This is a genomic window from Methylobacterium sp. UNC378MF, assembly GCF_900103195.1.
Classification (GTDB): domain Bacteria; phylum Pseudomonadota; class Alphaproteobacteria; order Rhizobiales; family Beijerinckiaceae; genus Methylobacterium.
Window position 1 is genome coordinate 110,984 of sequence record NZ_FMWU01000016.1, and the last position, 55,831, is coordinate 166,814.

The following is a 55,831-nucleotide window of genomic DNA, read 5'->3' on the forward strand; positions in this document are numbered from 1 at the left end:
CCCGCCGCCGCTCGCAGGCTCGGGCGGACACCGAACGATCTTCAATGTGGTTCGATCGCTGGCACAGTTCGGCCTGAATATTCAGTGCTTTGCCGACGGCACGGGAGACGGTTTGGCACTTATCGAGGAATGGCTGGATGGAACGACAGCGCATCTCCATTCCCAATGGCACGGTCACGTCCGTGCGGATTTCGCTTTGGCGACGGTCGCGCATTCTGCAAAATTTGTCGCCGAGTTGCCGCATGCCAGGCATAAGGGTTATCTTGTCCAGGACCTTGAGAGCTTGTTCAATCCCGTGAGCGACCGCTATCTGATAGCTGAAAATAGTTATCAGTACGGTCTTCGTCATTATACCGTCGGAAATTGGCTCTCCCACCGCTTATATCAGGAATATTCCAGCCAGACTGTCCCTGCGGGCCTCGGTGTCGATACCGATATCTATCGCATTGATGCCTCTGCGGTCCGGGAAAAGGCGGTCTGCTTCCTGTATCAACCTGACAAATGGCGTCGTCTGCCGCAGGTGACGTTGGACGCCTTGACGATTGTGAGCAAGGCGGTTCCCGACGCAAAAATTTATATGTTCGGTAGTGATGCCCGAATCAATCCGGGTTTTCGGGTCGAGAACCTCGGCCTGATTAATGATCTGAAAGAATTGAACCGCCTGTACAATACATGCGAAGTGGGCTTGTGTCTGAGCATGTCAAATCCCTCGCGCATTCCCTTCGAGATGATGGCTGCCGGCTGTCTCCCTGTTGATCTCTATCGAAACAACAACCTCTTCGATTATGTCGACGATTCTGCCCTCCTAGCCTATCAGTCGGCGGAATCCATTGCGGATGCGGTGGTGACGCTCCTGCGGGCTGATAGCTCCGAACTCGGGCGTCGACGGGAAAAGGCGAGAAACTTCGCGTCCGGAAGAAGCCTCGCCTGGGAAAGCGAGACCATTGCGAACCACATCGTTTCACAGATACTGGGTGAGGCCTTTATTCAACACAAGCCGAGCCCGGCCTATCGCAGCGCTCCGCACATTGCTCCCATCGACGATAACGCCGCCACGCGGTGGTTCTGCACACGCCAGATGCAGCTGTGATGTCGTCGTGCGTCCGCCTCCTGGCCGATTGCACGTAGAACGGCTGGACTTCTCTGCGTTACGGACAACGCGCGACGACGGACCAACGATCAGGCGGTCGATGGGTCCGGCGTAAGTCCGCTACCACGCGTCGTCGATCGGGAACCCGACTTGGCGGCCCATCTGGTCGCTATCCGCCAGCAGATCGTCCGACCCGTAAGGGCTGCGGCTCCGGGCGACGCGTGGACCGCGCCGGCCGCGATCGGCCATCGGGACGTCCGCGCCCTCGATCACCACGCGGGTTCGGCCCATCCCCTGGCTCTTCACGAGGTTGAACAGCGTGGCGGCGTTGCGGACCGAGAGGCGCACGCAGCCATGCGAGGCCGCCCGTCCGAGGCTGCGGACGTGGTTGGTCCCGTGGATGGCGTGGCCCTGGTTCGTGAAGAACATCGCGAAGGGCATCGGCGCATCGTCCCATTCCTTCGAGAAATGCGTGCGCTCCATCCGGAACGGTCGGTAGGAGCCGGACGGGGTGTCGTAGCTCGCGACACCGGTCGAGACGGGCCACGAATAGCGGGGCTGCCCGTCGACCGTGACCTCCATGCGCTGGGTGGTCTTGTCGACAGCGACGAGCACGTCCGCGTTGGCCGTGCCCGGAATTGCTGCCCACAGGAGAAGACCGGACAGGACGGAGATCAGACCGATACGCATGAACGACCCCGGCTCGAGACACCGCAACGGTTTGCCGTCACGCTAAATCGTCCGCAGCACCGAGGTTCCGGCCCGCCGCGATCCTGCGTAGTCACGCTTTGTCGAGCGCCGTCACGGCGCCGCCGCGACCGCGCCGGAAGTCCGGCGGATCGCGGTCTCCGCCTCCTCGGCGATGCGCAGAACCAGATCGCCTGCCCCCGGCAGATCGTCGATCAGACCGACGGCTTCGCCGACCGTGACATTGGCGACATCGTAGTCGCCCGCGGCATCGGCGCCCTCCACGTCCCGTCGGCGCTCGGCGGCGGCCGCGCGCAACGCGTCCTCGCGGCCGTGCCAGGTCTCGATGAAGGCGTTGCGCAGGAGCCGGCCGGTATAGGGCGCTGGCCAAGCCCGCTGGCGGGCGATGTCGTAGACCTGCGTGCGGACGGTGTCGTCGCCGGTGGCGGCGAGAACCCGCTGCTTCGCGGCCGGGTGGATCAGGGCCTCCTGGGTGGCCCAGAACCGCGTCCCCATCAGGACACCGTCGGCGCCCAGCGCCAGGGCGGCGGCGAGACCGCGCCCATCCGCGATGCCGCCGGCCGCGAGCAGCAGCGTCTCGGGGCGCTCCCGGGCGACCAGGTCGGCGACCGCCGGCACGAATGCCAGGGTGCCGCGGGCGGTGAGCCCGTGGCCGCCGGCCTCCGTGCCCTGCGCCACCACCACGGCCGCGCCGACCTCCAGGGCGCGCCGGGCCTGGGCCAGGGTGTGCACCTGACAGATCAGGGGCACGGCGGCGGCGTGGATCCGTTCCGCGAACGGGGCCGGATCCGCGAAGGACAACATCAGGGCGGCGGGCGACCGGGCGAGCGCCGCGTCGAGGAGCGACGGGTCCCGGGCCATGGACCACGTGATGAAGCCGCAGCCGACCCGCTGATTGCCCGCGCGGGCGAATTCCCGGTCGAGCGTCGCGTGGTCGCCGTAGCCGCCGCCGATCAAGCCGAGGCCGCCGGCGGCACTCACCGCCGCCGCGAGGGCGCCCCCTGAGGCCGGGTCCATGGGCGCCAGGACGATCGGATGGCGCAGCCCGAAGGCGTCGGTCAGTCTGGTCCTCAAGGCCATGGGTCCCCTCCCCGCGGAGCTTTTCGGTCGGACGGTTGCGCGCGCCGCCCATCCGGGCTTAACCGTCGGCTCTATGCGGAAAAAATGATTCCTTCAGAAGGAAGGCATCAGAAAAGCAGATGGCATGAACAGCACCGACCTGATGTTCTTCGCGGCCGTGGCGGAGACCGGCGGCATCGGGCGGGCGGCGGCGCGGCTCAACACCGTCCAGTCCAACGTCACCGGACGGATCCGCACGCTGGAGCAGGCTCTGCGCGTGCCGCTGTTCCACCGCGGCAGCCGCGGGGTGACCCTGACCCGGGCCGGGGAGCGGCTCCTGCCCTACGCCCTCCAGGTCGGGCAGCTGCTCGCGGAGGCGCAGCACGCCCTGCTGGCCGAGGGCGAGCCCCGCGGCCCCCTGCGGATCGGCGCTATGGAGACGACCGCGGCCCTGCGCCTGCCCGGCCCGCTCGCCGACTTCGCCGCGCGCCACCCGGAGGTGGACATCGAACTGGAAACCGGGCCGACCGAGCTGCTGATCGCCCGGGTCCTCGACAGGACCCTCGAGGGGGCCTTCGTGGCCGGCCCGGTCACGCAGGCCGAACTCGTCGGAATCCCGGCCTTCACCGAGGAACTGGTGCTGGTGGCCCATCCGGCCGTCGGTGATCTGGCGGCGCTGCTCGACCGGCTGGCTCGCGCGCGGGACGCGAAGGTGCTCGTGTTCCGAACCGGCTGCTCATACCGGAGGCGCCTGGAGGACTTTCTGGGGCGCCAGGGCCTCGTGCATGTGCGCCGCATGGAGTTCGGGACTCTCGACGGCATCCTCGGCTGCGTGGCGGCCGGGATGGGCGTGACCCTCGTCCCCCGTGCCGTCGCAGACCCGGCGCACCGCGCCGGCCGCGTCTCGGTCCACTCCCTGCCGGACGGCGACGGGCACGCCCGCACCCTGCTGGTCCATCGCGGTGACGGTCAGCCGAGCGCGGCCTTCGCGCGGTTCGTCGAGCAGATCCGGACGGCCTTCCCGGATTCACCGTAGGATCACCGGTTTCGGCACGGACCATGCCCTCGGCAACCGCCGGTTGACAGCGGCCCGAGCCCGGGCGCTTCCTCCCGGCCGCAGAAGGTTTGGAGTTCCCATGGCCCTCGACCCCACCCTCGCCGCCGAGATCGAAGCTTCCGTGGCGGAGGGCTTTGCCGATCAGGTCGTCCACACGCAGGCTCTGGTGCGGTTCGCCTCCCTGCGCGGGGAGGAGCATGCCTGCCAGGACTACGTCTTCGACCAGTTCCGCGCCCGCGGTTACGCCACCGAGCGCTTCGCCATGGACCGCGCCGCCATCGCGGCCCATCCCGGCGGCTCGAAGATCGACGACGCGCTCCATTCGGACGCCCCGATCGTGGTCTGCCACCACCGGCCGAGCACCGAGACCGGTCGCTCGCTGATCCTGCAGGCCCATCTCGACGTGGTGCCGCCGGGCCCGCTCGACCTCTGGACCCACCGGCCCTTCGATCCGGTGATCCAGGGCGACTGGATGTACGGCCGCGGCGCCGGCGACATGAAGGCCGGCCACGCCGCCAACCTGTTCGCCCTCGATGCCCTGGCCCGCCTGGGCCTCCAGCCGGCGGCCTCCGTGACGGTGCAGTCGGTCGTCGAGGAGGAATCCACCGGCAACGGCGCCCTGATGACCCACCTGCGCGGCTACCGGGCCGACGCCGTGCTGATCCCGGAACCCGAGGACGAGAAGCTCGTGCGCGCCAATACCGGCGTGCTGTGGTTCACCGTCGAGGTGCGGGGCGTGCCGGTCCATGTCCGCGAGATGGGCGCCGGCGCCAACGCCATCGACGCCACCTACCGGGTGATCGGCGCGCTGCGCGAGGTCGAGGCCCGCTGGAATGCCGAGAAGGCGTCGCATCCCCACTTCGAGGCCGAGGACCACCCGATCAACCTCAATATCGGCAAGATCGAGGGCGGTGACTGGGCCTCCTCGGTCCCGGCGTGGTGCCGGATCCACTGCCGGGTCGCGCTCTACCCGGGCGTGAGCGCCGCGCAGGCCGCCGCCGAGATCGAGGCCGCCGTCGCGAGTTTTTCCCGCACCGACCCGTTCCTCGCCAACAGCCCGCCGCGCGTGGTGTTCAACGGCTTCTTCGCCGAGGGCTACGTGCTGGAGGAGGGCTCGGAGGCCGAGGCGGTGCTCGGCCGTGCCCACGAGCGGGCGGTCGGCGCGCCGCTCCAGAGCTTCATGACCGCGGGTTACCTCGATACCCGGGTCCACGCTCTCTACGACCGGGTACCGGCCCTCTGCTACGGGCCGACCTCCCAGAACATCCACGGCTTCGACGAGCGCGTGAACCTCGCCTCGGTGAAGCGCTGCACCACCGCCATGGCGCTGTTCGTGGCCGAGTGGTGCGGGACCGAGCGCAAGGCCAGGTGAGCCACCACCGTCCTTGCGAGCGGAGCGGAGCAATCCAGCGTAGCGCCGCGCTTACAGATGTTGCGCCGCCCTGGGTCGCGTCGCTGCGCTCGCGATGACGGCGGTGATCTCCGTCAGGGGATCAGCCGGTCCGCGCGGAGCTGGGCGAACAGGTCGAAGAACGCGTCGTCCGTCGGCTGGTAGGCCGTGAAGCCCAATCGCCGGCTCTTGCTCATGTCGGTGACGACCTCGATCGGCCGACCGAGATCGGCGTCCGTGTGCCAGGCCGAGGCGAGTTTTTCGAGGTTCGGCTCGGCCAGTCCGTATCGCTGCGCGATCTCCGCCCAGGCCGGACAGTCCTGCGCCATCCGCGGCTCCAGCGGCCGGTGCGTGCCGTCGAACGGCACCGCCGCGATCCCGAACCAGTCGGCGATCCGGCCCCACATCCAGCTCCAGCGGAAGACGTCACCGTTGACGACGTTGAACGCCTCGTTGGCGGCCCTCGGCTCGGTCGAGGCCCAGAGCAGCTGGCGGGCGAGCAGCCGCGCGTCGGTCATGTCGGTGAGGCCGTTCCACTGCGCGGCCGAGCCCGGGAAGATGAAGGGCCGCTCCAGCTCCCGGCACAGCGTGGCGTAGCAGGCGAGCGTCGTGCCCATGTTCATGGCGTTGCCCACCGCCTTGCCGATGATCGTGTGCGGGCGGTGCACGCTCCAGGTGAAGCCGTTGCGGGCGGCGGCCGCGAAGACGGCATCCTCCTGCGCGTAGTAGAAATTCTCGATGTCGAGGCGGCCCTGGTCCTCGCGGAACGGCGTCTGCGGCAGGGTGCCTTTGCCGTAGGCCTCGAACGGGCCGAGATAGTGCTTCAGCCCGGTCACCAGGGCGACGTGGCGCACGCTCTTCTTCGGGCGGAGCGCGTCGAGCAGGTTCTCGACCATGGCCCGGTTGACCCGGATCATCTCCGCCTCGGTCGGGCGCCGCTGCCAGGTCGCGAGGAACACGTGGCTCGGGGCGAGGTCGGCCAGCGCCCGCTCCAGCGAGGCCGGATCCTGCAGGTCGCCGGCCACCGGCTCGACACCGTCCTGCTGCACCGGGTGACGCGCGAGACCGGCCACCCGCCAGCCTTCCCGGTGGAGCAGCGCCGCGGTGGCGCTGCCGACGATCCCGCTGGCGCCGACGATCAGGGCGGTGTTCGACATGGAAACCCTCGCTGCAAACCCTCGCCCCCGCGACCCGGCCTGAGGCCGGGCCCGGGGAGATGCGGCGGGGCGGCGCTCACCGCAAGGGCGCCCGGCGCCGGGCTTGCCTGCGCAGGGCTCAGGCGACCCGGTCGATCGCGGCGCCCAGGATGTCCACGATCTCGCCGATCTGGCCGCGCTCGATGATCAGCGGCGGCGACAGCGCGATGATGTCGCCGGTCACCCGGGTCAGCAGGCCGCGCTCGAAGCAGTCCACGAACACGTCGTAGGCACGCTTGCCCGGCGCGTCCGGACGCGGCGCCAGCTCGATGCCGGCGACCAGCCCGATCGTGCGGATGTCGATGACGCCCTTGCGCCTGCGCAGGTCGTGCATCGCCGCCGCCCAATCGTCGGCGATGTCGGCGACGCGGGTGAGAAGGCCCTCCTCCCGGTAGATGTCCAGCGTCGCGATCCCGGCCGCGCAGGCGATCGGGTGGCCGGAATAGGTGTAGCCGTGGAACAGCTCGATCCCGTCCGGACCCTGCATCAGCGCGTCGTGGACCGCGCGGCTCGCGAAGACCGCGCCCATCGGCACCGTGCCGTTGGTCAGGCCCTTGGCGCTGGTCACGAGGTCCGGGACCACGCCGAAGAAGTCGGTCGCGAACGGCGCGCCGAGGCGGCCGAAGCCGGAAATCACCTCGTCGAAGATCAGCAGGATTCCGTGCTTGGTGCAGATCTCGCGCAGGCGCTCGAGATAACCCTTCGGCGGGATCAGCACGCCCGTGGAGCCCGCCACCGGCTCGACGATGCAGGCCGCGATGGTCTCGGCCCCGTGGAGCGCCACCAGCCGCTCCAGATCCTCGGCGAGCTCCGCGCCGTGCTCGGGCTGGCCCTTCACGAAGGCGTTGCGGGCCGGATCGTGGGTGTGGCGCAGGTGGTCGGTGCCGTTGAGCTGCGGGAAGACACGGCGGTTCGACACGATGCCGCCGACCGACAGGCCGCCGAAGCCGACGCCATGATAGCCGCGCTCGCGGCCGATCAGCCGGGTCCGCGTCCCCTGCCCGATCGCCCGCTGGTAGGCGAGCGCGATCTTGAGGGCGGTGTCGACCGATTCCGAGCCGGAATTGGTGAAGAACACCCGGTCGAGGCGCTTGTCGGGGCCGCCCGGGGCGATCTCGGCCAGCCGCTCGGCGAACTCGAAGGCGATGGGGTGGCCCATCTGGAAGGTCGGGGCGAAGTCGAGGGTCGCGAGCTGCCGCTCCACCGCCGCCGCGATGCCCCGCCGCCCGTGGCCGGCATTGACGCACCAGAGGCCCGCGGAGCCGTCGAGGATCTTGCGGCCGTCATCGGCGGTGTAGTGCATGCCCTCGGCCGAGACGAGCAGGCGCGGCGCCGCCTTGAACTGGCGGTTGGCGGTGAACGGCATCCAGAAGGCGTCCATCGCGGGCGTGTTGCGGAGCGGATGGTCGGTCATGGGGCGGTACTCCGGGGCAGGCGGCGCGGATCGGGCGGTGGGACCAGGGGACACCTTCGCCGATCGGGCAACAAGTCCTTTTCTGGTCGCCGCCAACCCCTTGCAGGATCGGGGCCGCGGGTGGCACCGTTGCGGGATCCGCAACACCTGAAACGGGCCTTCAGCCGGATGAGCATCGATGTCGGCGCGCGCCTGCGCTTCGTTCGGGCCCGCCACGGCCTGTCGCAGCGGACGCTCGCCAAGCGCGCCGGGGTGACGAACTCCGCGATCTCGCTGATCGAGGCCAACCGGGTGAACCCGTCGGTGGGCGCCCTGAAGCGGATCCTCGACGGGGTGCCGATCGGCATGGCCGAGTTCTTCGCCCTGGAGCCGGAGCCGGAGCGCAAGGCGTTCTTCGCCGCCGAGGACCTCACCGAGATCGGCCGCCGGGCCGCCAAGGGGGCGATCTCGTACCGGCAGGTCGGCGACAGCCTGTTCGGGCGCAAGCTCCAGATCCTCAAGGAGCGCTACGAGCCCGGCGCCGATACCGGCCGGGTGCCGCTCTCCCACGAGGGCGAGGAGGGCGGGATCGTGCTCTCCGGCCGCCTGGAGGTGACGGTGGACGCCGAGCGCCGGATCCTCGGCCCCGGCGACGCCTACAGCTTCGACAGCCGCCGCCCGCACCGGTTCCGCTGCGTCGGGCCAAACCCGTGCGAGGTGGTGAGCGCCTGCACGCCGCCGAGCTTTTGAGCGCGCTTCGCCGAAGTGGATACCGGTTCGGCGCAAGACGACCAAAGTGGTGGCCATTTCACGGTCTACCAACCGTTGGCGGATCTCCTTCTGCTGAGCAGGAAGTAAGCTTGGGTTTTGGACCGCCAGCTCGGCCGCCGGCCGCTTTCACGCGAGCCCGCCCCTCGACGGTGCAGGTCAGGAACATTTCGCGCTCGACCTCGGCCATGTCGGCAAGGAACCGGAATGCCCCCGGAAGCGGCGCCGCCGTAGCGTGAGCCTGGAAGCAAGGGAGAGGGACCCTGAACATAGAAGGCGTAGGATACGTCTCTTGAAAATTCTTACGTTGAACGTTCCGGCCGCTCATCGCTCGTATCAAGACACATTCAGGAGCGCGCTTTACGAAAATGACGACGGCGAAGTCAATTTACCTGGAATCTCTGTTGGTCCTGGTGGCTCGACTGACGGGGACGGCTCAGCGCCCGTAGCACCTTCGGACGGAGGCGGCGGCGGAACGGCACCTCCTGAAAGTGGTACTATCACCCCAGTCCAAGGAAGCAGCCCAGGTAGGTCCACCACTGGTACCGTAACGATCGCGGAGGACGTTCGAGTCGAGCAGAGTGCCAAAACCGAAGCGGACTTCCTTCTTAATTGGGAAAATCGAAAAGATACTAGTGTTGGAACTTCGGATAACGGAGCTCTACCGTTAGCCGAAGATAAAACGGCCCAAAGGCTCAATCCGAATTTGCTGAGTACAGGACAGGGTGCTTATGTCCACTCCTGAGGAAAAATCCTATGGGTTTCGCCTGCTGCCGATCATTATCTTTCCATCTCATATCAAGACGGAAATTTAAACAGCAGTAGTGCGTCTGCTCGAGCACTTTAATCAACAAATCCCGAAAGGTCCGTCACGAGGCGGGCCTTCACCTCTCAATTCTGCAGGTATTACGGTGCTCAAAAGAATGCATGCAGTAACTATATTTGCAGCGTCGAATTATATATTGACGGCCACATCGCTATCTGCCCAATCACTACCCAACTACCATATCATTCCATATGATGAATATCAACGGGTGGAAGTCCCTGGTTGGAACGATGATCGACCGTCAGAGGCTATGGCATGGAATGCATACAGGCCGATGAATATGATATTGGGATTTGAGCCTGTACCGTATGCCTGTTATTCGAACTTCATATCTTTCCAGATCGCCGACGGAAATATTACATTATACCCGAACACGTCCGAAAACACCATTTTCTATGGACGCCAATATCCTACCGAATATGAAACAAAACAGACAAATACATTTACATTGACTGCTGGATCACAAATCTGTCATTTCAAGATAGCTGTTCAGACCTTTGAAATCATTGGTGGCCACTGGCAGGCAAAAAGTACTGGGCAGTCTCACCTCGTCGAGAGAGCTATAGTGCAGATTTTAGGGAAACTCCGAGACGAAAATATCTCCGATACTGAGAGGTCGAAGCTGATAGCCGAACGCAAACGGCTAGAAGCCGAAATAGAGAAGAAATTCGGCGATGATGAAGATCGCTTCAAAAAAGCACTCGCTTCAAAAGGCTTCAGTGGCGATCAGATCTCAAATAAAGCTAGTTTAAAAACACGGGGAATGTCCGATAATGTATCGTATTTCTCCTCGAATTCTCCAGCATCTAAGGAGTGTTTCTTCGGTAGCGGCCACATCGATTTTTCCGGGGTCAATCCGAGTTTGGCATATGTCGCGAACCCTCCAACCGAACGACCTGACGACAATTGGTTCGAGGTTCGTGCAGGATACTCCACCTCAGGCAACGGATATGATGTCTTTTTCAGCAATCGTAAGTGCGCTATCAGAATTGAACTTTCAAAGGAGGTGAAAAGGGCGGGAAAATGGATAAATATGCCCATTTCTGAGCACTAGAAATTCCGAGCGGGGACGAGCGTTCTTCTTGGCAAAGTCCCAGATAGGGATGCCCCGCCTCTGAGTGTGCTGGGCCTCGCCCTCAACGTGATCGGCACCGCGACCTTCTACGCGGTGATCGCCGGCTACCTTGCCGGGGCGTTTCCGACGCGGATCCGCTATACGGCGATCTCCATCGCCTATCAGTTCTGCGGCGCGCTCGCCGGCGGGCTGACCCCGATCATCGGCACGGTTCTGGCCGAGCGCTTTCAGGGCCATTGGTGGCCGATCGCGGTGTTCGGCACGGCGCTGGCCGGCGTGTCGTTCCTGTGCGTCACGGCGATCGGCGGCTACCGGGCGCGGCAGCGGGGCTTCCTGGACGGGTGACCGCGAACCGATCAAAGGCGCTGGATCCGGGTAACGCCCGATTCAGCCGGGGCTGCTAGGGTCGCGCCATGGAAACGCTGGCCGCCACCGCCGTTCAGATGCTGGGCTCATCCCAGAACCAGCAGATCGGCATCGCCGTCGCCAAGCAGCAGCTCGCGGCCGACAAGGCCGTCGCCGGGCTCGTTGCGGAAAGCGCCCAGAGCGCGGCGAGCGCCGGTCCGCCGGCCCCTGCCGGGCAGGGTCTGAGCGTCGATCTGCGGGTCTGACAGGATCGCCCGTCGTTTCACGCGCGCGGCAATCCAGGTCGCGCAAGGCCTATCCGGCCTGGAGCGGCATCGGTGGTCGCTGCGCGCGATGACGGCCTGTGCTCCGGCCTGCGCTGAATCCCCGCTCTATCCAAATCCGTAGAGCCGTCGCGGGTTGTCGACGAACACCATCCGGCGTCTGCCCGCGTCGGGCACCCAGTCGGCCATCAGGTCGAGGAGCTCCCGCGTCCGCGGCGGGCCGTCCCAGGCGGCTACGTGCGGCCAGTCCGAGCCCCAGAGGCAGCGTTCCGGCGCGGCGTCGTTGAGCGCCCGGGCGAAGGGGATCGTGTCGGCGTAGGGCGGCCCGGCGACGGAATCCCGGAAGGCGCCCGAGAGCTTCACCCAATGGCCGTCGGCGACGAGGCCGAGCAGCGCCTGGAATCCCGGATGGTCCAGGCCCGCCGAGGTCGGCATGTGGCCCATATGGTCGAAGACCAGCGGCACGGGCAGCCGCGACAGGCGGCCGGCGATCGGCGGCAAGTCCCGCGCGTCGAGCAGGAATTGCAGATGCCAGCCCATCTCGCGGGCGAGGGCCCCGTAGGACTCGACCTGCTCCAGCCCGACCCCGCCGCCGAACAGCACGTTGAGCCGCAGGCCGACCACCCCGGCCTCCTTCAGGGCGGCGAGGTCCCCCTCGGGCAGTCCGAGCGGGATCACCGCGATGCCGCGCAGGCGCTGCCGGTTGGCGCGCAGCGTCTCGATCATCAGACGGTTGTCGGTGCCGTGCACGCTGACCTGGACGAGAACGCCGTTGGCCATGCCGGTCCCGTCGAGCATCGCGAGATACCGCTCGGCCGGCGCCGCCGGGGGCGTGTAGCTGCGGTCTGCCACCAGCGGATAATCCGGCGGCAGGCCGATGACGTGGGCGTGGGTGTCGACCGCGCCGTCCGGTACGGCGTAGCGGGTCGGCCCGCCCGGATGTGGGTCCGGGGCGGGGCAGTCTCGGATCTCGGGCATGATCAGGAATCCGCGTGCAGGACCTTGCCGCGCGTCTCGGGCAGCGCGAAGGCCGCCAGGAAGAAGATCCCGTAGGCCACGGCCGCGAAGATCGCGATGGCGGAGGCGAGGCCGGCGCGCTCGGCGAGGTAGCCGACCAGCGCCGGGAACAGGGCGCCGATGCCCCGGCCGAAATTGTAGCAGAACCCCTGCCCCGAGCCTCGCAGGCGGGTCGGGTACAGCTCGGTCAGGAAGGCGCCCATGCCGGAGAAGTAGCCGGAGGCGAAGAAGCCTAGCGGGAAGCCCAGCACCCAGAGCACGCCGTTCGACAGCGGGATCTGCGTGTAGGCGACGACCACCGCGATGGCGCCCAGCGAGAAGATCAGGAACAGCGGCCGGCGCCCGAGCCGGTCGGCAAGCCAGGCGCCTACGAGGTAGCCGGCAAACGAGCCGATGATCAGGGCCGCGAGGTAGCCCGTGGAGGACACGATCGACAGGTGGCGTTCGGTGGTGAGAAAGCGCGGCACCCAGGTGGTGATCGCGTAGTAGCCGCCCTGGCAGCCCGCCGCAGCCATTGAGGCGAGCAGCGTCGTCTTGAGGATCGGCCCCGAAAAGATCTCCCAGATCTGCGGCCGATCGCCCGTGGCGGCGGCCCGGGCCCGGGTTTCGGCGGCGACCTTCGGTTCCTCGACGTAGCGGCGCAGATAGAAGATCAGCAGCGCCGGCAGGGCGCCCACCGCGAACATCCAGCGCCACGCGGTCTCGGGCGGCAGGATCGAGAACAAAACCGCCTGCGAGAGGACCGCGAGCCCCCAGCCGATCGCCCAGCCGGACTGGACTGAGCCGACCGCCCGGCCGCGATACTCGGCCCGGATCGTCTCGCCGATCAGAACGGCGCCCGCCGCCCACTCGCCGCCGAAGCCGAGGCCCAGGATCGCACGGGCGACGAGCAACTGCTCGAAATTCTGCACGAAGGCGCAGAGCAGGGAGAACAGCGAGAACCAGAGGATCGTGATCTGCAGGGTCAGCACCCGGCCGATCCGGTCGGCGATGAAGCCCGCGAGCCAGCCGCCGAGCGCCGAGGCCAGCAGCGTCACCGTCGCGGCGAGCCCGGCCGTGCCGGAATCGACGTGCCACAGGGCCATGATCGTCCCGATCACCAGCGGGTAGATCATGAAGTCCATGCCGTCGAGGCACCACCCGGCGGCGCAGGCCCAGAAGGTGTGCCGCTCCGGCGGCGTCATCGATCGGTAGAAGGCGGTCAGGCTGGCGTCGCGAATCTCGACCGAATCCACGCCGGTGCGCCCCTGCCCGGTTGCTGTACTCATCACCGCCTCCCGCCGCCCGATACCAGTATCAGCGTCCCAGGCTGAGCTGTCCAACGTCGGTGCGGTCCGCGCAAGGAAAAGGCCGCCCGCAGGCGGCCTCTCCCCGTCTTTTCGCTGTCCGATCGACGCTCAGTAGCAGCGCTCGACCAGAACCCGGCGGTAGCCATAGGGAGTCCAGCGCACACGCGGGACCGTGTAGCAGCCCCCGCCGTAGCCGTAATCGCCGTAGCCGTAGGCTGCGGGCGCGTAGTAGCCACCGTAGCCGTAGCCCGGATAGCCATACCCGTAGCCGCCGTAGAGGCTGCCGGCCGCGAGACCCAGGCCGACGCCCAGACCCAGGCCGCCGAGGCCGTAGCCGTAGCCACCGCGATAGCCATAGCCGCGACCGTAGAAGCCGCGGCCGTAGCCGAAGCCGCCCGGGCGGAAGCCGGCGCCGCGGAATCCGCCACCGAAGCCGCCGTTGCGAAATCCACCGAACCCGCCGCCGCGGAAGCCGCCGCCGAAACCACCTCCGTGGAATCCGCCGCCGAAGCCGCCGCCGTGGAAGCCGCCGCCGCCGAAGCCGCGCGCGTCCGCGCTGGCCGGCGCCAACACCAGGGCACCCGCCGCCAGCAGGGCCGAGCCGAGCACTGCACCCTTCATCACGTCATCTCCGTGGAAAAACGCCCTCTACGGCTAAGAACGTCCGAATCGGCAAAACGGTCCAGCCCCTGCCCGCGGCGCGCAGCCGCGAGACGCACCGGCTCGGCCCGGCCGCGCTTCGGACACGAAATTCGCCGCTTTCCAGAGCGAGAGGCCCGCTGACAGAGCTTCGCCGTCCCCGACGCGCCGGCTCCGAGCTGCATGGAACGAATGATGATGTTGCGCCCGGCTCACGCCCTGTTGATCGTGCTGCTCGCCTTGGCGGCCCCGGCCCAGGCCGCGGCCCCGGCCGCGACGGAGCCGTGCCGGGCGGTGGAGGCGCAGGGCGAGGCCTTCACGGTCTGTACCATCGACCTGCGGCGGCAGCGGCTGCGGCTGTTCTGGCTTCAGGACGACGGCAAGCCCTACGGTGCCCTCGGCACGCTCGCCGAGAAGCAGGGCGGCCTCGCCTTCGCGATGAATGCCGGCATGTACGACAAGGACCAGGCGCCGGTCGGCCTCTATATCGAGGACGGGCACGAGCGGAAGCGCGTCTCCACGGCGGACGGGCCGGGCAATTTCCACCTCAAGCCCAACGGGATCTTCTGGGTAAAGGGCGAGCGCGCCGGGGTGATCGACACGGCCCGCTATCTGCGCGCGAAGATCCGCCCGGACTTCGCCACGCAATCCGGGCCGATGCTGGTGATCGACGGCCAGATCCACCCGAAGATCGCCGCCGACGGGCCGAGCCAGAAGATCCGCAACGGCGTCGGCGTCCCCGGCGACGGGCCGGTCGCCATCTTCGCCATCTCGGAGCGCCCGGTGACCTTCGGGGCCTTCGCGCGGCTGTTCCGCGACGATCTCGGCTGCCGCAACGCGCTGTTCCTCGACGGCTCGGTCTCGAGCCTCTACGCGCCGAATCTCGGCCGCTCCGATATCAGCCGCCCGCTCGGGCCGCTGGTCGGGGCTCTGCCGCGCTGAGGGACGGTTCAGAGCTGCCGTCGTCATCCCGGGCCCGCGCAGCGGAACCCGGGATCCAGAGCCGCCGAGGCGCCACGTTTCGGCACCCGGGGTCATTCCGGATTCCGGGCGCGCCCGCGGCTCCCGGAAGGACGGTGCGGTCAGCCGAGGACGGGGCATCCACAGCGGCTTGTCCGCCGCCCGGACGTCTGACGCGGCGGTCGCCCTCAGCGCTGCCCGAAGGCCGTGTCCTTGAAGAGGTCCTTGTACGCCCGCGGCTGCGACCGCCAGTACTGCTTGGGCGCCCGCACCCGGGCTCCGAGTTCGGCGGCCGCGTGCCAGGGCCAGCGCGGATCGTACAACATGGCACGGGCCAGCGAGATCGCGTCGGCTCTGCCCTCCTGCAGGATCGTTTCCGCTTGGCTCGCCTCGGTGATCAGTCCGACCGCGATGGTGGTGAGCCCCGTCTCGGCCTTGATCCGCTCGGCGTAGGGCACCTGATACCCCGGCCCCAGCTTGATCGCCTGCTTGGGCGAGACGCCGCCCGTGGAGACGTGAATCGCCGGCGAGCCCGCCCGCTTCAAAGCCTGGGCGAGTTCCACGGTCTCGTCGAGATCCCAGCCATCCTCGACCCAGTCGGTGGCCGAGACCCGCAGCCAGACCGGGCTGCCCGCCGGCACGACATCGCGCACCGCATCGTAGATCTCCAGGGGGAAGCGCATGCGGTTCGCGAGGCTGCCGCCGTATGCGTCCGTCCGCTTGTTGGCGATCGGCGACAGGAACTGGTGCAGCAGGTAGCCGTGGGCACCATGCAGTTCCACGGCCTCGATCCCGAGGCGCGCGGCACGCTTGGCGGTGGCCACGAACTGCTCCCGGACGCGCTTCAGGTCGGCGGCGTCGAGGGCGTGGGGCGGGACCTCGCCCTCCGCGTGGGCCACCGCCGAGGGCGCTTCGGTGCGCCAGCCGTAAGCGTGCTCCGGCGGGATCTGGTGGCCGCCGGCCCAGGGGGCCTCGCTCGACGCCTTGCGGCCGGCATGGGCGATCTGGATGCAGACCGGGATCGGCGCGTATTCGCGCACCGCGTCGAGCACGCGGGCCAGGGCCCGCTCACAGGCGTCGTTGTAGAGGCCAAGATCCCAGGCGGTGATCCGCGCTTCCGGGGAGACAGCGGTGGCTTCCAGGGTCAGCAGGCCGGCTCCCGACATGGCGAGCTGCCCGAGATGCATCATGTGCCAGTCGGTCGCTTCGCCGTCCCGTGCCGAATACTGGCACATCGGCGCGATGAGGATGCGGTTCTCGAGCGTGAGCGCGTCGAGCGTCAGCGGTTCGAACAGGCGAGCGGTCATCGGCAACTCCTGGTGGAGAGACCACTCTGGCTGAGGATGGACGCTGCGACCAGTGCGATGCGTCAGTGCGGTGCGGCAGAGCACCCCTGCGGACGGGGGCTGTTGGAACTTGCCGATGTGACAGGCCGTTTCCTGGCCTGTCGCCGCATCGCGGCAATCGACGCGAACCGCCTGAGGGGGCGAGATCGCCCGAGGTCCAGATGATGCTCACGAAACTTGCCGCCCCATTCGTCCTGGCCGCTGGCTGCGCCGCCCTCGCGGCGTCGGCCCAGGCTCAGCCCGCCGCCTTCGGCGGACCCAAGATGCTCATCCACGGGAATTACTGTGGGCCGGGCAACAACGCGCCCCTTCCGCCGGTCGACGCGCTCGATGCCGCCTGCGCCCGGCATGATGCCTGTACGCCGGACGGCGGCCTCCCCTCGCAGGCCTGCAATCTCCGCCTTCAGCAGGAAGCGACGCTGATCTCGCGTGATCCGCGTCAGCCGCAGGATCTCCGGTCGCTCGCCGGCCTCGTGGCCGCCACCGCGATCCTGATCCCGTCCGAGCCGAACGCGCGGCGCGTGCCGGCATCGGTCACCACGGGCCCGGCTTCGGGCACCTATGCGCCAGCCGTGACGCAGGCGCCGCCGGCCATCGATATCGACACCGACGAGGACGGTGCCGACGCCGACTAGGGCGGATCGGGACAACCGATCAGCGTTCCGTCGGCGCGGTTCGGCGGCCTGCTAGGCCGCGCCGATACCCCGGTCCTTCAGGCTCTTGTCGATCTCGTCGAGGGCCGTCGCATCATCGATCGTCGCCGGCATCGTCCAGGGCTCATGATCGGCGATGCGCTTCATGGTGGCGCGCAGGATCTTGCCCGAGCGGGTCTTGGGCAGCCGCGGCACGGTGAGCGCCAGCTTGAAGGCCGCCACCGGGCCGATCTCGTCGCGCACCTTGGCGACGAGTTCCCGCTCGATCGCCTCGGTCGGCCGGGCGACGCCGGCCTTCAGCACCACGAACCCGCAGGGTACCTCACCCTTCAGGGAATCGTGGATGCCGATCACCGCGCATTCCGCCACGTCCGGGTGGCTCGCCAGCACCGCCTCCATACCGCCGGTGGACAGGCGGTGGCCCGCGACGTTGATGATGTCGTCGGTCCGTCCCAGGACGGTGATGTAGCCGTCCGCGTCGATCACTCCGGCATCCGAGGTATCGTAGTAGCCCGGAAAGGTGGCGAGGTAGCTCGACCGCATGCGCTCGTCCGAGCCCCAGAGGGTCGGCAGGCAGCCCGGCGGCAGGGGCAGGCGGATCGCGATGGTGCCCATGGTCCCCACCGGAACCGGCCTGCCGCCCTCGTCCAGCACCTCGACCCGGTAGCCCGGCATCGGCACGCAGGTGCTGCCGTGCTTCACCTGCAGGAGGCCGAGGCCGATCGGATTGCCGGCGATCGGCCAGCCGGTCTCGGTCTGCCACCAATGGTCGATCACCGGCCGGTTCAGCACGCGCTCGGCCCAGGCGACCGAATCGGGGTCGGCGCGCTCGCCCGCGAGAAACAGGCTGCGGAAGGCCGAGAGGTCGTAATCGGCGATCCGGACGCCAGCGGAATCCTCCTTCTTGATCGCCCGCAGAGCCGTCGGCGCGGTGAACAGGCAGACGACCCCGTACTCGGCGACGACCCGCCAGAACGCGCCGGCATCCGGCGTGCCCACCGGCTTGCCCTCGTACAGGACCGTGGTGCAGCCGTGCAGCAGGGGGGCGTAGACGATGTAGGAATGGCCGACGACCCAGCCGATGTCGGAGGCGCAGAAATAGGTCTCGCCGGGCTGGACGCCGTAGAGGTTCGGCATCGACCACGCGAGCGCGACGAGGTAGCCGCCGGTGTCGCGGACCACGCCCTTCGGCTTCCCGGTCGTGCCGGAGGTGTAGAGGATGTAGAGCGGATCGGTGGCCGCGACCGGCACGCACGCCGCCCTCTGCCCCGCCGCCCGGGCCGCCGCGACACTCTCGGCCCAGTCGCGATCCCGGCCTGCGACCAGCGTCGCGCGCCCTTGCGGGCGCTGGAGGATGAGGCAGGCTTCCGGCTTGTGGCGGGAGGCTCCGATCGCCGCGTCGAGGAGCGGCTTGTAGGCGACCACCCGGTTCGGCTCGATCCCGCAGGAGGCGGCGAGCACCACCTTCGGTGCCGCGTCCTCGATCCGCACCGCCAGCTCGTTGGCCGCAAAGCCGCCGAACACGACGGAATGAACCGCGCCGAGCCGCGCGCAGGCGAGCATGCCGAACAGCGCCTCGGGCACCATCGGCATGTACAGGATGACCCGGTCGCCCTTGCCGACGCCGAGGTCGGCGAGCACGCCGGCCAGCACCGCCACCTGGTCGCGCAACTCCGCGTAGGTGATGCTGCGCTTGGTCCCGGTGACAGGTGAGTCGTAACGGATCGCCACCTGGTCCGCCCGTCCCCCGTCGGCGTGGCGGTCCACCGCATTGTAGCAGGCGTTCAGGGTGCCGTCGGGGAACCAGCGGCCGTAGGGACCGGTATCCGGCGCGAAGGCCCGCTCCGGCATGCGCGCCCAGTCGAGCGCCTGCGCCGCGCCGAGCCAGAACGCCTCCGGGTCGCGGCGGGCTGATTCGTAGATCTCCGGGTAGCGGCCCGGCAGGCTGGCTCTCGTCATCGGTTCGGCGTTTCCTCGCGGGCCACTCTCCGGCGGCCGGCGCAGGATAGCCCATTCTCGCGCGCACGGGAGAGGCGCGGCCTCGCACGATGACGTACACCGCGCCACCGGCGCATGGCGTGTCACAAGAAAACCGCCGCATCGGGGCTCCCGATGCGGCGGCTGTCATCCGGACTTTACTGTCTGTTTGGACGTGGCAGGCGTCAGTGCAACGTGTCGTTGCCCGCCTGGAGCCTATTGATCTCGTCCTTGAGGAGGAGTTTCCGTCGCTTCAGCTCGGCGATGTGAAGGTCGTTCGCCGAAGGCCTGTGGATCGCTTCCTGAATCTCGCGCTCGAGGGCTTCGTGCTTCCGGGCGAGTTGGTTCAGATGCGTCTGCAGCGACATGAGTCGAATCTCCTGTCATCGTTTCGACACACCGAGATTGGCACAGGATGCCGGACCTGTCGAAGCGTTTTCTGCTGCTAAGTCTGATGATTGCTTACCGCGCCGACTTGTCCGGCGCCGGAGCGTAACGCATGCTCTCGGGCAATGAACGGTCTTCGGGTCCTCAGGTGACGATGGCGGACGAGGCAGGTGAGAGTGCGCAGTCGGACCTCCAGGGTGAGCTGGCGCGGCTGCGCGAGGAGCACCGGGATCTCGACGGCGCCATCGAGGCGCTGGAGCGCAGCGTCGCCGGGGATCAGCTCCAGATCCAGCGCCTGAAGAAGCGCAAGCTCACGCTGCGCGACCGGATCTTCCACATCGAGGACGCGCTCACGCCGGACATCATCGCCTGATGCCGGTGGACGTCTTCGGGGCGCGCCTTGCCGCGGGCCCGCACCGCCTGTAAGCGCCCTCTTTTGCCGGGATCAACGATGGTGTCGCCTCCGGTCGCGATCATCATGGGCAGCCAGTCCGACTGGGCGACCATGCGGCATGCCGCCGAGACGCTCGACGCGCTCGGGGTACCCTATGACGCGCGCATCGTGTCGGCCCACCGCACGCCGGACCGGCTCGTGGCCTTCGCCAAGGGCGCGGTCGCCGCCGGTCTCAAGGTCGTCATCGCCGGAGCGGGCGGCGCCGCGCACCTGCCCGGCATGGCGGCCGCGATGACCCGCCTGCCGGTCTTCGGGGTGCCGGTGGAGTCCAAGGCCCTGTCCGGGCAGGACAGCCTCCTCTCCATCGTCCAGATGCCGGCCGGCATCCCGGTGGGGACCCTCGCGATCGGCCGGGCCGGGGCCATCAACGCGGCCCTGCTCGCCGCCTCCGTCCTGGCGCTTTCCGATCCGGATCTCGCGGAGCGCCTGGAGGCGTGGCGTGCGGCCCAGACCGCCTCGGTGGCCGAACGGCCGGTGACGGAAGCGAACGCGTGACGGACAAGAATCTCGGCCCCGGCTCTATCCTCGGAGTCGTCGGCGGCGGCCAGCTCGGGCGCATGATCGCGCTCGCGGCGGCCGATTATGGCCTCAAGGTGCACGTCTACGCGCCCGACGCGGACAGCCCCGCCTTCGACGTGGCTGCCCGGACCACCTGCGCGGCCTACGACGATCCCGAGGCGCTGGCCGCCTTTGCCCGCAGCGTCGATGTCGTGACCTACGAGTTCGAGAACATCCCGCACGCCACCGCCGACATCCTGGCCCGGCACGCTGCCCTGCATCCGAATGCGCGGGCGCTCTCGACCACGCAGGACCGCCTCTCCGAGAAGGACTTCATCAACGGCCTGGGCATCCCGACGGCGCCGTTCCGGGCGGTGGACACGCCCGACGACCTCGACCGGGCGATCGAGGTGATCGGCCTTCCGGCCGTGCTCAAGACCCGCCGCTTCGGCTACGACGGCAAGGGGCAGCGCATGCTCCGCGAGCGGGCCGAGGGCGACCGCAACGCCCTCTTCGCCGAGTTCGGCGGCGCGCCGCTGATCCTGGAGGGCTTCGTGCCGTTCGAGCGCGAGGTCTCGGTGGTGGGCGCGCGCGGGCGCGACGGCAGCTTCGCGGCCTACGACCTCTGCGAGAACGAACACCGCGACCACATCCTGGCGCTGACCCGGGTGCCGGCGCCCGGCGTGTCCGCCGAGACGGGCCGCAATGCCGTCGAGATCGCCCAGCGGATCGCCGACGCCCTCGACTATGTCGGCGTTCTCGCCGTCGAGATGTTCCTCGTCCGCGAGGACGGGGCGGAGCGGCTAGTGGTCAACGAGATCGCGCCACGGGTCCACAATTCCGGCCACTGGACCAGCGAGGGCGCGCTGACCTCGCAATTCGCCCAGCACGTCCGCGCGGTCTGCGGCTGGCCGCTCGGCGCCCCGGACCGCGTCGGCGGCCTCCCCGTGGAGATGCGCAACCTGATCGGCGCCCAGGCCGACGACTGGCACGCCCTGCTGGCCGAGCCCGGCGCCCATCTGCACCTCTACGGCAAAGGCGAGGCGCGCGCCGGTCGCAAGATGGGTCACGTGACGCGCCTCGGACCCGTCCCGACCGGTTCCTGAGGCTTCGAAGGCACACCTGCGCCGCCGCATGGCGCTGGAAAGCGCGCAGGCGGCTCCGCGCATCCGTCGAGCCATACCTTCGCCACATCCCGCCGCTTCCACGAGGACGTGGTCGGTTCCGAATGCTGTCGATCGATTCCGCCCGCACCGCCTTCGTCTCCCGGGACGGGCGGGGTCCGGATGGCGATGCGGCGCTTCTTAAGCCGGCCTTCACCGTGATGCGCGACGGTGCCCCGGATTCGGGCGTGCCCGGCGCACGGCGCGGGCTCTTGGACTGTGAGGGGCGAGGCGGGCACGCGCGAGGCGGGCGACGCCTCGGGGAGAGTGGGGCAATGAACGTACGCAACGGGCTGGGACGAAAGACGGCACTGATCGGCGCGGCCTTGGTCTCGGCTGCCGGCCTCGCGGGCTGCGAGACCGTCGGGAGCGCGGCCGGCCCGCGGCAATACGCGGTCCTCGAGAAGGACACCACGGGCGCCACGAACGTCAACATCGCCTCCCTGACCGAGGTCGTGCAGCGCAATCCGAACGATGCGGCCGCCTACAACACCCGCGGCGCCGCCTATGCCCGGGCCGGCCAGTTCAACGATGCCATCGCCGACTTCACGAAGGCGATCCAGCTCGATCCGAACTCTGCCTCCGCCTACAACAACCGCGCCCTGGCGAGCCGCCAGATCGGCCGCGACGGCCCGGCGCTGCAGGACTTCACCAAGGCGATCCAGCTCGATCCGAATTACGGCCCTGCCTATATCGGCCGCGCCAATGTCGAGCGCGCCCAGGGCAACCTCGACCAGGCGCTCGGTGATCTCAACGTCGCGATCCGGCTGATGCCCGAATCGGCCGAGGCCTACCATGCCCGCGGCCTCGTGCGGCAGAAGCAGGGTCAGGACACCCAGGCGATCGCCGATTTCGACGCCGCCATCGATCGCGACCCCTTCAAGTCCGCGCCCTACGCGGCCCGGGGCCAGAGCCTGATCGCCACGAACCAGTACCCGAAGGCGATCGAGGACTACAACGCCGCCCTCAACGTCAACAACAAGGACGCCACCTCCTGGGCCTATCGCGGCCTGGCCTACGAGAAGTCGGGCCAGCGCAAGGAGGCGATGGAGAACTATCAGCGCGCCGCGACGATCGACCCGAACAATTCCGTCGCCCGCGCCGGCCTCGGCCGGGTGCAAGGTGGGGTCGGCTCGCTGTTCAACTGATCGCGGCTATCCCGAACACGCCCTCATCCTGAGGTTTCCGCGCCAGCGGGCCTCGAAGGCGGGCTGCAGGGATCGCGCGGTCGGCCGGAGGCCTCCTCCGAGGACTCCGCGGCGCTCCGGCACCTCAGGATGAGGCGGCGGTCGGGTGAACCGCCCTCAGGCCGCCAGCAGCCCGTTCTCGTCCTGCGTGATCCGGCGCAAGTGGTGGGCGGTGTCGCCGAGCTGGTACTCGATCATGGCGAGCCGCTTGAAATGGTGGGCGCCGATATACTCGAGCGTCATGCCGATGCCGCCGTGGAGCTGGACCGCCTCCTGGCCGACATAGCGGCAGGCCTTGTTGATCTGCACCTTCACGGCCGACAGGGCCGCGGCCCGCGCTTTGGCATCCTGCGTGTCCACCATCATGGCGGCGTAAAGCGCCATCGAGCGGGCCTGCTCCAGCTGAATCAGCATGTCCACGGCCCGATGCTGCAGGGCCTGGAAGGAGCCGACGCTGACGCCGAACTGCTTGCGGGTCTTGAGATACTCGACCGTGAGCTTGTGGAGCGCGTCCATCGAGCCCACCGCCTCGGCGGCGAGCGCCGCGATCCCGTGCTCCACCACCCGCTCGAGGAGCGGCAGGCCGCCTTCGGGATCGCCCAGGGCTGAGTCGGCGGGGATCTGCACCTCCGAGAAGGACACTTCCGCGGCCCGGCCGCCATCCTGGGTCGGATAGGCCTCGATGGCGACGCCCGCGGCGTTGGTCGGGACGAGGAACAGGCCGATCCCGTGCGGATCGCGCCGCTCACCCGAGACCCGGGCGGAGACCACCATCGGGCCGGCCGCGTCGGCGTTGGGCACGACGCTCTTGGCGCCGCTCAGCACGAAGCCATCGCCGCTGCGCCGGGCCGTGGTCGCCACGTCGGCGAGGTCGTAGCGGGACTGGCGCTCGGTATGGGCGAGGGTGAGGCGCAGATCGCCCGCGACGAGGCCGGGGACGAGGCGTTCCTTCTGCGTGGGGCTGCCGCCGAGGCGCAGGGCGGTGGACCCGAGCACGAGGCTCGCGAGAAGGGGTTCGACCACGAGGTTGCGGCCGACCGCCTCCATGACCAGCATGGTCTCCACCGGGCCGCCGCCGAGGCCGCCCTCCTCCTCGGAGAAGGGCAGGCCGGCGACGCCGAGTTCCGCGAAGGCTGCCCACCCCTCCGCGGGGAAGCCGAGCGGCGCCTTCAGCCGCGCCTGCCGGCTCTCCAGGGACGGGTAGAGGTCGGCGGCCAGCCGCTCGACGCTGTCGCGCAGGAGCGACTGGTCCTCGTTCAGGTCGAAATCCATGGTGGTGTCCTCTGCCCCCCTCTCCTCTCCCTTTGTGGGGAGGAGCCGGAGGTGGGGGGCCAGAAGGCACCGCGGCGCTCAATCCTGGGCCACCCCCACCCCTGACCCCTCCCCACAAGGGGGAGGGAAAATGCCGCTCACAACCCCAGAATGCTCTTGGCGATGACGTTGTGCTGGATCTCGTTCGAGCCGCCGTAGATCGAGACCTTGCGGTTGTTGAAGTAGCTCGGCGCGGCGGCGTCGACCCAGTCGAAACCGCCGGGCAGGTTGTTGGCGCCTGCGCCCCGGGCAGGCGCGGCGAGCGCGAAGGGCCCGGCGAGTTCCACCAGCAGCTCCGTCGCCGCCTGCTGGAGCTGCGAGCCGCGGATCTTGAGGAGCGAGGAGGCCGGGTCCGGCTCCGCCGAATCCGCCCTTCCCTGCTTGGCCGCCACTCGCATCTGGGTGATCTCCAGGGCCTTCAGCTCGACCTCGACCTCCGCGACGCGGCCGCGGAAGGCGGGATCGTCCCACATGGTCCCGGGCCCCGCCGGCATCTCGCGGGCGAGCCGCTTGATCCGGGCGATCCGCTCTTTGGTGAGGCCGATCCGGGCGATGCCGGTGCGCTCGTTGGCGAGCAGGAATTTCGCGTAGTCCCAGCCCCTGTTCTCCTCGCCCACGAGGTTCTCGACGGGCACGCGCACGGCGTCGAAGAAGACCTCGTTGACCTCGTGCCGGCCTTCCAGGGTCAGGATCGGCCGCACGGTGATCCCCGGCGTCTTCATGTCGATGAGGAGGAAGGAGATGCCGCGCTGCTTCTTGGCCTCGAAGTCGGTGCGGACGAGGCAGAAGATCCAGTCGGCGTGCTGGCCGAGCGTCGTCCAGGTCTTCTGGCCGTCCACGACGTAGTGATCGCCGTCGCGCACCGCCTTGGTCTTCAGCGAGGCGAGGTCGGAGCCGGCGCCGGGCTCGGAGAAGCCCTGGCACCACCAATCGTCGAGGTTGGCGGCGCGGGGCAGGAAGCGCGCCTTCTGATCCTGCCGGCCGAAGGTCGCCAGCACCGGGCCGAACATGTAGCAGTTGAACTGCTGCGGCAGCGGCACCGCCGCCTGGAACAGCTCCTCGGTGTAGATGTAGCGCTGGATCGGGGTCCAGTCCCGGCCACCCCATTCCTGCGGCCAGTGCGGCACCGCCCAGCCCTTGGCGTTGAGGATCCGCTGGCTCGTGACGTAGTCCTCCTTCGCGAGGCTGCGGCCCTCCGAGACTTTCTTCCGGATCTCGGCCGGGATCTCCGTCCGGCAGAAGCTCCGGACCTCGTCGCGGAACGCGATCTCTTCCGGCGTAAAGCGGAGATCCATCGTCAGCCCCCGATCTCAAACAGGCCGGCGCAGCCCTGGCCGCCGGCGACGCACATGGTCACGACGGCGTAGCGCGCGCCGCGGCGGCGGCCCTCCAGCAGGGCGTGGCCCACAAGCCGCGCCCCTGACATGCCGAACGGGTGGCCGACCGCGATGGCGCCGCCGTTGACGTTGACTTTGTCCGGGTCGATCCCGAGCCGGTCGCGGCAATAGACCGACTGGGACGCGAAGGCCTCGTTCAGCTCCCACAGGTCGATATCGGAGACCCGCAGGCCCTGCCGCTCCAGGAGCCGCGGCACCGCGAAGACCGGGCCGATGCCCATCTCGTCCGGCCCGCAGCCCGCCGAGGCGAAGCCCCGGAAGGTGCCGAGCGGCGTGAGGCCGCGCCGCGCCGCCTCCTCGGCCGACATCAGCACGCTGGCCGAGGCGCCGTCCGAGAGCTGGCTGGCATTGCCCGCCGTGATGAAGGCCCCCTCCCCGCGCACGGGCTTGAGCTTGGCGAGGCCCTCGAGGGTCGTGTCGGGCCGGTTGCCCTCGTCCTTGGAAAGCCGGGTCTCGACCTCCCGGGTCTCGCCGGTGGCCTTGTCGGTCACCGCCATGACGGCGCTCATCGGGACGATCTCGTCGTCGAACAGCCCGCGTCCTTGCGCGTCCGCCGTGCGGCGCTGGCTCTCAAGAGCAAAGAGATCCTGGGCCTCCCGGGAGATGCCGTAGCGTTCCGCCACGATGTCGGCGGTCTCGATCATCGGCATGTAGATCGCCGGCAGGTGCGCCTCCAGCCAAGCGTTGCGGGTCAGCTCCCGCTGGACCTTCGGCTGGACGAGGCTGATCGACTCGACGCCGCCCGCCACCGCCACCGGCACGCCGTCGAGGATGATCCGCCGGGCCGCGCTGGCGATCGCCTCCAGGCCCGAGGCGCAGAAGCGCGAGACGGTGACGCCCGCCGACTCGACCGGGATCCCCGCCACCAGGGCCGCGTGCCGGGCGACGTTGCCGCCGGTGGCGTTCTCCGGATAGCCGCAGCCGAGCACCACCTCCTCGACCGCCTCCGGCTCCAGGCGGGCCCGGTCCAGGGCGCTCCGGATCGCGTGGGCGGCGAGGTCGGCGCCGCGGGTGAGGTTCAGGGCGCCGCGATGCGCCTTGCCGATGGGCGTGCGGGCGGTCGCGACGATCACCGCGTCGGTCATGATCTCTCTCCCGCTCAGGCGTACTTCAGGCCGGCGAAGCTGCCGCCCTCGGCGGCGAGGCGCTTCAGGAGCGGCGCCGGCTCCTGGCTGTCGTCGCCGGTCTCCGCGGCGAAGCGCGACAGCGCCTCCGCGATCGTCCTCAGCCCGACCGTGTCGGCCCAGTGCATCGGCCCGCCGCGCCAGGCCGGCCAGTTGTAGCCGTTAATCCAGATCGTATCGATGTCGCCGGGCCGGGCCGCGATCCGCTCTTCCAGGATCCGCGCGCCCTCGTTGACCATCGGGTACATCAGCCGCGCGACGATCTCGTCGGCCGTGAAGCTTCGGCGCGCGACGCCGTGCTCGGCGGCGACCCGCGCGATCAGCGCCTCCACCTCCGGGTCGCGCGTGCCGGTGCGGGCGCCGTCCGGGTAGAGGTAGAAGCCGCGGCCGGTCTTCTGGCCGAAGCGTCCCTGCTCGGCGAGCGAGTCCGCGACCGGCGCCCGACCGCCGAAATCCTTGCGCGAGCGCCAACCGATATCGAGCCCCGCCAAATCGGCCATGGCGAAGGGGCCCATCCGGAAGCCGAAGCCGGTGACCGCCGCGTCGACCTCGTGGGGCAGCGCCCCCTCGAGCAGCAGCCGCTCGCCGGCCCGGCTGCGGCGCTCCAGCATCCGGTTGCCGACGAAGCCGAAGCAGACGCCGACCGTCACCGGCAGCTTGTTGAGGCGCTTGCCGAGATCGAGGGCTGTGGCGAGCACGTCCGGGGCGGTCTTCTCGGCGCGGACCACCTCGACGAGGCGCATGACGTTGGCCGGGCTGAAGAAGTGCAGGCCGAGCACGTCCTGCGGGCGGCCCGTCATCGCCGCGATGGCGTTCACGTCGAGGTAGGAGGTGTTGGTCGCCAGGATCGCGCCGGGCTTGGCGATGGAATCGAGCTTCGAGAAGATCTCGCGCTTGACGCCCATATCCTCGAACGCCGCCTCGACGATGATGTCGGCTTCCTTGGCGTGTTCCAGACCGATCGCGCTGCTGATCCGGCCGATCCGCTCGTCGCGATGGGCCTCGGTAATCGAGCCGCGCTTGGCCGAGCCGGCGTAGAGCCCCTTCACCCGATCGAGGCCGCGCGCCAGGGCGCCCTCCTCCGTCTCGATCACCGTCACGGGGATCCCGGCATTGGCGAAGCACATCGCGATACCGCCGCCCATCGTGCCGGCGCCGATCACCGCCGCGGTCTTGATGGTGCGGCGGGGCGTGTCCTTCGGCAGGCCGGGCACCCGGGCGGCCTCGCGCTCGGCGAAGAAGGCGTAGCGCAAGGCCTTGGAGCGCGGATCCTCCACCAGGGCGCGGAACTCGGCCCGCTCCACCGCCACCGCGGCGTCGAAATCCTGCTCCAGGCCGGCGCGCACCGCCCGCGCCAGGGCGTGGACGTTGGTGGCCTCGGGATCGCGCTTCACCGCCTCGGCGGCCTGCGCCTCGAACCGCTCGCGGGCCTCCGGGGTCAGCGCGTCGGACCGGTCGCGGGCCCGCGGCAGGGTGCCCGCATCGGCGAGTTCCAGGGCGCGGGTCCGGGCCTCGGCCACGAGGTCGCCGAGCACCACGGCATCCACGATGCCCAGCGACGCTGCCTTTTCGGCGGAGACCGGCTCACCGGTGAGCATCATTGCGAAGGCGACGTCGGGTCCGATCAGGCGCGGCAGGCGCTGCGTGCCGCCCGCCCCCGGGATGATTCCGAGCTTGATCTCCGGCAGGCCGATCTTGGCGGACGGCGCTGCGACCCGGCCGTGGCAGGCCATCGCCAGTTCAAGGCCGCCGCCGAGCGCCGCGCCGCCGATGGCCGCCACGACGGGCTTCGGGCTCGCGTCGAGGCGGTCTAGCACGTCGGGCAGGCTCGGCGGATGCTGCGGCTTGCCGAACTCGCCGATGTCGGCGCCGCCGATGAAGACCTTGCCCTCGGCCGCTACCACGATTGCGCGGACCGATTCGTCCGCGATGGCCGCCGTCAGGGCGTCGTCGAGGGCCGCTCGCAGCGCGGCGCCCAGCGCGTTGACCGGCGGGTTGGCGAGCGTGAGCACGGCCACACCACCGTCGACCTCCTGACGAACCACTCAGAACTCCCTTGTATTCTGCACTGCAGAACAAGTGTCTGCACGTTGGTGGAATGGTGGTCTGCCTGCGAGGCATCGTCAAGGACGGATCGGGACCGCTGTCGGTCTCGACGTTTTGGTTCTGCACTGCAGAATCATTTTGTCTTGAGCGTTTGACCGGCGCCCCTGGGCCGTGCCATCAAAACGGCCCCGGGCAAGGCTCGGCCGCGGTCGCCGCCGGGGCATCATAGGCCGGACCGCCTTCAGGCGGGGGAGGATCACGGTGCGCGGCATCGATCGGGGCCAGCGGCTCGGGAGCGCCTGTCCGGCGCAGGGCCAAGCGGCGGGGAGCGCGCAGTGAGCGACGGTCCCGAACGGATCTCGGGCGGGCGCCTGCCCGAGGCTCTGCGCGGCCGGCTCGCCCTGCCGGTGATCTGCGCGCCGATGTTCATCGTCTCCGGGCCGGAGCTGGTGATCGCCCAATGCCTTGCCGGTGTGGTCGGCTCGTTTCCGGCGCTGAACGCACGGCCGGCCGACCTGCTGGACCAGTGGCTCACCCGGATCACCCGCACACTGGCCGAGGCCCGGGCGGCGGATCCCGCGCGAAAGATCGCGCCCTTCGCGGTGAACCAGATCGTCCACGCCTCCAACGACCGGCTGGCGCAGGATGTCGAGGCCTGCGTCCGGCACCAAGTGCCGATCATCATCACCTCGCTGCGGGCGCCGGACGCGGTGATCCGCCCGGTCCACGCCTATGGCGGCGTCGTGTTCCACGACGTCACCACCGTGCGCCACGCCGAGAAGGCCCTGGAGGCGGGGGTCGACGGGCTGATCCTGGTCTGTGCCGGCGCGGGCGGGCATGCGGGGACCCTGAGCCCCTTCGCCCTCGTCGGCGAGATCCGGCGGTTCTACGACGGGCCGCTGATCCTGTCGGGGGCGATCACCTCAGGCTCGGCGATCCTGGCGGCCCAGGCCATGGGCGCCGACCTCGCCTATATGGGCACCCGGTTCATCGCCACCCGTGAGGCAAACGCAGTTCCCGCCTACAAGGACATGATCGCCGGCAGCGCGGCGGCCGACATCGTCTACACCCCCTACTTCACGGGCGTCCCAGGCAACTACCTGACGCCCAGCATCCGCGCCGCCGGGCTCGATCCCGACGCGCTGCCCGTCCGCGACAAGACCGCGATGAACTTCGGCAGCGCCAGCGTGAAGGCGTGGCGGGACGTCTGGGGCGCTGGTCAGGGGGTCGGCACCATCGCGGATGCGCCTGCCACTGCTGACCTCGTGGCCCGGCTCGCCCGGGAATACGCGGCGGCGCGGGCGCGGATCGCCGGCCTGTCGGCGGATTACGCCTGCGAGACCGCCCGGTGAGCATCCGCGTCGCTGATCCGGAGCCCGGGATCCGGCTCGTCACCATCGACCGGCTGGAGCGGCGCAACGCCCTCGACCGGGTGACCTATGCGAGCCTGACCGCCGCCTTCGAGACGGCGGGCCGAGACGCGAGCGTGCGCGCCCTGGTGCTCACCGGCGCGGGCGAGTGCTTCACCGCCGGCAACGACCTTAAGGATTTCCAGGATGTCGAGACCGGCGGCGCCAGCCCCGGCCTGACCTTCCTCAGGACCCTGCGCGCCTGCCCGATTCCGGTCGTGGCGGCCGTGGAGGGCCACGCGGTCGGCATCGGCACGACGCTGCTGCTCCACTGCGACCTCGCCTATGCGGGTGGTGGCGCCCGGTTCCGCCTGCCCTTCACGGCTTTGGGTCTCAGCCCGGAGGGCGGATCGAGCTACCTGCTGCCCCTGGTGGCGGGCGCGAAGCGCGCAGCCGAGTTGCTGATGCTCGGAGAACCCTTCACGGCGGAGGAGGCGGCCGCGGCCGGCCTCGTCAACGCCGCCGTCCCGGCGGGGACAGCACTGGAGACCGCGCTCGCCAAGGCGCGCGCGCTCGCCGCCCTGCCCCGGATCTCGATCGCCGCCACCAAGCAGGCCCTCCGGCGCGGCTACGACGACAGCGTCGCCCGCGCCCTCGACGCGGAGGCGGAGGTCTTCCACGCGCTCCGCCGCGGCCCGGAGGCGCAGGCGGCCTTCGCCGCGTTCCTGCGCCGATGAGCGCGCGGATGGAGACGGACGCGACCCTTCTGGCCGAGCTCGACGCTGCCGGGTCCGGCGCGAAGGAGGACCGCCACTTCGTCACGGCGCTGGCCCGGGGCCTGTCGGTGCTGGCCTGTTTCGGGCCAGGGCGCACGAGCCTCGCCAACCACGACATCGCGGAGGCCTGCGGGCTGCCGCGCTCCACCGTGTCGCGGCTCACGTACACGCTGACCAAGCTCGGCTACCTGCAGCACATGCCCGAACTCGGCCGCTACCGGCTCGGCACCGCCACCATCGCGCTCAGCTCGGCCGCTCTGGGGGGACTCGACGTCCGCGCCATCGCCCGGCCGGCGCTGCGCGCCGTCGCGGAGGCGGCCAACGCCTCTGTGGGACTCGGGGTGCGCGACCGGCTCAGCATGCGCTACGTCGACTGCCAGCGCGGCCCGGCGGCGATCTCGCTCAACTTGGATACCGGCTCGCGCATCTCGCTGGCCCGCAGCGCCATGGGCCGCGCCTACGTGGCGGTCTGCCCGGACCGGGAGCGCGCGGGCATCTACGAAGATCTGAAGGCGCTGGATCCCGTGGCCTGGCCCGCGCTGCGCGCAGGCCTCGACCGGGCGGTGGAGGAGCACCGGGAACTCGGCTGCTGCACCTCATTCGGCGAGTGGCAGGAGACGGTCTGCGCCATCGCGGTGGGATTCCATCCCGGCGGCGGCCTGCCGCTCATGTCGGTCAATTGCGGCGCCCCCGCCGTCATCACCGACGCGCGCTTCCTCATGGAGGTAGCGCGTCCCAAGCTCATCGAAGCCGTCCGCAGTCTCGACGGCGTGATGGGAGCCTGAGGACCTTTCGCGATGGATGCCGTTGCCGACCTGCCCCTGTCCGGGATCCGCGTCCTCGATCTGTCCCGGGTGCTCGCCGGGCCCTGGTGCGCGCAGGTGCTGGGCGATCTCGGCGCCGACGTGATCAAGGTCGAACACCCGGAGCGCGGCGACGACACCCGCGACTGGGGCGTGCCGACGAGCCCCGGCAACACCTCGTATTTCGACAGCGTGAACCGCAACAAGCGCTCGATCGGCGTCGACCTCGCCACGCCGGAGGGGCTGGCGATCGTGAGGGCTCTGGCCCGCGACAGCGACGTGCTGGTCCAGAACTTCAAGACCGGCGGGGCCGAGAAGCTCGGTCTCGGCTACGCGGCGCTCGCGGCGGAGAATCCCGGCCTGATCTACTGCTCGATTGCCGGCTACAGCTCGGACGGCTCGGAGGCCGGCCGGCCCGGCTACGACCTCGTGGTCCAGGGCGAATCCGGCGTGATGGCCCTCAACGGCGAGGCCGGAGGACCGCCGCTCAAGTTCGGGGTCGCGGCGGTCGACCTGTTCACCGGCCAGTTCGCCGCCCAGGCCGTGCTGGCGGCCCTGTACCAGCGGGAGCGGACCGGGCGCGGCCGGACGGTCGACCTCGCCCTGTTCGATTGCGGGGTGGCGCTGACCTCCTATTACGGCCTGGAGGCGCTCGCCCGGGGGATCGATCCGCCCCGCTACGGCAACGCCCATCCGTCGATCGTGCCCTACGGCGTGTTCGAGGCCGGCGACGGGCCGGTGGTGATCACGGTCGGCAACAACGGGCAGTACCGCCGCTTCTGCGAGCAGGTGCTGGAGCGTCCGGACTGGGTCGCCGATCCGCGCTTCGCCACCAACCTCGACCGGTCGCGCAACCGCGCCGCCTTCATCCCGGTCCTGGAGGCCGAACTCGCCAAGTGGGAACGGGCGCCGCTGATCGCGCGGCTCAGGGCCGCGGGCATCCCCTGCGGCGAGGTGATGGGCCTGCGCGAGGCGCTCACCTGTGACCGCGCCCGGGAGGCCGGGCTGGTGGTCGCGGCGCCCGAGAACGCCCACGTCCTCGCCCCGCCCTACCGGCTCGACGGCCGCCGGCTGCCGGTGCGGCGCATGCCGCCGGGCCTCGGGGATTCGAGCGCCGAGATCCTGGCGGAACAGCTGGAGTATCCGCAAGACGCGCGCGACGCGCTGCGGGCCAAGGGTGTGGTCCGGTAGGAAGGCCCCGGCCGGTCGTGTCCTGGACGGCGTCGGCGCGCTTCAAGGTCGGCCATCGTCCGGGCGGTCGAGGGGTGGATTAGCGCAGCACGCCTTCGGCGAGGGCCCGCTGGATGCCCCGGACATCCGCACCCCTTTTCAAGGTTCGCTGGATCGGCTCCGCCGCGCCCGAGACCCAGATCTTCAACTCGGCGTCGAGGTCGAACGTGCCGGCGGTCTCGACCGAGAAGCGCACGATCGCGCGGTACGGCACCGACAGGAACGTGACCTTGCTGCCGGTCACACCCTGGACGTCGATCAGGATCACGCGGCGCTCGGTGAATACGAACACGTCCCGGATGATCCTGAAGGCGAGCCGCGCCGTCTCGCCCTCGATCAGGATACCTTCGAGCCGTCGCTCGAGCGAGGCCGCGTCGACGGCCGAGCCGTGTCCGAGCAATCCGTCCAGCAGGCCCATGGGCGACAATCTCGTCTTGTTCCGCGTCGACGCGGAGCATGCCGCCTCGCCGTGGGTGCGGCAACGCGGGCCGGGCTGACCATGAAGCGCCCTGCGACCGGCCGGGATTAGCGCGCATCCTCATTGGCGTCCCTGACCCGTGCGCAGATCCGCCTTCGGGAGAGGCCGCGCCAAACGTCGGCCTCCAGGACTGGCCCACCACAAGCTTTCGTGATCATCGCCCACCGGGAATCGGGCAAGAGGTGCTATTCCCAGTGGCGATTATATACAATCTGTAAAAACCGTCCGTGTGCGGCCCTCCGATCGGACCCTTGGGGTCGAGACTGCCGATGCAACCATTATTCACAACTGCCGATCTCCACCCGCGAGACAGCTTCAGACGCTGGCGGGAGACACTGTTCGATCAGTGCGAACCGATCGAACAGAAGCGCCTGGACGACAGCCCCTTTGCGGCGCGCCTGGACGTCGCCCAGGTTGGACCTCTCCTCATCAGCCGAATCGCGCAGAGATCGGTCCGCAGCGAGGCGACGCCCAGCACGCTCCGGCGCCGGCGGTCGGACGGTATGGTCTGTGTCGCCTTCGCGCTCGCCGGCCGCACGACGAGCCTTCAGGACGATCGGTGCTCGGTACAGGGACCGGGCGATATCGTCGTGCTCGATCAACGGCCCGGCGTCGTCGCGTCGGACGCCAACAGCGAGTACCTGTTCTTAGAGCTGCCCCGTGCGTGCCTGGAGAGTGTGGTCGGCCCGACCCGGCTCTACACCGCGCTGACCCTCAGCGCCGATCTCGCCTCTACAGCCCTGACCCAGACCTTTTTCCGCGAATTGCTCAATGTAAGCGACCGCCTCGACGCGGACGCGGCCACCCGCATGGCCGGCATCGGCATGGACCTGATCGTAGCCAGTGTTGCGGAACGACTCGCGCAGGAGCCGCCCCGCTCTATTCACGGCAACGCCACGGTCCAGCGTGCCAAGGCTTACGTCGAAGCCCATCTCGGCGATCCGAGCCTCGACCCACCTCAGCTTGCAGGCGCGGTAGGCATCTCGCTACGCCGGCTTCAGGAGCTGTTCCACGAGCGTGACCGAAACGTCTCGGACTATATCTGGGAGCGCCGCCTCACGGTCGCTGCCGAGCGCTTGGCCGATTCGGCCAGCCTCCACTTGTCGATTGGCGTGGTGGCGTATAGTTGCGGCTTCACCACCCAGGCTCATTTTTCCCGGCGTTTCAAAGAACGTCATGGCCTGACGCCGCGCGAATACAGAGCTGCGGCCGTCCTGCGCCGATCCGTTGCGGTCGCGGATCTGTAAACGGTTGAGGAGCGGTGGGAATTGACCCGCAGATCAGTCTGGACGGACCCGCAACCACGATGTGATGTCTTTCGATCGTCCCCGGATCTCGCTGCTTCAGCCGGTTGGCCGCTCAGACGCAGACCATCGCCGCGGCCGCGCGGCATGGGGCCGGCGACCCGCCTTCCGGACGTGGAGCGGGCGCGTCCCAAACGTAGCGGCTGTCCATGCCGCCGGGCTGATCCCGGTCCGCCCTCGACCTGCCGGACGTGAGGCCCCGCGCCTCAGCCGGACCTGCGCGCCTGTGCCAGTCGCGCCCGGGCGTCGTCCAGAACGCGGGTCAGGGCCGCGTCCCACGAGACCCGCGGCTGCCAGCCGGTGGCGGCCTGGAGGCGGCCGGCATCGCCCGCGGCCAGGGGAATCTCGGTCGGCCGCACCCGCTCCGGTGCGATGCGGATCTCGAACGGCACCCGCGCCCGGACGCGCAGGTCCTCGAGCACGCTGGCGATCGTCCGCGGCTGGCCGGAGCTGATGTTGAACACGCTCCCGTCCGCCAGGGATTCCGTCCGGCCGATCAGGTCGGCATAGGCGCTCGCCACATCGGCGACGTCGAGGAAGTCGCGATAGGAGGAGAGGTTGCCGACCTCCAGGCAGGGCGGCACGAGGCCGGCCTCGATCCGGGCGATCTGGCCCGCGAAGGAGGCCACGACGAAGCGCTCGTCCTGGCCCGGACCGATATGGTTGAACGGCCGCAGCACGACGAGCTTCACGCCGATGCGGGGCAGCAGGTCGCGGAGCAGCTGCTCGCCCACCCATTTCGACCGGGCGTAGGTGTTGCGCGGGAGGGGCTCGACCGCCTCGCTGAGGGCGTGGCCCGCCAGGAAGGCGCTGCCGTAGACCTCGCCGGAACTCACGAAGAAGAAGGTGCAGCCCGGCACCGCCTCCACCGCCGCGACGAGGTTCATCAGGCCGTTGACGTTCACTCGCCAGGTCTGCCCCGGACCGCTGGCGGAGTCGGCAACCGAGGCAAGGCCCGCCAGATGGAGGATCGCGGTCGGCCGGAAGCGCGCCACGAAGGCACTCAGTGCGACCTCGTCGAGGAGGTCGATGGCCTCGTAGGTGACGCCCTCCGGCAGGCGGGGCGACTGCCCTCGCCCGATCCCCGCCACGCAATCGCCCGCACCCGCGCCTGCCGCCGCGAGGAGCGGCAGGACGTGGCCGCCGACGAAGCCGGCCGCCCCGGTTACGAGGATGCGCCGCGCGACCGGGCCGCCGGATCCGTGGGGAGAGGGCGCGCTCATGGCGCGATCCGGGCGGGGACCGTCACCTAGCCTCGGTTCCGGGTTCCCCAGCGCACGCCCATGCTGCCCTGGCCGGCGCCCGGCGAGCTGCCGGCATCCGCGCCGATCGCCGGGCCGGAAGCCGTCTTCGGCCGGTGCTGAGAGCCGGCCGCCAGGGGCTTCGACGCCAGCGTGTCGGGCACCTCGGACAGCCGCTCCTCGTCGCGCTCCGTGGCGAACTGCCCCGCCTTGCGGAACGTCCACAGATAGCCCGGTACCACCGCCTCCGCGGCGGTCGGCGTGATCCCGATCCCCTCGAAGGTCCGGCCCTCGGCCTTGGCGGCCTCCGAGACGATGTTGTCGTTCTGGAGCAGGATCACTTGATCCCGCGTCAGCTTCAGCGTGTCGGGCAGGAGTCCGAAAGTCAGGGTATCGGCGATCTCGAGCATGCGGGCCTGGAGCTTGGCCGCCGGCATGGGCAGATCCACGACCGCGCGCTTCCGCCGGATCGTCTTCAGCATGTAGCGGACGAAATGCTCCAGCGTGCCCACCTCCGGGCCGCCGAGTTCATAGACCTTGCCGGGCGCCACGGTGCCGTCGACGGCACGGGCGATCGCTTCGGCGACATCACCCACGAAAGCCGGCTGGAAGCGCGACTGGCCGCCGGCGAGCGGCAAGACCGGAAGCGCCCGGGCAAGGCTGGCGAAGCGGTTGAAGAAGCTGTCGCCGGGCCCGAAGATCAGCGAGGGTCGGAACACGACCGCGTCCGGGCAGGCGGCGAAGACCCGCGCCTCGCCCTCCGCCTTGGTGCGCGCATAGACCGATGGAGAGGCGGGATCCGCCCCGATCGCCGAGACGTGGATCATCCGGGCGCCCTGGCGTGCCGCGGCGCGGGCGATCGCGTCCGCGCCGTCGACCTGCAGCCGCGCGAAGCTCTGGGAGCCGGTCTCCTGTAGGATGCCGACGAGGTTGATCAACACGTCCGACCGCTCGGCAGCCCGCGCCACCGAATCCGGGTAGCGCAGGTTGGCCTGCACGGCGACGATCTGGTTGACCTTCCCCAGTGGCTGCAGGAACAGCGCGAGGTCCGGCCGTCGCACCGCGACGCGGATCCGGTAGCCGCGCTTGGCCAGCGCACGGACCACGTGCCGACCCAGGAAGCCGGAGCCGCCGTAGATCGTCACGAGCTGATCCTGCGGACGCCGGGGACCCGAGGCCGTTGTGGATGCGGACTGCGTCCCGGGACTCGTGTGCGCCGCCGCGGACGCCGTCGTGTTTTCTTGGCCGCTCATCACCGTGGTCTCGAGCTCCTCGCGCCGGGGCGCCGTCAAGCGGCCTACTTAGCCTAACTTCGTTGGGAAGGGAGCCGCCGATTGCGCCGTTGCGCCATTCCGGTGAACAGCGCGGGGTCGATGACCGGGATGCCGGTCGACGGGACGCTGGAACGGGTGAGCCAGCCGTGCATTCTTCCCCACCATGCGGGCGTGCCGAAGCGCGCGGCTGGGACGCGCCGGGGACTTCGATGATTGTAGGGATGCTGATTTCCGCGGCGATCGCGGTGTTCGGTTTGCTGGTCGCGTTGGGGTTCGTCGGCCACCCGATCGACGCGCAGCTCATCAGCAACTACGGCTGGAGCATCCTGATCATCGGCGTCGCGCTATTCGTGCTGTTTGCCTGGGCGCGGTACAGCCGGGCTCGCCGGCAGCGGTCCGCCTGAGCGCCGGCTCAGGCGACCTTGATCCGTCGGCGCATCTCCCGCGCCATGGCCGGACGGCCGTTCTGCCGGCCGGTGACCGCCCGAGGCACCCCCACGGTAAGGCACTGGCGCTCGCGCGCGATGAACGCGGTCGGCATCTCGGCCTGCATATCGGCCTCCATATCGCGCAATGCCGTGTCGGAATGGGCCGGATGCAGGTGGATGATCCCGAGCGCCTTGACGCCCGCCATCCGAGCCAGCTCCACGCCCTTCTGCCAGGTCGAGTGCCCCCAGCCCCGGCAGGTCGGATACTCGCCGTCGGTGAACATGCCGTCGTAGACCATCAGGTCGGCGTCGGCGACGAAGGCGGCGAGGTCCGGATCCGGCCAGGGATCGCTGTGCTCGATGTCGCTGATCAGGCACAGGCGCTTGCCGGCATGCTCGAACCGGTAGCCCACGGATCCTTGGGGATGGTTCAGCAGGATCGTGGCGACCCGCGTCCCGTCCGGGAAGGCCAGAGTCTGACCCGCCTCGAAGCCGTGGTGGTGAAAGGTGCAGCACAGCTTGTCGAGCGTAACCGGGAAGAGCGGCGGCGCGAACAGCCGGTCGAGGGTCGGGCCGGCCGACTCACCGCCGAGATTGCCGCAATAGGTGTTGATCACCCGGTCGGAATCGAGAACCGCCGGCTTGAAGAAGGGAAGCCCCGCGGTGTGGTCGAGATGCAGGTGGCTGAACAGAAGGTCGACTTCCTGCGGGAGGTCGGTCCGGTGACCCTGCCCGAGATTGTAGATGCCCGAGCCCGCGTCGACGATGAACATGCGCTGGCCGCACCGCACCTCGATGCACGGCGTGCTGCCGCCGAACTCCGCGTATTGCGGGCCGCTGACGGGCGTCGAGCCGCGGACGCCCCAGAAGCGGAGTACGAGGTCCTGGTCGGCCGCCAGGATGGTCGGCTCGGAACTGTTCGACATGGCGATCACGAATCCGCGGACAGTCGGTCCCGATCGCTTATGATCGAAACCCCGTCGCCGTTCCGGGAAGGTAGCTTTGAATACGGCAGGCCGACGGAGCAGGTGTACCGCTCATCCCCTGCCGTATCATGAATTGGTGTGCCGCAGGCGGTCGTGATGTGCGTCCGCGCACACGCACGGGCCGCTGCGCGGGGCGTTCGCATGCTCAGAGGGGCTCCGCGGAGGCCAGGAGGCTGGCCGGCGATCCGGTCAGAATCGGCCTGCCGGCGACCGATCCGGCGAGTCCCGCGGCCAGCCACGACGGAAGTGCGTCGCTGTAGCGCGTCGCCAGCGGCGCGGCCAGCGCCCCGAACGGGTCGGGGGCACGCTCGTAGACCGGGACGAAACCCGCCATCTGCCGCGGCGACAGACCCGATTCGGGCGCGGCCCAGGCTGCCCAGACCGTGTCGGGGACCGGGCGGTGGGCGCGATGGCCCGGCACCACCACCACTTCCTGCCCGGCGAAGGCCAGGGCTTCCGGCCGGCTGATGTCACCGACCGCCCCGCCCCGGGCCGTGTAGGCCGCCCAGAAGGCGTTCTGCCCGCCGTCGGAATAGGTGGTGCGCACGGCCGGCTCACCCGCCTCGGCGAGCGCCGTCATCCGAGCCTCCTCGACCGCCCGGCGGGTGGTAACGGCCGCCTCGACGGCGGGATCGCGCGCGGGCGCGAAGGCGTAGTGGCCGGAGACCACCGAGACCTGCAGCTCCTCCCGGCTCGCCTCGAACCGGTCGGAGCCCGCTTTCAGTTCCCGCCAGAAGGCGATGTTGGGGTCGGCCCTGTGGCGGGCCATGTTCTCGGCGGTCATCCGGAACGGATAGGACTGGAACTGGAAGGCCGCCTGACCACCGTTCAGCGCGTCCCGGGCGATGGCGTAGATCTCGCCGACCGTGCCGTTGGTCATGGCGAAGCAGCCCATGGACGAGCAGATCCCGTGCACCATCACGGCGGAGCCGGTGCCGCCATGGGCCCGGTCGTAGGCGTTGGGATAGCCGACGTCGAAGGAGAGGTAGTAGTGCGAGTTCGGGTTCATCTGGCGCCGGGGCACCGTGTAGAACCCCTCTGGCGTCTGCCGGTCGCCGCTCTTGCGCTTGGGCCCGAGCTGGCCGGACCAGCGGCAGATCGGGAAGGTCTTGATGTAGACGTAACCCGCGGGCCCCTTCTTCCAGACCTCGATCTCCGATTCCTTCTTGTAGGCCCGGAACAGGACCGGCGAGGCGGCCGTCACGCCCTTCTGCGCCATCAGGGCGAGGGTCGCGGCCGGAATCGGCGCCTCGGCCTTGCCCGCCTGTGCGGCGGCCGGTCCGGCGAGGGCCAGCAGAACGAGGCCGGCGGCGAGAGAAGTCGAGGTCGACAGGGTCATGAACCGTCCGCGCTGGATCGGCCGGAATGGCTGCCGGACGGGCGCGGCCCCCCGCCGTGATGGATTATTGCGGCGGCCGTGAGGCTGCGCGCCCGCTCGGCCCGGCGCCGCCCGGTTCGCTTCGGTGCGATCGCGAGGACGACGGCGCGGCCGGATCGCTGACGGTCTTCCTGTCAGGCCGCCGGCGCGGGCTCCCGCTCGGCGGCCATCGGCATGGGCGCGACCACCGCGCTGTTCTCCACGGCGATCACCGCGTCGAACGGCTCGGCGCCCTCCACGAGACCTGTCTCGGGCAGGCAGACGATGAGCCCGCGCCCGTCCCGCGCCTGCCGCAGCTGGGCGAGGCGCTCGCGGGCGCCCTCGGCCTTCCGCTCATCCATCGCGACTGCCACCACGAGGATGTCGGGATCCCGGGCGAGGCAACGGCTCAGCTCGATCGCCACCCGTTCGCGGGCATTGATCGCGCCATCCGCCAGCGCTCCGGTGCTGGGCTGGCTCTCGACCTTGCTGTCGAGGCCGAGACCGTAGACCGCGGCCTCGAGGCCCTCGTCGGCGAGAACCCGGCGCACCAGTTCCCGCACCCGCGGCTCCGCATTGGCCTCGCCGAGGCTGATCCGGCCGAACAGGAGGTTCTCCTCCAGGCTCGCCGCCGGATTGACCCGCGACGGATCGTGGAACTCCACCGCGCCGGCGAGATGCGGTGGCATCATGCGTGCGAACGACCACCGCGCCTGGACGAGGCGCTCCTGGAACGCCCCGTCGATCAGGCCGAAACGGTGGCGGGATTCGTTGTAGCGCAGCGCCAGGCCGATCAGCCGCGTGCGGTCGCGCTGGCCAGCCGGTCCCCGGCGCAGGCTCGCCGCGTCGGGCAGGCGCACCACGAGATCCTCGAAATAGCCCCGCTCGGCGGCCTGGAACAGCGAGTAGGCGTCGAACAGAGGATGGTCGTTCGGCAGGTCGGCGAAGATCTCCACCGTGCTGCGGGCCACCGACAGGCCGATCTCGGTGAGCGGGCGAACCAACCCCTCGGCCTCCAGAACCGCCCGCAGGTAGGGATGACGCGCGAAGCGCAGGGGCGTGAAGGCGCTGCCCACCGGCTCACCGAACAGAATGTTCTCGCCGATGCTCGCCTGGTTGTTGTAGCGGTTCGGATCGAACGGCTCGACGAGGCGCTCGGCGCCCTTGGCGGCCAGCGCCACCCGCATGGTCCGGCGCGCGGCGACGATCGCAGCGGCGAGCCGTGGCTGGGCGGCCGGATCGAGCCGTCCGGTCAGCCCGCGGGCATACACGAAGCCGTCGAGCCCGGTGAGCCGGCTGATGCCGATCAGCGCGATGTCGTCGGGCGCGTTCGCCGGATCGGTGCCGTAGAGCAGGTTCTGCCGGAGAGAGCCCTCCATCAGGATCGCCTCCCCCGACGCGAAGGCGATGCGCCGGGCGCGCTCCGCGGCGTCGAGGTCGCGCAGGTCCGTGCCCGCATAGGTGACGGCCCCGGCGGTCGGCTCGACCTGCCCCGCCAGCACCGCCGCCAGCGCGCGGGCGCCGCTGCCGCGGCTGCCCGTGATCGCCACGTGGCCCGGCATCGTCACGGCCACGTCGACGCCGGTCAGGCGCTCGCCCGTGGCCGGGTCGAAGGCGCCGACACCCTGGGTGGCCAGGATCCCGGACCGGGGCACCGGCAGGGCGGCCGCACCGGTCCGGGCTGCCCGTGCGCGCCGACCCTCGAGGGCCGCGATGATGCGGGCGAGGTCGCGCAGGCGCGTGCGGACCGACCTGCGGACCATCCAGAGCCGCGCGCAGATGGCGGCGAGCCAGCCGGCGAGGCCGAAGGCGCCCACGGCCGCCAGGAGCGCGGCCGGATCTACCGGGGCAGCGGGAGGCTGCCCCGGCCCGGAGCGCCAGAGCGCCGTTCCGGCAGCGATGGCCGGCAGGATCACGGCCAGCGCAAGGGCCGGCGCCCTGGCATAGGCCAGCCGCGCCTCGGCCCGCCCGACATTGGTTCGCATCACGGCGACGCGGGCCGCGATACGCCTGCGCTCGATCGCCGCCGCCCCGTGGTTGCGCACGGCGGGCAGTCGGCGCACGAGGTCGTTCAGGTTCTCCTCCGCCCGCACGCTTGAGCGCAGGCGCAACTCTTGCCGATCGCGAGCCCGTTCGAGCACCAATCCGTAGGCGAGGCCGATCGCCGCCAGGCCGATCACCGCGGCCGGGATCAGGCGGGGGGCGGCCAGGGCCGCGAAGCCGAGAGCCAGGATCAGGGCCGCGAGGGTCATCGCCGGCAGGACGATGCCGGCGGCGAGCAGGCGGTCGGCCCGCGCCAGCACCTCGCCGACGAGCCGGGCGAGGCTGCGCGCCTCGTCCCGGGCCCCCGCCGGCGCCTCGAGAATCGCCTGCAGCACGCCCTCGCGGACGGCGTCCCCGGCCTTGTTCTGTGCCTTGAAACAAAGGCGCGCGACGCACCAGCCGAGTCCCGCCAGCGCCAGGGCGCAGACGGCGATGCACAGGAAGGCCGTGAGTTCGAGTTCGGCCGGGCGCATCGGGATGCCGGGTGCCAGCACCAGTTCGCGGCCCGGGAGCGCCACCGCCACGCGCAGGAAGGGCAGCACGGGCGCCTCGTCGCGCGGCAGGACGGCGATCAGGTCGCGCAGGCACAGGAGCGCGAGCGCGCAGAGCGGCGCGCCGATCCCGACCGCGAGGGCCGCCGCGGTGGCGTGCTGAGGCCGCGCAGCGCGCCACGTCAGGACGAGAGGATCGGATTCCATGCGTCTCCGGACAGGAACGGGCGTCTCAACCGTCGCGGGGAATAGGCGTTCGCGCCGGTCACGGGAAGTGTCGCCGGCATTCATGGTCCCTGCCGCCGGCTCCTGCGACATGTCGGCCTGCTTGTTTCCGGCCGCGACCCTGGTTTGGAAGCGCTCCAGCGTTAAAACCATGGGATGAGGCGCAGCCGAGGCTCGGGACGGTGAGGCTCGGATTCAGGACGCATGACTACCGTGGACGCCCGAGCCGTATCGCGCAGGCGGCCGGCGCGCCGCACGATTTCGACCGGGACCTAGAGGGTGGGGCGGTTCTTGCGGCGAGAGGCTGAGACAATCGAGCACGATCTCCAAGGTCCCGCCTGGCGCGAGCCGGCCTGATGGCGCAGCTGTTCACCCCCGGCGCCGACGCGCTCTACCGCCTCGCCCTGATGACCGGGGTGGCTTGCCTCGTCGGGCTTCCGGTCCTGGCGGCCGGAATCGTGCGCTCGAACTACGTCACGGGCGTTGGGATCGCGCCGGCCCAGCCGCTGCCGTTCAGCCACAAGCACCATTCCGGCGAACTCGGCATCCAGTGCCGCTACTGCCACACCACGGTTGATCGGGAGGCCACCGCCGGCATCCCGCCGACGCATACCTGCATGACCTGCCACTCGCAGATCTGGACGGGCTCGGACATGCTGAAGCCCGTGCGCGACAGCTACGCGCAGGACAAGCCGCTGGAATGGGTGCGGCTGAACAAGCTGCCGCAATACGTCTACTACAATCACTCCGTCCACGTGACGAAGGGGATCGGCTGCTCGACCTGCCACGGCGACGTCACATCGATGCAGATGACCTACCGGGCTAACGCCTTCGAGATGCAGTTCTGCCTCGATTGCCACCGGGCACCGGAGAAATACGTCCGCACGCCGGATCAGGTCTGGAACATGACCTGGGCGCCGCCGGCCGACCAAGCGACGCTAGGTCCCAAGCTTGTAGCCCAGTACCATATCCGCGGTGGGGAGCGGCTGACCGAATGCGGGATCTGCCACCGATGACCGGCGCTCCCGACATCGCCGCTCTGCGCGCGAAACTCGCCGGCGGCGACGGCCCGCGCTTCTGGCGCAGCCTCGACGCCGTGGCCGACAGCCCCGAGTTCCGCGCCTATCTGGCGGCCGAGTTCCCCTCGGCGTCGCGGCTTGCCGCCGCCCCGGAGCGGCGCGGCTTCCTCAAGTTGATGGCCGCCTCCTTCGCACTGGGCGGCTTGACCGCCTGCGGCGGGGGCGGCGGGCGCGACCACGAGGTGCCCTACGTCAACCAGCCCGAGCGGATCGTGCCCGGGACGGACCTGTCCTACGCGTCCTCGGCTGTGTTCGATGGCTTCGGCAACGGCATCCTGGTCACCACCCGCAATGGCCGGCCCCTGAAGATCGAGGGCAATCCCCAGCATCCCTGGAGCCGCGGCGGCACCGATGTGCTGGCCCAGGCCTCGGTGCTCGGGCTGTACGATCCGTTCCGCTCCCAGGCGGTGCAGCATCTCGGCCGGCCGAGTTCCTGGGCGGCGTTCCGGGCGGACCTGCAGGGGCAGATGCCGGGCTGGCGCGCGAACCGGGGCGAAGGTCTCGCTCTGCTCACCGGTCCTGTGACGTCGCCCGGCGTGGCGGCGCAGATCGCGCGGCTGCGGACCGCCTACCCGGCCCTCCGCTGGTATGCCGGCGCCGGGGCCAGCCGCGACGGGATCTACGAGGGCGCCCGGCGGGCCTATGGACGCGTGCTGGAGACCCATCCCGATTTCAGCCGCGCCCGCACCATCGTGGCGCTCGACGGCGATTTCCTGGACCTTGGCCCCGGCCAGGTCGGCCTGTCCCGACGCTGGATCGAGGCGCGGCGCGCGGCCTATGCGGAAGGACGGCTCCTCACCCTCCATGCGGCGGCGCCGACACCGACGCTGACCAGCGCCAAGGCGGATCACGGGATCGTGGTGCCGGCCGGCCGGCTGGAGGCTCTGGCCCGAGACCTGCTCAGTCTGGCCGCAGGTGGCGCGGCCCCCGGGGGCGACGACCCCGTGTCCCGCTGGGCGCGGGATGCGGGCACGGCACTCAACCAAGCTCGGGGCGCCGGCATCGTCACCGCCGGCCTGAGCGCGGGCCCCGAACTGCATGAACTCGTCCACCGGCTCAACGGCGCACTCGGCAATACCGGCGCAACCGTGATCCACACGGCGCCCACGGAGGAGACGGGTGCCGGGACCCTTGCCGATCTCGCGGAGGCCATGGATCACGGCGCCGTCAAGGTGCTCGTCGTGCTCGGCGCCAATCCTGTCTACGAGGCGCCCGGCGCCCTCGATTTCGCCGCCCGGATGAAGCGCGTGCCGCTCAAGATCCATGCGGGGCTCTACTACGACGAGACCGGCGCGCATGCCGATTGGCACCTGCCCGCCGCCCACCCGCTGGAATCCTGGGGCGACGTCCGGTCCCTCGACGGGACGGTGGGGCTGATCCAGCCGACGGTGGCCCCCCTGTATAATGGCCGTACGCTTGCGGAGATGCTGGCCTTCCTGGCGGGCGGCGAGGGCGGGGAGAGTGGTCAGGACGCCCTCGGCCTCCTCAAGGCGCAGTGGCGGAACGAGGCCGAGGACGACACGGCCTTCGAGACTCGCTTCTCCCAGGCCCTGCGTCTGGGCTTCTGGGCGGACAGCGCGCGCCCGGCCGAGACCGTCGCGCTGACGCAGGCCGCGGCAGCCGTCCCCGCAGCCGCTCCCTCCTCCGCGACCGCTGCCAACGGGGTCGAGGTGGTGTTTCGCCCCGATTCCACGATCTGGGACGGTACCCATGCCGACCTTGCCTGGCTGCAGGAACTCCCCAAGCCCCTGACCAAAGTGGTCTGGGAGAACGTGGTCGCGGTGAGCCCGGGTCTTGCCGAGCGCGCGGGAATCGCCACGGGCGACATCCTGCGCGTCGAGGCGGAGGGCCGCACCGTCGAGGGCCCGGCCTGGATCCTGCCCGGTCAGGCCGACGACACCGTCACGCTGACCCTGGGCTACGGCCGGGACGTGCCGGACCACCTCGCCCGCGGCCTCGGCTACGCCTCCGCACCCCTGCGCCCGCCGGGTTCGCCCTGGCGGCTCGCCGACGCCCGGCTGACGAAGACCGGCGAGCGGCGCATGCCGGTTACCACCCAGCACCTCGGCACGATGGAGGGGCAGGACCTCGTGCGCGTGCAGCCTGTGGGCGCCCCGCCCGTGGGCGACCCGAAGGGCGCGCCGACGCCCGCCTCGTTCTATCCACCCCCGGAGAGTCAGGACCGCTGGGTCGCGGCGCAATGGGGCATGGCTATCGATCTCGATGCCTGTATCGGCTGCAACGCCTGCGTCACCGCCTGTCAGGCGGAGAACAACATCCCGGTGGTCGGCCGCGAGGAAGTCGAGAAGGGCCGCTGGATGGGCTGGCTGCGGGTCGACCGCTACTACGCGGGCGACCTCGACGCGCCGAGCACACATTTCCAGCCGGTGCCCTGCATGCATTGCGAGCAGGCGCCCTGCGAACTCGGCTGTCCGGTGGAGGCCACGCTCCACGACAGCGAGGGCCTGAACCTGCAGGTCTACAACCGCTGCGTCGGGACCCGGACCTGCCAGAGCTATTGCCCCTACAAGGTGCGCCGGTTCAACTATCTCGACTATACCGGCGGCATGACCCCGGTGGAGCAGCAGCAGCGCAATCCCGAGGTCACGGTCCGGTCCCGCGGCGTGATGGAGAAGTGCACCTACTGCATCCAGCGCATCACGGCCGCCCGGATCACGTCGGCCAAGGATGCCCACGCGCCGATCCCCGACGGCACCGTCGAAACCGCCTGCCAGGGTGCCTGCCCGACCCGGGCGATCACCTTCGGCAACGTCGCCGATCCGGGCAGCCAGGTCTCGGCCGCCCGCAGGGATCCGCGGGAATACGCCCTCCTCGGTCACCTGAACACGCGTCCGCGCACCACCTACCTCGCCGAGCTTGCGCCTGCCGCAGACTCGAACGGCCGGGAGGGCTGAGCATGTCCGGTCCCCTGATCCGGCCCGATGCGACTCTCCAGGGCATCGGCGGCGCAGTCGCGGCCATCCCGCTGACGCATCCGGGCAACCGGCGCTGGTGGATCGCCTTCGCGGGCGCGGGGGCACTCCTCGGCCTGTTCGTCCTCACCCTCGGCTATCTGCTGTACGCGGGACCCGGGATCTGGGCGAACAACAACGCCGTCGTCTGGGCGCTGGACATCGCGAGCTACGATTGGTGGATCGGCGTCGCGTCCGGCAGCCTGCTGGTCTCGGCGATCCTGCTCCTGCTCGGGGCGGAGTGGCGCGGGGCGGTGAACCGCGTCGCCGAGACACTGGCGCTGCTCGCCACCGTGGCGGCCGGGCTCTACCCGATCATCCATCTCGGGCGGCCATGGTTCTTCTTCTGGAACCTGCCCTACCCCAACACCTACAACCTCTGGCCGCAATTCCGTTCGCCGCTGCTCTGGGACGCGATCGACATCGTGTCGTTCCTGGTGATCTGCGTGAGCCTCTGGTTCATCGGGCTGCTGCCGGACCTCGCCACCCTGCGCGACCGCGCGCATCTCGAGGCGATGCGACAGCTGGACGTGAAGGCACCGACCCGCAAACTCGCGCTGCTGCGCGCGCAGGTCTACGGCATCCTCGCCTCGGGCTGGCGCGGCTCGGCGGCCCACTGGCAGATCTGGGTCCAGGCCTACCGGACGGTGGCGCTGCTCGGGGTGCTGCTGGTGGTCTCTGTCCAGACCGGCGCCTCGGTGATGCTGGCGGGCTCGCTGATGCCCGGCTGGCACAGCACGCTTCTGCCGGTGAGCTTCCTGGTGAACGCGGTCTATTCCGGCGTCGGCGTGACGGCCGTGATCGTCATGCTGATCCGCATCGTCTACGGTCTCGATGCCCTGGTGACGACCCGCCACCTCGACGTGCTCGGGCGGCTGCTGCTCTGCCTCGGCTGCGCCAGCGCCTATTGCTACGCGGCCGAGTATTTCGACACGTTCCTCAACGGCGACGCCGAGGCCCGCGGCGTCCTGGTCCGCCGCATGACCGGCACCCATGCCCTGGTCTCCTGGACGGCCGTCCTGTGTCTCGTCCTGCCCGCGCAGATCCTGTGGTCGGCGCGCATCCGCACGGCGCCCCTGGCCATCGCGGCGGTGGGTCTCCTCGTGGCCGTCGGCGCCTATGCCGACCACGTCATGGTGCTGGTGGTCACCCTCACGCAGGACTTCCTGCCCTCCTCGAAGCTGCCCTACACGACGGATGTCTGGGGCATCGCCACCTTCGCGGGCTCGGTCGGCCTGTTCCTGACCCTGCTGCTGCTGTTCCTGCGCTACCTGCCGGCCGTATCGATCGTCGAGAGCCGCCGTCTCGCCCTGACGGCGTCGCCGGCCGCGCAGGACGACGCCCGCGCGGTCGCGTCCCGGGCCGCCGCGCGGCCCGAGGAGGATCCGGGCTCCGCGCCCCTGTGGGGCGTGTCCGCCACCTTCGCGAGCCAGGGCGACCTGGCTGCCGCCCTCCAGGCGGTCTCGGGCCTCAGCCCAGATCACGTCCATCTCGACGGGCACGGCCCGGTGCCGATGCCCCGCACCCTGCGACCGCTGGGTCTGGAGGGACGATCGATCCTGCCTTACGCCCTCGCCGGGGCGTTGCTCGGGGGCATCGGCTTCTTCGTCCTGTGCATTTACGCCACGGCCTACGACTACGTCTTTCTGATCGGTGGGCGCCCACGCCTCTCCTGGCCTTCCTTCGTGGTGCCGAGCGTCTCCTTCGCGATGATGGCGGGCTGCGTGGCGATCCACCTCGCGCTCCTCGTGCTCAACCGCTTGCCCCGCCTGAACCACCCGGCCTTCAACATCCCGGGCTTCCTGCGGGCTTCCGAGGATCGGTTCTTCCTCTCCGCCGAGGCGCGCAGCGACCGGTTCGACGCGGGCCGGATCGAGCGGCGGCTTGCGGCCCTGCCGGTCGAGGCCGGGCGCCCCCTCGAGGTCCGGCGGATACCGCGATGAGGGGTTCCGACCTCCGCACCTTGCCGCTCGCCCTCCTCGCCTGTCTGGCCCTCACGCCCCTGGCGGCCTGCGGCGAGGCCGACATGGCCGATCAGGCCCGGGCCAAGACCTGGGACAGGAACCCGTTCTTTCCGCGGGAGATCACCATGCGTCAGCCGGTGGCCGGCACGGTGCCGCGCAGCGATCCGGCCCGTGTGGCGCCGCAGCCGGAGACGATCAGCCGGGCGTTGCTCGACCGGGGTCGGGAGCGCTACGGGGTGTTCTGCACGCCCTGCCACGGACAGGACGGGCGCGGCGCCGGCATGATCGTGGCGCGCGGCTTCCCGTCTGCCGGAAATCTCACGGCGGAGCGCCTGCGCAAGGCCTCCGCGGCCGAGATCTACGACGCGATCTCGAACGGCCGGAAGGCGATGTTCGGCATGGGCCAGATGATCCCCTCCGCCGATCGATGGGCGATCGTCGCCTATGTCCGCGCCCTCCAGATCAGCCAGGACGCCCCAGTGGCGCTTCTGCCCGCCGAGGATCGCGCGCGCCTGGAGGCGATGCCGTGAGGCGCTCCGCCCTGCTCGGCCTCCTCGGTCTCGCCCTCCTGGCCGTCTGCCTGATCGCGGGCGGCTGGCGCGGGGCGATGGGTTCGTATCTCGCCGCCTGGCTGGTCCTCCTCGCCTTCCCGGTCGGCGCCCTGCCGGTGGTCGTCGTGGCCGAGCGCTTCGGCCAGCGGGTCCGTGAGCGCGGGGGCATCGAGATGCTGGCGGGCCTGCGCCGGCTGATGGCGCTGATGCCGGTCGCGGCCGTGCTGGCGCTGCCGGTTCTGGTGGCCGCGCCCCTGCTCTATCCCTGGGTAACGGCCCCAGCGCGCACCCCGCTCGCCGCCCTGTGGTTCACGGTGCCGTTCTTCGCGATCCGGGTGGTCGTCTATCTCGCCGCCTGGACCTGGCTGGCCCTGCGCTTCGCCCGGCCATTCGACGCACCCGGGGAGGGCCGGACCGTGCCGGCGGTGGGGCTGCACGCGGTCATCGGCATGCTGTTCGTGACCGACGTGGTCGCCTCCCTCGACCCGCGGCTCGACTCCACCCTTCTGGGCCTCTTGGTAATGACGGCCTGGAGCGGCCTCGCCTTCGCGGCGGCGATCCTCCTCGCCTGGGAGGAGCCCGAGCCCGTCGGCCGCGGCCGCACCGCACCGGGACGCGGCCGGCTGGTACCCCTCGTCGTACTGCTCGGCCTCTGGGCCTATCTGCACTTCGTGCAGTTCCTGATCGTCTGGTCTGCCAACCTGCCGCCCGAGGTGGCTTGGTACTTCGCCCGCGGCGGCTGGGTCGGGCGGGCGCTGGCGATCGTGGCCGGCGCGGTCGTGGTGCTGGCCGGGCTCGCGACCCTCCGGCCGGGGCGCCCGACCACCCGGATCCTGGCCGGCGCGGCGCTCGCCGTCCACGCCCTAGAGATGTTCTGGCTGATCACCCCGGCGCTGCGCGACCGCTTCGTCCTCCGGCCGAGCGACGCGCTGGCCGCCGGCGGCGTGGCCTGTCTCGCTGTTGCGCTCCGGCCGGTGCTGCGGCCGCGCGCGGACCGGGCGGCCTCCAAGGCCCGTCGCGCCGGGAGGCCGGCATGAGTGCGGACGGACCTTCCGGGCTGATCCCGGCGATCCTGGCCGGGCTGACCCTGCGCAGCAGCGGCCTCCTGAGCGGGCGCCCGCCGCGCCCGGCCGCCAACACCGAGCGTGATCCCGACGATCCCGGGCACGAGACCAGCGACGTCAACGTCCGCAACACCGCGCTGGTGATGGCGGGGCTCGCCCTGACCGCCCTGGCGGTGATTGGCACGATGGTCTGGATGATGGCGACGTTCACGGCGAGCCAGCGCCGGGCCCTGCCTGCCCTGACGCCCCAGCAGACCACACGGCTGGTGCCGCCGCCGCCGAACCTGCAGGCCGATCCCTACGCCGATCTCGACCGCGAGCGGGCGGCGGCCGAGGCGCACCTGTCCGGCTACGGCTACCGGGACGAGGCCCGCACCCGCGCCCGGATCCCGATCGGTCGCGCCATGGACCTGGTCGTCGGCCGATCCCTCGACGCCGCGGAGCCTGGAGACCGATGACGCCGGGCCACGATTCCCTTCAGCTCTGGCCCGCCGCGGTCTCCGCCACCGCCAGCGAGACCGATTGGCTCATCCTGGCCTTCACGGTGCTGACGCTGCTGCTGACCGTACCGGTCTTCGTGGCGATCACCTACTTCGCCCTGCGCTACCGTGAGGGCTCCGAGGCGGACCGGAGCCCGTCTGGCATCCGCTCCAACCTCATCGAGATCAGCTGGATGCTGATCCCGTTCCTGCTGACGCTGATCTTCTTCGTCTGGGGCGCGCGGCTCTACGTCCACTCGAAGAACCCGCCCCCGGACGCCATGGTGGTCGAGGCGATCGGCCGGCAGTGGATGTGGAAGTTCCAGCATCCCACCGGCCAGTCCGAGATCAACAACCTCCACCTGCCGATCGGCCAGCCGATCCGCCTGCACATCATCAGCCAGGACGTGATCCACGCCCTCTACCTGCCGGCGGTGCGCCTGCAGGTGGCAGCCCTGCCCGACCGCTACACCGACCTGTGGTTCAAGGCCGACAAGACCGGCACCTATCACCTCTACTGCTCGGAATATTGCGGCACCGACCATTCGGTGATGGGCGGCGAGGTCACCTTCATGAATCCCGGCGACTACCAGGAGTGGCTGACCCATGCCGGCGCGCAGCAGGGCAAGGTCGCGGCGGGCCGGGCCCTCTACGAGGCCTATGGCTGCGCCGGATGCCATGAGCCGGGCTCGCCCGTGAAGGCGCCGAGCCTCGCGGGTCTCTACGGATCCGCTGTGACGCTCGCCGATGGCCGCACCGTGACAGCCGACGACGCGTGGTTGCGGGAGAAAATCCTGAACCCGAACGGCGACCGGCTCGCCGGAGCGGGCAAGCAGGTCATGCCGAGCTTCGCCGGCCGGATTCCGGCGGACGAACTCGGGACGCTGATCGACTTCCTGAAATCCTATTCGGGCCCGGCCGCCGGCAAGGCCGCGGACGCGACGCCGGCGGGGGCGACACGATGAGCGCATCGGGCACCATCGGCGGCACCGCCCGCCGCGAACCCCACACCCCGGAATCGACGATCGGCCGCAAGGCCGATTACCTGCATGCGGAATCGACCCTGCGCTCGTGGTTCCTCGCGACCGACCACAAGCGCATCGCGATCCTCTACCTCGTCTCGATCACCGGCTTCTTCGTGATCGGCGCCCTGGCGGCGGGCGTGGTGCGGCTGGCGCTCGTCGTGCCGAACGGCGCGATCATGACCAACGACACCTACAACAAGGCCTTCACCATCCACGGCGTGGTGATGGTCTGGTTCTTCCTGATCCCGTCGATCCCCGCGACCTTCGGCAACTTCCTGATCCCCCTCATGATCGGGGCGAAGGACCTCGCCTTCCCGAAGCTCAACCTGACGAGCTGGTACGTGTTCATGGCGGGCGCCCTGTTCACCCTGGTCTCGGTGGTGCTGGGCGGGGTCGATACCGGCTGGACCTTCTACGCCCCGCTCTCCACGGCCTTCTCGAACACCTGGGTGCTGCCGGCGCTGATCGGCGTCACCATCGTGGGCTTCTCGTCGATCCTGACCGGGCTCAACTTCGTGGTCACGATCCACACCATGCGGGCGCCCGGCATGACGTGGTTCAAGCTGCCGATCTTCGTCTGGGCGCACTACGCCACGAGCCTGATCTTCCTGCTGGCGACGCCGGTCATCACCACGGCGCTGATCCTGCTGATCGCGGAGCGCGCCTTCCACATCGGCGTGTTCGATCCGGCCTATGGCGGTGACCCGGTGCTGTTCCAGCACCTGTTCTGGTTCTACTCGCACCCGGCCGTGTACATCATGGTCCTGCCCGGGATGGGGGTCATTTCCGAGATCGTCCCGGCCTTCGCGCAGAAGAAGCTGTTCGGCTACCGGTTCGTCGCCTACGCGTCGATCGGCCTCGCCTCGGTGACCTTCTTCGTCTGGGGCCACCACATGTTCGTCAACGGCCAGAGTGATCTGGCCTCGCTGGTGTTCTCCGCCCTGTCCTTCGCGGTGGCGGTGCCCTCGGCGGTGAAGGTCTATAACTGGACCGCCACGATCCATAAGGGCTCGCTCCGGCTCGACACCCCGATGCTCTACGCGATGGGCTATATCGGCCTGTTCGTGCTCGGCGGGCTGACCGGCCTCTATCTCGCGACGCTCGCCATCAACCAGCACATCCACGCGACCTACTTCGTGGTCGCGCATTTCCACTACATCATGGTCGGCGGCACCGTGCTGGCGTTCCTGGGCGGCCTGCACTTCTGGTGGCCGAAATTCACCGGCCGGATGTACAGCGAGCCCTGGGGTCGGGTCTCGGCGCTGCTGATCTTCCTCGGCTTTAACGTGACCTTCTTCCCGCAATTCATCCTCGGCTATCTCGGGATGCCGCGGCGCTACGCGACCTACCCGGCCGAGTTCCAACTCCTCAACGTGCTGTCCTCGGCGGGCGCCACGATCCTGGCGGCCGGCTACATCTTCCCGATGCTCTACCTCGTCTATTCCCTGTGGTTCGGGCGGAGGGCGCCGGCCAATCCATGGAACGCGAAGGGGCTCGAATGGGAGACCGCCTCGCCGCCGCCGACGCACAATTTCCTCGAAGCCCCCGAGGTGCCGCGCATCCCCTACGATTACCCGATCCAGGCCCAGGAATCCCGGGATCAGCACGGATGACCCAGCCCTTGGCAGACGGCGTCGGTGTCGCGCGGGCCGAGCATTTCGAGAGCGTCGCCCAGCAGCGCGAGGCCGCAACCCTCGGCATCTGGGCGTGGCTGATCACCGAGCTGCTGCTGTTCTCGGCCCTGTTCCTGGTAGCGCTGATCACCCGGATCCAGCACCCCGAGGCGACGGTCGCGGCGGCCAAGCACCTCAAGTTCTGGATCGGCGCCACCAACACCGTGGTGCTGATCTGCTCCAGCTTGACCATGTCCATGGCGATCGAATTCTCGCGGATGGGCTGGCAGCGCGCCATGGTGCGGGCGATGCTGGCCACCGCGGCGCTGGGCGGCCTGTTCCTCGTGCTGAAGGGCTACGAGTATTACGCCGACTGGGCCGAGCACATGATGCCGTTCCTCAGCGGTCGGCCCTTCGCGCTTGCCGAGACGCCGGCATCGCGGCTGTTCGTGAACCTCTACTACGTCGCGACGCTGCTCCACGCCCTGCACCTGTTCACCGGCATCGCGCTGCTGCTCGGCATCACCTGGATGGCTGCCAGGGCTGGCTTCCTCTCTCGGCACCAGAACTGGATCGAGGTCTACGGCCTCTACTGGCACTTCATCGACCTCGTCTGGATCCTGGCCTTCCCGATCCTCTACGTGGTGAACCGGTAGGATGCGCAATCCCCTGGCCGCCCTGAGCGCCGACGACCGCGCCCTGCTCCGGAAGCGCCTGCGCACGCCCTTGCTCACCTTCCTGGCGCTGCTGGCGCTGCTGGCGGTGAACGTCACGCTGGGGGCCACCCTCCCCTTCGCGCAGGTCTGGATCGTCGAGCTGCTGGTGGTCGCCGTGATGGTGGCGCTGATCCTCCTCGTCTCCATGGAGGTGATCCATGAGCCGCCCCTGATCCGGCTGTTCTCGGCCCTCGGCTTCTTCTGGGTCGCCATCCTGGTCGGCATGACCCTGACGGATTATCTGGCCCGCTGAGCCGCGCGAAAGCCGTTGTTCGAACGGCGGAACACTCCTACACCTCGCCGCTCTCCCGCATGGCCCGGCTGCAAAACGATGTGCGAACTGCTCGGCATGAGCGCCAACGTGCCGACCGACATCCGCTTCTCCTTCGCGGGCCTCGCCCGACGCGGCGGCGACACCGGTCCCCACGCCGACGGCTGGGGCATCAGCTTCTATGACGGGCGCACCTGCCGCAGCTTTCACGAGCCGGAGCCGAGCGCGCGCTCGCAGCTCGCCCGGCTGCTGCGCGACATGCCGATCAAGAGCCGGATCGTGGTCGCGCATGTCCGCAAGGCCAATCGCGGCCGGGTCAGCCTGGAGAACACCCATCCGTTCTCTCGGGAATTGTGGGGCCGCCGCTGGACCTTCGCGCATAACGGCCAGCTCAAGGGCGTGAAGCGCCTGCCGCTCGGCGGCTTCATGCCGATCGGCAGCACAGACAGCGAGCACGCCTTCTGCTGGATGCTGGGACGGCTGCAGGCCCGGTACAAGGCCCTGCCCCGCCCCGAGACCCTCGACCGGGCGGTGGCCGACCTCGCGGGCGAGCTGCACGCGCTCGGCGTGTTCAACATGCTGCTCACCGACAGCCGCACCCTCTACGCCCATTGCGGCAAGCGGCTGTGCTACCTGACCCGCTGCGCCCCCTTCGGGAAGGCCACCCTGATCGACGAGGACTGGCAGGTCGACTTCGCGAAGGAGACCACCGAGCACGATGTGGTGACGGTGATCGCCACCCAGGCGCTGACCCGGGACGAGTGCTGGACCGACCTCGCCCGCGGCGACGTCCTGACCCTGCGGGACGGGGCGATCCGGCTGTTGAGACCGGGCAACTTAGCTTAAGTGTGTTTTGCGCGAGGGTGCATGCTCGCGCCCGATGCGCTAGAACGCCGGTAACAGCGGCGCATCGGCTGGACTTCTCCCCGGGTTCAAGCCGGCAAGCGACCCGCCTCGACCGTCTCGGGACCTCCGGTCGAGCCACGACACGTTGACGAGTGCGATACGCATGACCCGCGACGACACCGATACCGTCCTGTCCCAGGAGGACGGGACGCGGGATGGCCGCCCGAACCTGGCTCCCGGCATCCGCACGCATCTCGGAGAGCATCTGCGCACCGTCTACGAGCGGATCGGCGAGGAGTCGCTGCCCTCCCGCTTCGCCGAGCTGATCGAGAAGCTGGAGGCCGCTCTGCGCGCCCGGGGCGAGGCGATCGAGCCGGAATTCCGCAACGGCCTGCTCGCCGCGGTCCCGTCGCTCCGCGCCTTCGCGCTGTCGCTGACGTCGAACCCTGCCCGGTCCGACGACCTCGTCCAGGACACCCTGCTCAAGGGCTGGCAGCACCGCGCCCGGTTCCAGCCCGGGACCAACCTGAACGCGTGGCTGTTCACGATCCTGCGCAACATCTTTTACTCGGACCACCGCAAGCGGGTCCGCGAGGTCGAGGACCAGGACGGCTCCTACGCGGCCCG

51 protein-coding genes (2 of these 51 cut by a window edge) are annotated in these 55,831 nt (G+C 69.7%); 31 read left to right on the plus strand and 20 right to left on the minus strand.

Going from position 1 to position 55,831, the window contains the following annotated elements; all coding sequences use genetic code 11:
* On the plus strand, positions 1 to 1,090 hold the end of the coding sequence (locus BLT59_RS30680; RefSeq protein ID WP_175544049.1) for a rhamnosyltransferase WsaF family glycosyltransferase. The gene continues 2,831 nt to the left of window position 1, outside the view; only the last 1,090 of its 3,921 coding nucleotides appear in the window; its start codon lies off the left edge, out of view; the stop codon is at positions 1,088 to 1,090.
* A 120-nt stretch (positions 1,091 to 1,210) separates the two neighbouring features.
* Here the strand turns inward: BLT59_RS30680 and BLT59_RS17860 are convergent, their stop codons facing one another.
* Together BLT59_RS17860 and BLT59_RS17865 are read right to left on the minus strand one after the other, a co-directional pair.
* Positions 1,211 to 1,780 carry a L,D-transpeptidase gene (locus tag BLT59_RS17860; RefSeq protein WP_244514039.1) on the minus strand — a complete coding sequence of 190 codons (570 nt, stop codon included), beginning with the start codon at positions 1,778 to 1,780 and terminating at the stop codon, positions 1,211 to 1,213.
* 111 nt (positions 1,781 to 1,891) lie between these two features.
* Entirely contained in the window at positions 1,892 to 2,878 is a 987-nt protein-coding gene (locus BLT59_RS17865; RefSeq protein ID WP_091783122.1) for an NAD(P)H-dependent flavin oxidoreductase, read from the minus strand.
* A 124-nt stretch (positions 2,879 to 3,002) separates the two neighbouring features.
* Between BLT59_RS17865 and BLT59_RS17870 the strand changes: the two genes are divergently transcribed.
* Entirely contained in the window at positions 3,003 to 3,893 is an 891-nt protein-coding gene (locus BLT59_RS17870; RefSeq protein WP_091783124.1) for a LysR substrate-binding domain-containing protein, read from the plus strand.
* A gap of 100 nt (positions 3,894 to 3,993) precedes the next feature.
* Positions 3,994 to 5,286: an ArgE/DapE family deacylase gene (locus BLT59_RS17875; protein WP_091783127.1), complete on the plus strand. Its 1,293-nt coding sequence runs from the start codon at positions 3,994 to 3,996 to the stop codon at positions 5,284 to 5,286.
* Between the two features lie 113 nt (positions 5,287 to 5,399).
* Here BLT59_RS17875 and BLT59_RS17880 read toward each other — a convergent pair whose 3' ends face one another.
* Entirely contained in the window at positions 5,400 to 6,461 is a 1,062-nt protein-coding gene (locus BLT59_RS17880) for an SDR family oxidoreductase (RefSeq protein ID WP_091783130.1), read from the minus strand.
* Positions 6,462 to 6,579: 118 nt separating this feature from the next.
* Positions 6,580 to 7,914, minus strand: coding sequence for an omega-aminotransferase AptA (locus tag BLT59_RS17885; protein ID WP_091783134.1), 1,335 nt, complete (start codon positions 7,912 to 7,914; stop codon positions 6,580 to 6,582).
* 168 nt (positions 7,915 to 8,082) lie between these two features.
* Between BLT59_RS17885 and BLT59_RS17890 the strand changes: the two genes are divergently transcribed.
* The 4 genes from BLT59_RS17890 to BLT59_RS17900 all read left to right on the plus strand — a co-directional run bounded on the left by BLT59_RS17890 (position 8,083) and on the right by BLT59_RS17900 (position 11,173).
* Entirely contained in the window at positions 8,083 to 8,643 is a 561-nt protein-coding gene (locus tag BLT59_RS17890) for a cupin domain-containing protein (protein WP_020092415.1), read from the plus strand.
* An 842-nt stretch (positions 8,644 to 9,485) separates the two neighbouring features.
* Positions 9,486 to 10,541 (plus strand): hypothetical protein, encoded by a 1,056-nt coding sequence (locus BLT59_RS30685; RefSeq protein ID WP_139174070.1) that lies wholly within the window; start codon positions 9,486 to 9,488, stop codon positions 10,539 to 10,541.
* A gap of 66 nt (positions 10,542 to 10,607) precedes the next feature.
* A complete protein-coding gene (locus BLT59_RS17895) occupies positions 10,608 to 10,907 on the plus strand; it encodes an MFS transporter (protein ID WP_244514040.1) in 300 nt (99 codons plus the stop codon).
* 68 nt (positions 10,908 to 10,975) lie between these two features.
* On the plus strand, positions 10,976 to 11,173 hold the full coding sequence (locus BLT59_RS17900; RefSeq protein ID WP_091783137.1) for a hypothetical protein: 198 nt from the start codon (positions 10,976 to 10,978) through the stop codon (positions 11,171 to 11,173).
* A 126-nt stretch (positions 11,174 to 11,299) separates the two neighbouring features.
* Here the strand turns inward: BLT59_RS17900 and BLT59_RS17905 are convergent, their stop codons facing one another.
* From BLT59_RS17905 to BLT59_RS17915, 3 genes are all read right to left on the minus strand, one after another.
* The gene (locus tag BLT59_RS17905) at positions 11,300 to 12,169 is read right to left on the minus strand and encodes an amidohydrolase family protein (RefSeq protein WP_091783140.1); all 870 of its coding nucleotides are present in this window, start codon (positions 12,167 to 12,169) and stop codon (positions 11,300 to 11,302) included.
* A gap of 2 nt (positions 12,170 to 12,171) precedes the next feature.
* Entirely contained in the window at positions 12,172 to 13,476 is a 1,305-nt protein-coding gene (locus BLT59_RS17910; RefSeq protein WP_091783143.1) for an MFS transporter, read from the minus strand.
* A gap of 129 nt (positions 13,477 to 13,605) precedes the next feature.
* On the minus strand, positions 13,606 to 14,118 hold the full coding sequence (locus BLT59_RS17915; protein WP_091783146.1) for a hypothetical protein: 513 nt from the start codon (positions 14,116 to 14,118) through the stop codon (positions 13,606 to 13,608).
* 210 nt (positions 14,119 to 14,328) lie between these two features.
* Between BLT59_RS17915 and BLT59_RS17920 the strand changes: the two genes are divergently transcribed.
* Entirely contained in the window at positions 14,329 to 15,078 is a 750-nt protein-coding gene (locus tag BLT59_RS17920; protein WP_244514042.1) for a phosphodiester glycosidase family protein, read from the plus strand.
* Positions 15,079 to 15,284: 206 nt separating this feature from the next.
* Here the strand turns inward: BLT59_RS17920 and BLT59_RS17925 are convergent, their stop codons facing one another.
* Entirely contained in the window at positions 15,285 to 16,403 is a 1,119-nt protein-coding gene (locus BLT59_RS17925) for an NADH:flavin oxidoreductase/NADH oxidase (protein ID WP_091783152.1), read from the minus strand.
* A gap of 200 nt (positions 16,404 to 16,603) precedes the next feature.
* On the opposite strand from BLT59_RS17925, the gene BLT59_RS17930 reads away from it, so the two are divergent.
* Positions 16,604 to 17,077: a phospholipase A2 family protein gene (locus BLT59_RS17930; RefSeq protein WP_091783155.1), complete on the plus strand. Its 474-nt coding sequence runs from the start codon at positions 16,604 to 16,606 to the stop codon at positions 17,075 to 17,077.
* Between the two features lie 51 nt (positions 17,078 to 17,128).
* Here BLT59_RS17930 and BLT59_RS17935 read toward each other — a convergent pair whose 3' ends face one another.
* Positions 17,129 to 19,054, minus strand: coding sequence for a propionyl-CoA synthetase (locus BLT59_RS17935; RefSeq protein ID WP_091783158.1), 1,926 nt, complete (start codon positions 19,052 to 19,054; stop codon positions 17,129 to 17,131).
* Between the two features lie 203 nt (positions 19,055 to 19,257).
* Positions 19,258 to 19,440: a YdcH family protein gene (locus BLT59_RS17940; RefSeq protein ID WP_091783161.1), complete on the minus strand. Its 183-nt coding sequence runs from the start codon at positions 19,438 to 19,440 to the stop codon at positions 19,258 to 19,260.
* A 131-nt stretch (positions 19,441 to 19,571) separates the two neighbouring features.
* Here BLT59_RS17940 and BLT59_RS17945 point away from each other — a divergent pair, with 131 nt between their 5' ends.
* The 4 genes from BLT59_RS17945 (at position 19,572) to BLT59_RS17960 (ending at position 22,722) form a co-directional block, all read left to right on the plus strand.
* Positions 19,572 to 19,832, plus strand: a complete 261-nt coding sequence (locus tag BLT59_RS17945) for a YdcH family protein (protein WP_173009230.1) — start codon at positions 19,572 to 19,574, stop codon at positions 19,830 to 19,832.
* Positions 19,833 to 19,910: 78 nt separating this feature from the next.
* A complete protein-coding gene (purE, locus tag BLT59_RS17950) occupies positions 19,911 to 20,408 on the plus strand; it encodes a 5-(carboxyamino)imidazole ribonucleotide mutase (protein ID WP_091783164.1) in 498 nt (165 codons plus the stop codon).
* Positions 20,405 to 21,517, plus strand: a complete 1,113-nt coding sequence (locus BLT59_RS17955) for a 5-(carboxyamino)imidazole ribonucleotide synthase (RefSeq protein ID WP_091783168.1) — start codon at positions 20,405 to 20,407, stop codon at positions 21,515 to 21,517. Before purE ends, BLT59_RS17955 begins: the two co-directional genes overlap by 4 nt.
* 332 nt (positions 21,518 to 21,849) lie before the next feature.
* A complete protein-coding gene (locus tag BLT59_RS17960; RefSeq protein WP_091783171.1) occupies positions 21,850 to 22,722 on the plus strand; it encodes a tetratricopeptide repeat protein in 873 nt (290 codons plus the stop codon).
* A gap of 156 nt (positions 22,723 to 22,878) precedes the next feature.
* On the opposite strand, the gene BLT59_RS17965 is transcribed toward BLT59_RS17960, so the two are convergent.
* The 4 genes from BLT59_RS17965 to BLT59_RS17980 form a co-directional block, all read right to left on the minus strand.
* Positions 22,879 to 24,033 (minus strand): acyl-CoA dehydrogenase family protein, encoded by a 1,155-nt coding sequence (locus tag BLT59_RS17965; protein WP_091783174.1) that lies wholly within the window; start codon positions 24,031 to 24,033, stop codon positions 22,879 to 22,881.
* Between the two features lie 137 nt (positions 24,034 to 24,170).
* Positions 24,171 to 25,367, minus strand: coding sequence for an acyl-CoA dehydrogenase family protein (locus BLT59_RS17970; protein ID WP_091783177.1), 1,197 nt, complete (start codon positions 25,365 to 25,367; stop codon positions 24,171 to 24,173).
* A 2-nt stretch (positions 25,368 to 25,369) separates the two neighbouring features.
* Positions 25,370 to 26,554, minus strand: a complete 1,185-nt coding sequence (locus tag BLT59_RS17975; protein ID WP_091783180.1) for an acetyl-CoA C-acyltransferase — start codon at positions 26,552 to 26,554, stop codon at positions 25,370 to 25,372.
* A gap of 14 nt (positions 26,555 to 26,568) precedes the next feature.
* On the minus strand, positions 26,569 to 28,638 hold the full coding sequence (locus tag BLT59_RS17980) for a 3-hydroxyacyl-CoA dehydrogenase NAD-binding domain-containing protein (RefSeq protein WP_091783183.1): 2,070 nt from the start codon (positions 28,636 to 28,638) through the stop codon (positions 26,569 to 26,571).
* Between the two features lie 336 nt (positions 28,639 to 28,974).
* On the opposite strand from BLT59_RS17980, the gene BLT59_RS17985 reads away from it, so the two are divergent.
* Genes BLT59_RS17985 through BLT59_RS18000 form a run of 4 tightly spaced genes read left to right on the plus strand, consistent with a single transcriptional unit; the run spans position 28,975 to position 32,758 of the window.
* Complete coding sequence (locus tag BLT59_RS17985) at positions 28,975 to 29,991, plus strand: NAD(P)H-dependent flavin oxidoreductase (protein ID WP_091783186.1); 1,017 nt, start codon at positions 28,975 to 28,977, stop codon at positions 29,989 to 29,991.
* Positions 29,988 to 30,725, plus strand: a complete 738-nt coding sequence (locus BLT59_RS17990; protein WP_091783189.1) for an enoyl-CoA hydratase-related protein — start codon at positions 29,988 to 29,990, stop codon at positions 30,723 to 30,725. The genes BLT59_RS17985 and BLT59_RS17990 overlap by 4 nt, the downstream gene beginning before the upstream one ends.
* Before the next feature lie 8 nt (positions 30,726 to 30,733).
* On the plus strand, positions 30,734 to 31,549 hold the full coding sequence (locus BLT59_RS17995) for an IclR family transcriptional regulator (protein WP_091783192.1): 816 nt from the start codon (positions 30,734 to 30,736) through the stop codon (positions 31,547 to 31,549).
* Between the two features lie 12 nt (positions 31,550 to 31,561).
* On the plus strand, positions 31,562 to 32,758 hold the full coding sequence (locus BLT59_RS18000) for a CaiB/BaiF CoA transferase family protein (protein ID WP_091783195.1): 1,197 nt from the start codon (positions 31,562 to 31,564) through the stop codon (positions 32,756 to 32,758).
* A 79-nt stretch (positions 32,759 to 32,837) separates the two neighbouring features.
* Here the strand turns inward: BLT59_RS18000 and BLT59_RS18005 are convergent, their stop codons facing one another.
* The gene (locus tag BLT59_RS18005) at positions 32,838 to 33,215 is read right to left on the minus strand and encodes a PH domain-containing protein (RefSeq protein ID WP_091783198.1); all 378 of its coding nucleotides are present in this window, start codon (positions 33,213 to 33,215) and stop codon (positions 32,838 to 32,840) included.
* Positions 33,216 to 33,544: 329 nt separating this feature from the next.
* Between BLT59_RS18005 and BLT59_RS18010 the strand changes: the two genes are divergently transcribed.
* On the plus strand, positions 33,545 to 34,522 hold the full coding sequence (locus tag BLT59_RS18010; RefSeq protein WP_091783201.1) for a helix-turn-helix domain-containing protein: 978 nt from the start codon (positions 33,545 to 33,547) through the stop codon (positions 34,520 to 34,522).
* A gap of 263 nt (positions 34,523 to 34,785) precedes the next feature.
* On the opposite strand, the gene BLT59_RS18015 is transcribed toward BLT59_RS18010, so the two are convergent.
* Both BLT59_RS18015 and BLT59_RS18020 read right to left on the minus strand, forming a co-directional pair.
* Positions 34,786 to 35,802 (minus strand): NAD-dependent epimerase/dehydratase family protein, encoded by a 1,017-nt coding sequence (locus BLT59_RS18015; RefSeq protein ID WP_091783204.1) that lies wholly within the window; start codon positions 35,800 to 35,802, stop codon positions 34,786 to 34,788.
* 26 nt (positions 35,803 to 35,828) lie between these two features.
* The gene (locus BLT59_RS18020; RefSeq protein WP_091783278.1) at positions 35,829 to 37,073 is read right to left on the minus strand and encodes a complex I NDUFA9 subunit family protein; all 1,245 of its coding nucleotides are present in this window, start codon (positions 37,071 to 37,073) and stop codon (positions 35,829 to 35,831) included.
* Positions 37,074 to 37,315: 242 nt separating this feature from the next.
* Between BLT59_RS18020 and BLT59_RS18025 the strand changes: the two genes are divergently transcribed.
* Positions 37,316 to 37,498: a hypothetical protein gene (locus BLT59_RS18025; protein ID WP_244514041.1), complete on the plus strand. Its 183-nt coding sequence runs from the start codon at positions 37,316 to 37,318 to the stop codon at positions 37,496 to 37,498.
* Positions 37,499 to 37,506: 8 nt separating this feature from the next.
* On the opposite strand, the gene BLT59_RS18030 is transcribed toward BLT59_RS18025, so the two are convergent.
* The 3 genes from BLT59_RS18030 to BLT59_RS18040 form a co-directional block, all read right to left on the minus strand.
* A complete protein-coding gene (locus BLT59_RS18030; protein ID WP_091783281.1) occupies positions 37,507 to 38,448 on the minus strand; it encodes an MBL fold metallo-hydrolase in 942 nt (313 codons plus the stop codon).
* 205 nt (positions 38,449 to 38,653) lie between these two features.
* Positions 38,654 to 39,847, minus strand: a complete 1,194-nt coding sequence (locus BLT59_RS18035; protein ID WP_091783210.1) for a L,D-transpeptidase family protein — start codon at positions 39,845 to 39,847, stop codon at positions 38,654 to 38,656.
* Positions 39,848 to 40,020: 173 nt separating this feature from the next.
* Positions 40,021 to 42,606 (minus strand): P-loop NTPase family protein, encoded by a 2,586-nt coding sequence (locus BLT59_RS18040; protein ID WP_091783212.1) that lies wholly within the window; start codon positions 42,604 to 42,606, stop codon positions 40,021 to 40,023.
* Positions 42,607 to 42,980: 374 nt separating this feature from the next.
* Between BLT59_RS18040 and BLT59_RS18045 the strand changes: the two genes are divergently transcribed.
* The 12 genes from BLT59_RS18045 to BLT59_RS18100 all read left to right on the plus strand — a co-directional run.
* Complete coding sequence (locus BLT59_RS18045; protein ID WP_091783215.1) at positions 42,981 to 43,640, plus strand: cytochrome c3 family protein; 660 nt, start codon at positions 42,981 to 42,983, stop codon at positions 43,638 to 43,640.
* On the plus strand, positions 43,637 to 46,618 hold the full coding sequence (locus tag BLT59_RS18050; RefSeq protein WP_091783218.1) for a TAT-variant-translocated molybdopterin oxidoreductase: 2,982 nt from the start codon (positions 43,637 to 43,639) through the stop codon (positions 46,616 to 46,618). Before BLT59_RS18045 ends, BLT59_RS18050 begins: the two co-directional genes overlap by 4 nt.
* A gap of 2 nt (positions 46,619 to 46,620) precedes the next feature.
* Positions 46,621 to 48,618 (plus strand): quinol:electron acceptor oxidoreductase subunit ActD, encoded by a 1,998-nt coding sequence (locus BLT59_RS18055; protein WP_091783220.1) that lies wholly within the window; start codon positions 46,621 to 46,623, stop codon positions 48,616 to 48,618.
* Complete coding sequence (locus BLT59_RS18060; protein WP_091783223.1) at positions 48,615 to 49,169, plus strand: c-type cytochrome; 555 nt, start codon at positions 48,615 to 48,617, stop codon at positions 49,167 to 49,169. The genes BLT59_RS18055 and BLT59_RS18060 overlap by 4 nt, the downstream gene beginning before the upstream one ends.
* Complete coding sequence (locus BLT59_RS18065) at positions 49,166 to 50,227, plus strand: hypothetical protein (protein ID WP_091783226.1); 1,062 nt, start codon at positions 49,166 to 49,168, stop codon at positions 50,225 to 50,227. Before BLT59_RS18060 ends, BLT59_RS18065 begins: the two co-directional genes overlap by 4 nt.
* Positions 50,224 to 50,712 carry a hypothetical protein gene (locus BLT59_RS18070; protein ID WP_091783228.1) on the plus strand — a complete coding sequence of 163 codons (489 nt, stop codon included), beginning with the start codon at positions 50,224 to 50,226 and terminating at the stop codon, positions 50,710 to 50,712. Before BLT59_RS18065 ends, BLT59_RS18070 begins: the two co-directional genes overlap by 4 nt.
* The gene (gene coxB / locus BLT59_RS18075; protein WP_091783231.1) at positions 50,709 to 51,698 is read left to right on the plus strand and encodes a cytochrome c oxidase subunit II; all 990 of its coding nucleotides are present in this window, start codon (positions 50,709 to 50,711) and stop codon (positions 51,696 to 51,698) included. The genes BLT59_RS18070 and coxB overlap by 4 nt, the downstream gene beginning before the upstream one ends.
* On the plus strand, positions 51,695 to 53,371 hold the full coding sequence (locus BLT59_RS18080) for a cytochrome c oxidase subunit I (RefSeq protein WP_091783234.1): 1,677 nt from the start codon (positions 51,695 to 51,697) through the stop codon (positions 53,369 to 53,371). The genes coxB and BLT59_RS18080 overlap by 4 nt, the downstream gene beginning before the upstream one ends.
* The gene (locus BLT59_RS18085) at positions 53,368 to 54,027 is read left to right on the plus strand and encodes a cytochrome c oxidase subunit 3 (protein ID WP_091783238.1); all 660 of its coding nucleotides are present in this window, start codon (positions 53,368 to 53,370) and stop codon (positions 54,025 to 54,027) included. The genes BLT59_RS18080 and BLT59_RS18085 overlap by 4 nt, the downstream gene beginning before the upstream one ends.
* A 1-nt stretch (position 54,028) precedes the next feature.
* The gene (locus BLT59_RS18090; protein ID WP_091783241.1) at positions 54,029 to 54,340 is read left to right on the plus strand and encodes an oxidase; all 312 of its coding nucleotides are present in this window, start codon (positions 54,029 to 54,031) and stop codon (positions 54,338 to 54,340) included.
* Positions 54,341 to 54,418: 78 nt separating this feature from the next.
* A complete protein-coding gene (locus BLT59_RS18095; RefSeq protein ID WP_091783244.1) occupies positions 54,419 to 55,204 on the plus strand; it encodes a class II glutamine amidotransferase in 786 nt (261 codons plus the stop codon).
* 163 nt (positions 55,205 to 55,367) lie between these two features.
* Positions 55,368 to 55,831 carry the 5' portion of a NepR family anti-sigma factor gene (locus BLT59_RS18100; protein ID WP_091783247.1) on the plus strand. It continues 277 nt past the right edge of the window, so only the first 464 of its 741 coding nucleotides appear in the window; it begins with the start codon at positions 55,368 to 55,370; its stop codon lies beyond the right edge, outside the window.

Coding starts and splice junctions, on each gene's coding strand:
- BLT59_RS18020 (WP_091783278.1), bottom strand. CDS start 37,073: ATGAGCGGCCAAGAAAACACGACGGCGTCCGCGGCGGCGCACACGAGT.
- BLT59_RS17935 (WP_091783158.1), bottom strand. CDS start 19,054: ATGACGAGAGCCAGCCTGCCGGGCCGCTACCCGGAGATCTACGAATCA.
- BLT59_RS17975 (WP_091783180.1), bottom strand. CDS start 26,554: ATGACCGACGCGGTGATCGTCGCGACCGCCCGCACGCCCATCGGCAAG.
- BLT59_RS17920 (WP_244514042.1), top strand. CDS start 14,329: ATGATGATGTTGCGCCCGGCTCACGCCCTGTTGATCGTGCTGCTCGCC.
- BLT59_RS17945 (WP_173009230.1), top strand. CDS start 19,572: ATGCTCTCGGGCAATGAACGGTCTTCGGGTCCTCAGGTGACGATGGCG.
- BLT59_RS17925 (WP_091783152.1), bottom strand. CDS start 16,403: ATGACCGCTCGCCTGTTCGAACCGCTGACGCTCGACGCGCTCACGCTC.
- BLT59_RS18040 (WP_091783212.1), bottom strand. CDS start 42,606: ATGGAATCCGATCCTCTCGTCCTGACGTGGCGCGCTGCGCGGCCTCAG.
- BLT59_RS18055 (WP_091783220.1), top strand. CDS start 46,621: ATGTCCGGTCCCCTGATCCGGCCCGATGCGACTCTCCAGGGCATCGGC.
- BLT59_RS18015 (WP_091783204.1), bottom strand. CDS start 35,802: ATGAGCGCGCCCTCTCCCCACGGATCCGGCGGCCCGGTCGCGCGGCGC.
- BLT59_RS17900 (WP_091783137.1), top strand. CDS start 10,976: ATGGAAACGCTGGCCGCCACCGCCGTTCAGATGCTGGGCTCATCCCAG.
- BLT59_RS18025 (WP_244514041.1), top strand. CDS start 37,316: ATGCTGATTTCCGCGGCGATCGCGGTGTTCGGTTTGCTGGTCGCGTTG.
- BLT59_RS18030 (WP_091783281.1), bottom strand. CDS start 38,448: ATGTCGAACAGTTCCGAGCCGACCATCCTGGCGGCCGACCAGGACCTC.
- BLT59_RS17905 (WP_091783140.1), bottom strand. CDS start 12,169: ATGCCCGAGATCCGAGACTGCCCCGCCCCGGACCCACATCCGGGCGGG.
- BLT59_RS18045 (WP_091783215.1), top strand. CDS start 42,981: ATGGCGCAGCTGTTCACCCCCGGCGCCGACGCGCTCTACCGCCTCGCC.
- BLT59_RS18000 (WP_091783195.1), top strand. CDS start 31,562: ATGGATGCCGTTGCCGACCTGCCCCTGTCCGGGATCCGCGTCCTCGAT.
- BLT59_RS18005 (WP_091783198.1), bottom strand. CDS start 33,215: ATGGGCCTGCTGGACGGATTGCTCGGACACGGCTCGGCCGTCGACGCG.
- BLT59_RS17870 (WP_091783124.1), top strand. CDS start 3,003: ATGAACAGCACCGACCTGATGTTCTTCGCGGCCGTGGCGGAGACCGGC.
- BLT59_RS17880 (WP_091783130.1), bottom strand. CDS start 6,461: ATGTCGAACACCGCCCTGATCGTCGGCGCCAGCGGGATCGTCGGCAGC.
- BLT59_RS18090 (WP_091783241.1), top strand. CDS start 54,029: ATGCGCAATCCCCTGGCCGCCCTGAGCGCCGACGACCGCGCCCTGCTC.
- BLT59_RS18080 (WP_091783234.1), top strand. CDS start 51,695: ATGAGCGCATCGGGCACCATCGGCGGCACCGCCCGCCGCGAACCCCAC.
- BLT59_RS17970 (WP_091783177.1), bottom strand. CDS start 25,367: ATGGATCTCCGCTTTACGCCGGAAGAGATCGCGTTCCGCGACGAGGTC.
- BLT59_RS17875 (WP_091783127.1), top strand. CDS start 3,994: ATGGCCCTCGACCCCACCCTCGCCGCCGAGATCGAAGCTTCCGTGGCG.
- BLT59_RS17965 (WP_091783174.1), bottom strand. CDS start 24,033: ATGGATTTCGACCTGAACGAGGACCAGTCGCTCCTGCGCGACAGCGTC.
- BLT59_RS17930 (WP_091783155.1), top strand. CDS start 16,604: ATGATGCTCACGAAACTTGCCGCCCCATTCGTCCTGGCCGCTGGCTGC.
- BLT59_RS17860 (WP_244514039.1), bottom strand. CDS start 1,780: ATGCGTATCGGTCTGATCTCCGTCCTGTCCGGTCTTCTCCTGTGGGCA.
- coxB (WP_091783231.1), top strand. CDS start 50,709: ATGACGCCGGGCCACGATTCCCTTCAGCTCTGGCCCGCCGCGGTCTCC.
- BLT59_RS17995 (WP_091783192.1), top strand. CDS start 30,734: ATGGAGACGGACGCGACCCTTCTGGCCGAGCTCGACGCTGCCGGGTCC.
- BLT59_RS18035 (WP_091783210.1), bottom strand. CDS start 39,847: ATGACCCTGTCGACCTCGACTTCTCTCGCCGCCGGCCTCGTTCTGCTG.
- BLT59_RS18070 (WP_091783228.1), top strand. CDS start 50,224: ATGAGTGCGGACGGACCTTCCGGGCTGATCCCGGCGATCCTGGCCGGG.
- BLT59_RS18060 (WP_091783223.1), top strand. CDS start 48,615: ATGAGGGGTTCCGACCTCCGCACCTTGCCGCTCGCCCTCCTCGCCTGT.
- BLT59_RS17885 (WP_091783134.1), bottom strand. CDS start 7,914: ATGACCGACCATCCGCTCCGCAACACGCCCGCGATGGACGCCTTCTGG.
- BLT59_RS18085 (WP_091783238.1), top strand. CDS start 53,368: ATGACCCAGCCCTTGGCAGACGGCGTCGGTGTCGCGCGGGCCGAGCAT.
- BLT59_RS17865 (WP_091783122.1), bottom strand. CDS start 2,878: ATGGCCTTGAGGACCAGACTGACCGACGCCTTCGGGCTGCGCCATCCG.
- BLT59_RS17910 (WP_091783143.1), bottom strand. CDS start 13,476: ATGAGTACAGCAACCGGGCAGGGGCGCACCGGCGTGGATTCGGTCGAG.
- BLT59_RS18050 (WP_091783218.1), top strand. CDS start 43,637: ATGACCGGCGCTCCCGACATCGCCGCTCTGCGCGCGAAACTCGCCGGC.
- purE (WP_091783164.1), top strand. CDS start 19,911: ATGGTGTCGCCTCCGGTCGCGATCATCATGGGCAGCCAGTCCGACTGG.
- BLT59_RS17915 (WP_091783146.1), bottom strand. CDS start 14,118: ATGAAGGGTGCAGTGCTCGGCTCGGCCCTGCTGGCGGCGGGTGCCCTG.
- BLT59_RS17960 (WP_091783171.1), top strand. CDS start 21,850: ATGAACGTACGCAACGGGCTGGGACGAAAGACGGCACTGATCGGCGCG.
- BLT59_RS18095 (WP_091783244.1), top strand. CDS start 54,419: ATGTGCGAACTGCTCGGCATGAGCGCCAACGTGCCGACCGACATCCGC.
- BLT59_RS18010 (WP_091783201.1), top strand. CDS start 33,545: ATGCAACCATTATTCACAACTGCCGATCTCCACCCGCGAGACAGCTTC.
- BLT59_RS17940 (WP_091783161.1), bottom strand. CDS start 19,440: ATGTCGCTGCAGACGCATCTGAACCAACTCGCCCGGAAGCACGAAGCC.
- BLT59_RS17890 (WP_020092415.1), top strand. CDS start 8,083: ATGAGCATCGATGTCGGCGCGCGCCTGCGCTTCGTTCGGGCCCGCCAC.